Origin of the sequence: Methylorubrum sp. B1-46, assembly GCF_021117295.1 — a bacterium.
Lineage (GTDB): Bacteria > Pseudomonadota > Alphaproteobacteria > Rhizobiales > Beijerinckiaceae > Methylobacterium.
Genome location: NZ_CP088247.1, coordinates 900,961 through 956,616, shown reverse-complemented (window position 1 = coordinate 956,616; position 55,656 = coordinate 900,961). Strand labels below are relative to the sequence as shown.

Genomic DNA, 55,656 nt, shown 5'->3' with positions numbered 1-55,656 from the left:
GCTGGTGCCGGCCTGCACGGTCGCCGTCGCCCGCGGGTCGGCGGCGGTGTCGCCCTTGTACCAGATCAAGGTCTTGGCGCTCGCGGTCTCGGCGTAGCCGTTGCCGTCCGCCGCGACGCGCCGCGGGCTCAGGCCCGCCACGGGCGAGCCTTCGAAGAAGTTGAGTGAGGCGCGGGCCGTCGAACTCGCGGAGAGGTCGGCGTTGGCGGCCGAGGTCAGGGCGTTCTGGAGCGCCCGCGACAGGTTCGCGGTGGTGTCGTCCGGGGTGGCGCCGAGGGCGAAGGTCGTCGTCGAGGTGGAAGCGGCCGTCTCGGCAGCGGTCAGGGTGATCGTCCGGGTCGTGCCGTCGTGCAGGCCGAGCTTGAGCGTGATGGCGTCGCCGGCCGCGATGCCGTTCCCCACCGTGAAAACGGTCGAGGCCGCCTGCCCGTTGGAGAAGGTGGCGGTCACGCCGGGCGGATTTGCGCTCTGCACGCTGGCGATGTCGGCGCCACCGAGCGCCCGCTTCAGGTTCGCGGCCGTGTCTGCCGCGGTGTTGCCGATGGCGAAGGCGCCGGCCGCGTTCCCGGCTTCCCCCGCGCGAGCCGTCAGGTCGAGGGTCTTCTGGCTGCCGTCTGCGAGCTGCACGACGACCCGCACCTGGGCGCCGTCGGCGGGCTGCTGCGCGAAGGTGAGGGCGACATCGGGCTTCGCCCCCGCGAAGAAGCTGGCGCCGAGCGAAGCGCTGTTCGAACTCGACGCGGCCATGAGGGTAAAGCCGAAATTCGCCCGCGCCTCCGGGTTGGCATCCTCCGACAGGCTGACCGTCCGGGTGCCGGTGCCCTGGATCAGGCGTCCGTTCCCGGCAGGGCCGAGATCGGCCTTCTTCTGCTCGGCGATCAGCGCCTTGAGTCCATCCAGGCCCTCCGCCGGAATGCCGTTCATGATGGCGTCCTGGGAGACGACCGGCTGCGTCTCGGTGGCCCGCCCCGAGAAGACGTAGACCCCGCCCGCCTGCTGGTTCAGGGCATCGACGGCCGCCGCGAGGTTGTTGGCGGCGAGCTGCACGGTGGTGGCGGGCAGCTTCTCGTTGCGGGAGGCGACGTTGCCGCTGATACTGGAGCGGGTGTTGTCGGAGAGCGCCTTGAGTTGGGTCAGGCTGGCGCTCGTGAGCTTCACCCGGGTCTCGGCCGAGGAGATCGCCGCGACGTAGCCCTCTTGCGCGCTGATCGCGGCGTGGGCGCTGAGGCTCGTCGTGCGTGCCACGCCGAGGCCGCCATAGGTCTCGGCGGTGCGCCCCGTCGAGAGCTGCTGAGCCAGCCCGTCGAGCTGGTTCTTCATGCCGACGAGGCTCGCCGATTGGCGGTCGAAGCGGTAGGTGCCGGCGGCGAAGGCGGAAATGGTCATCGGCGGCTCCGCAGCTAAATTCTGAGCAGGGTGTCGATCATGTCGCGCGCCGCGGTGAGCACGCGGGCATTGGCCGCGTAGGCCTGCTGAAGCGCGATCAAATTCGACATCTCTTCGTCGATGTTGACGCCCGAGGCGGAGGCGAAGCGCCCCTGCGCCGTCGAGAGGGCGATGCTCTGGCCCTCGTCGAGATCCTGCGCCGCCGCCGCCGCCGCGCCCTGCACCGAGATGACGCCCTGAACGAAGTCGGCGACGCTGGAGCGCGTCGGCGCGTCGATGCCGCTGATGCCGCTCGACGAGGAGAACAGGCGCTGCGTGCTCGTCAGCGCGGTGTACATGGCCTGGGGCCGGGTCCCGTCGCCGGCGCTCGATCCGGAGCCCGTGCCGGTGATCCCGACGAGGGTGCCGGCGCTGCCGACTACCGCTGGGTTCACGGCAATGCGCTGGGCGAAGCCGGTGAGCTGCGAGCCGCCGTCGAAGGAGCCGGTGTAGAGCGCGGCGGACGCGCCGTCGACGAAGAGCGGAAGCTGCGTGGCGGCACCCTTGATGTCGCCCGCCGAGGTAACCTGCGTCACGCTGGCGCTCGCCGCGACCAGGGAGGCGCCGCCGGTCGAGAGGATCCGCATCGCCCCGGCCGCGCCGCCCGGCGCGCTCGAGACGCTATACCCTCCGCCTAGGGCCGCGGCGATCGCGTTGCGGACCGAGGCGGGGTCGCGGCCCGCACCGGCCTGCGGGATCGTGAAGGGAATGATCGTGGCGTTCGCGTCCTCGGTGCTGCCGGCGGGAACGGCCGGCGGCGGTGCTTGGTAGGACGGCATCAGGATCAGGTTGCGCTGCGTCCCGCTCCCGTCCTGCACCGTCAGGGTGATGGCATTGCCGGCCGAGAGGCCGGTGAGGTCGATATCGAAGCCGCCCTGGGTGCCATCGGTGGGAACGGTGCCGGTGGCGACCCGGTCGGACATCGCTCGCGACAGGCCCGCGGCGAGGTCGTCGAGCTGGCGCTGCGCCTGCGGCAGAGCGCTGTCGCGCAGTTCGATCGCCGCGGCGATCGACCCGGAACGGATCGCTCCCGAGGCGAGCAGGTCGATCTTGCCGCCGCCGGGCGTCGTCGCGACGATGGTGCCGACGCCGCTGCGGGACGGGTCGCTGTCGTAGAAGGCGTTGGCCGAGAGAGTGCCGCGGGCATCGAAGCTGAGCGTGGCGGCATCCGAGCGGTCGAGCAGCGTGACGCCCGAACTCGTCAGCACGCTCACGCTGCCGTCGCTCTGGGTGACGGCGTTGATGTCGATCAGGCCCGACAGGCTGGTAAGCGCCTGATCGCGCTGGTCTTCCAGGTCGGGGCGGCTCGGATCGCCGGCCGAGGTCGCGACGATGCGGGTGTTGAGCTTGGCCAGTTGCGCGAGGAGGTCGCTCGCCTTGCTGGTGTCGATGCCGAGTTGCGTCTCCAGCCCTGAGCGCAGGGCCTGGACCCCGTTGGCGGCGCTGCCGATGCGGGTGGCGATGTCGTTGGCCGCGCTGAGCACCGTCGCCCGCGCGGCCGTCGAGGTCGGGTTGGCGGCGAGCGTCTGCAGCGAGAGCGTGAAGCGGTTGAACACGCCGTCGAGCGCGGACGCGTCGCCGGGCCGCCCGTAGAGCGTGTCGAGCTGCGTGCGCGTCTTCGACATCAGCGAGGTGTAGGCCGCGCCCGACGTCTCGGAGCGGAGCTGCTTGAGTGCCGCGGCGTCGAGGGCACGACCGATCGTGCCGGTGGCGACGCCCGCATTGCCCAGGCCCGAGCTGACGGGCGAGAGCGTGCGCCGGACATAGCCCGCCGTGCCGACATTGGCGATGTTCTGCGAGACGACCCCGATCTGGGCCTGCGTGACCCGCAGGCCTGCGGTCGCCGTGCTGAACGCGTCGAGGGCCAAGGCGTCTCTCCTCGCTCAGGAGCCGGTCAGCGGATGACGTTCAGGAGGTCGGAGATCATCGTCTGCGCCGTGGACATCACCCGGGTGTTGGCAGAGTAGGCCTGTTGCGTAACGATCATCTTTGAAAATTCCGCAGCAATGTCGGTATTCGACTGTTCGAGGTTGGCCCCGACCACGGTCGAGTCCTTGAGCCCGCTGATCGCCTCGCCGGAGGCAACGGTCTGCTGGTAATTGCCGAGCGAATCCGGCTTCAGCCCGTCGGGATTGACGAACTGCGCCACCTCGATCCGGGCCAGCCCGATCACCGAGCCGTTCGAGTACTTGCCGCTGATGATGCCGTTCTCACCGACCTCGACGGAGTTCAGCGAGCCCGAGGCATAGCCGTTCTGCTTGAGGTCGTTGGTCGTCACCGCGCCGGAGGCTGCGGCGTACTGCGTCAGGCCGCCGCTGAGATCGAGGCCGACCGTGCCGACATTGACGCCGTCGACCGTCAGGTTGTTGATCGGAACCGTGCTCCCGGTCGGCGCCGTCATCTGACCGCTGAGGCTGAAGGTGAAGGCCTGGCCGATATTGGTCCAGCTCGTCTGATTGCCGGTGACGCTGGTCTTGTCGGCGGTGAACAGGTTCCAGGTATCGCTCGTGCCGGTCGCCGTGTCGGCGGCGGCCACCTTCGCCCAACGGCTCTGCACGCTCACCGGCGCGCCGGAGGCGGTGTAGACGGTCAGCGCCGGGCCGGCGATGCTGTTGTCGATCAGGCTCTGCGCGTTGGCCTGGGAGACGGTGCCGCCGGTTCTGCCGTTGGTCGGCGTCACCCGCGCGTCGGAGCCGTCGCTGAAGGCGGAGAGCAGGCCGTTGGTCGAGGCGACGTTGGTGGTGGCCGGCGTCTTCGGCAGGTTGGCCGAGTAGGTGATCGCCGTCGTCGGCTTGGCCGGGATGATCGCGTTGGAGATCCGGATCGGCCCGGTGCCGTTGGTCTGGCCGGTGACCGGGTCGAGGCTCGCGCCGACGAGATAGGCGCCCGCGCCGTTGACGAGGTAGCCGTCCTTGTCCGCGGCAAAATCGCCGCGGCGGGTATAGAGGTTGGCGCTGGAGAAGCTCTCGCCGCCGCCCGTATCGGTGGTCTTCTTGCGCACCACGAAGAAGCCCTGACCGTCGAGCGCCATGTTGGTGGAGACGCCGGTCGAGACTTTGTTGCCCTGGACCGAGTTGGTGAGTTCCGAGAATGCGGCGACCGAACCCGCGGTCTGGGTCTTGGCGCTGCTGCTGTCGACGAGCATGTCGACGAAGCCCGTATCGATGCGCTTGTAGCCGGTCGTCTGCGAGTTCGCGATGTTGCCGGAGATGTTGCTCAGCGAGAAGGATTGCGCCTTCAGGCCCGAGACCGCGGTCTGAAGCGCGGAAAAGACGTCCATGGCTTTGGCTCGCTCCCTAAGGCCGCACGGGCGGTCGATGTGAGGCCGCAAGCGGCATGCCACGTTTAAACTATTGATTTTGTTGAGGGCGGTGTCGCGCGATCTCGGCAGATTCGGACCGTCTGAGGGGCCTGTGCGGCAGTTTCTGCCCAGTTCGGCTGTGTTTACGGCCCGTTATCGCGACGGCCGTTAGGATGGAGACTGAGCTTTCGCGTCGGACGGCATCCATGAAGAACAAGAGGACGAGCCTCGTCCACCTGATCTACTTCTCGCGCCTGACCATCTCGAACGAGCCGGCTCTGCGCGCGAAGCAGATCGGCGACATCACGCGGCAGGCTCAGAAGAAGAACGAGTTCGCGGTGATCACGAGCTTCCTGATCATCGACCAGAATTTCGCGATCCAGGTGGTCGAGGGCGAGCGTCAGTCGGTCAACGAGACCTTCCAGCGCATCGCCGCCGATTCACGCCACCGCGACGTGCAGATCGTCGAGTGGCGCGAGATCGCCAAGCGCGAGTTCGTCAGCTCGTTCACGACGGTGAGCCGCACGCCCGCCAACGATCCGCACTTCGCCAAATCCGGCCTGCTGCCGATGCTGCACCGGGGTACGCCGAAGGGCAGCGCCATTCATGGGCTGGCCATCACGCTGCAAGCCGAATCGATGGCCAAACAGGGCATCGACCACTTGTTCGTTTGAGCGGGCGGACGCTTGAGCCCGCCCCCCAGAGTTCCTTTTGAGACACGCCCTCGGACGCCATGAGCGACACACTTCCCATCCTCATCGTCGATGATCAGCCCAAGCTGCTGCGGCTGATCATCGAATTGATGTCCCGCCTCGGCTTCCCGGACGTGGAGGGCGTATCGGACGGCACCGAGGCCCTCAGCCGCATGCGGGAGCGCCGCTACGCCCTGGTCATCTCCGACCTCGCCATGGAGCCGATGGACGGGCTTCAGCTCCTGCGGGAGATTCGGGCCGACGACAGCCTGATGAACACGCCCTTCATCCTCACCGAGACCTCGTTCGACTTTGAGGACATCAACCACGCCCACGTCGCGGGTGCCGACGCCTTCATCCTCAAGCCGTTCGACATCAACCTCTTGAAGACCAAGCTGAAACAGGTGCTCAACCGCAAGCCGCGCCGCCGCGAGGCGCCGCTGCCTGCCGAGTCGACGCTGAGCCAGGAATTTCCGCTGCTGGGCAAGTTCTGAGCGTCTCCCCCAAAACCCCCGCCGCGCTGTCCTCGCCCGAGCGAGAACGGTCGGTCGCCGGGATTTGTGTGAGGCACTCGGAACCGGCCGCTCCGGGCCCGGCCCGTCCCGCGGTCGGACCGGGATGGGGCGCATTGCCGGCTTGAACAGGCGCACACGCAGGCCGGGAGAGGGCGCGCGCGGGAGGCGTGATCGCTCCGAACCGTCGGCCGAGCCCGAGACAGGTTGATCTGTGGTTGAATTCACGAGAGGCCGTCTTAACCGGATCCGGGCATTCTCGTCGCGGACGGAGAGGAAGGTCGGGCTACTGATGCAGGCGCAGGCCGAAGGGTGCGGAGCCGCAGATCGCTCGTCGGTTCCGCGAAGCGGCGCGGGTGCGATGCGCGGCGACGTCCTGCGCGCCGGCCTGTGGCTGTGCCTGACCGTAACCGGATTGGCGTCCGCCGCGTTCGCGGCCTCATTCTCGGCTGATCCGGCCGCGCGGGCCCTGCTGATTGCCGGCGCCGGTGCCGCGGCGCTTGCCCTGGTGCTCCTCGCGTTGCGCCAGCTCCACCGTCGTCTCGGCGCGGCAATGGCGACGGCCGGGCAGGGGGACGGCGCGCGGTCTGCAGCCGACATCGCGGGTTTGGAGCGCCGCGTGGAGGAACTGAGCGACCGCATCGCCCGGCTGAACGCCGCGCTCGATACGCTCTCCCTGGGCTTCCTGCTCTACGATGGCGATCACCGGCTGCTCGTGATCAACCGCCGCTACCATGAGATCTACCGCCTGCCGACCGGTGCCGTGACGCCGGGCATGCCGGCACAGGAGGTCCTGCGCCGCAGCGTCATGGCCGAAAGCCGGTCGGACCGGAGCGAAGCCGAACAATTGGCCGAGATCGACGCTCTGATGGGGGCCGACGCCGTGCCGACCCAGATCCAGCACCTCGCCGACGGGCGCATCGTCGCCATCGAGATCCAGCCGATCGACGGCGGCGGCTTCGTGGCGATCTTCGAGGAAGTGACCGAGCGCTGGAACGCCGAGGCCCGCATCGCCCACATGGCCCGGCACGATGCCGTGACCGAACTGCCCAACCGCGTGCTGCTGCGCGAGCGCATCGAGGGAGCGATCATCCAGGCCCGGCGCGATACCGGTTTCGCCGTTCTCTGCCTCGACCTCGACAACTTCAAGCAGGTCAACGACACCCTCGGCCATGCGGTCGGCGACGAGTTGCTGCGGGCGGTGGCCCACCGCCTCAGAGCCTGCCTGCGCGAGGTGGACATCGTGGCCCGGCTCGGCGGCGACGAGTTCGCGGTCATCCAGGCGGCGGTCGAGGCGCCGGCGGATGCCGCCACTCTGGCCAAGCGCATCCTCGACGTGGTCAGCGCGCCCTACGCGCTCACCCATCACTCCGTTACCATCGGCGTCAGCATCGGGATCGCGCTCGCGCCGAGCGACGGCCTGGAGCCCGAGCGGCTGATGCAATGCGCCGACGTCGCCCTCTATCGCGCCAAGGGCGACGGGCGCGGCGTGTTCCGGTTCTTCGAGGCGGAGATGGATTCCCGCCTTCAGGCCCGCCGCTCCCTCGAACTCGACCTGCGCGCCGCCTTCGAGGCGGAGGTGTTCGACCTGCACTACCAGCCGATCTACGACCTGTCCCAGGAGCGCATCTGCGGCTTCGAGGCGCTGCTGCGCTGGACGCACCCGACGCGGGGGCGCGTCTCGCCCGCCGAATTCGTGCCGCTCGCCGAGGAGATCGGCCTCATCGTGCCTTTGGGCGAATGGGTCCTGCGGCGCGCCTGCCGCGAGGCCGCGCGTTGGCCGGAAGGGCTCAAGGTCGCGGTCAACGTCTCGGCGGCGCAATTCACCTCGACCGCGCTGATCGGCACGGTGAAGGAGGCGCTGGCCGAGAGCGGTCTGCCCGCCCGCCGCCTCGAACTGGAAATCACCGAGAGCGTCCTGCTCGTCAACGGCAGCGCCACGGTGGCGATCCTGCACGGGCTGCGGGATCTCGGGGTCCGCATTGCCATGGACGATTTCGGCACCGGCTATTCCAGTTTGAGCTACCTGCGCAGCTTCCCCTTCGACAAGATGAAGGTCGATCAGTCCTTCACCCGCGACCTGACGGTGGAGCAGGGGTCGGGCTTCATCGTGCGGGCGGTGGTCAGCCTCGCCTCCAGCCTCGGCATGACGACGACCGCGGAAGGTGTCGAGACGCCGGAGCAGCTCGCTTGGCTGCGCGAGGAGGGCTGCGACGAGGTGCAGGGCTACCTGTTCAGTCCGCCGGTTCCGGCGAGCGCCCTTCCGGCGCTTCTCGAGACCTGGAACGGCCGCAAGCGCCGCGCCGCCTGAGCGAGAACGGTCGGTGAGCGGGCGTTTTGCGAGGCACTCTGAGACGGATCGCCGATCGTCCCTTCGACCGGGGCCGACCTTCAGGCCGCTGCGGAGGCCGGCGGACGGTCCCGCGAGACCTTGGCCGTCGCCTCTCGCAGGGTGCCGATCCCGGCCTCCGCGGCCATGCCGGCGGTGGCCAGATGCCGGCGATAGGCCCGCGCGCCGGGCCGCCCGTTGAACAGGCCGAGCATGTGCCGGGTATAGGCATGCAGGCGTAGGCCGCGTTCGAGCCCCGCCGCGATGACCGGCTCGAACGCTTCGACCGCAGCGAAGGCGTCGGCCACGGGCGCCGGCTCGCCGAACAGCTCGGGATCGACGTCGAGGAGCAGAGCCGGCTCGGTATAGGCCGCCCGACCGATCATCACGCCGTCGACCTCCGTCAGCCGCGCCTTGGCGGCGGCGATGTCGGCAATTCCGCCGTTGATCGCGATCGGCAGGGCGGGATGCGCCCGCTTCAACCGAGCGACCCGGCCGTAATCGAGGGGGGGCACATCCCGGTTCTCGCGCGGTGACAGGCCTTTCAGCCAAGCCTTGCGGGCGTGGACGATGAGCCCGTCGGCACCGGCCGCGATCACCGTGCCGGCCACGGCGTCGAGGGCCTGCTCTGTATCCTGATCATCGACGCCGAGGCGGCATTTCACCGTGACGGGCACGGCGACGGCCGCCTTCATGGCCGCCACGCACGCACCCACCAGATCCGGCTCACGCATCAGGCAGGCGCCGAAGCGTCCCTCCTGCACCCGGTCGGAGGGGCAGCCGACATTGAGGTTGATCTCGGCGTAACCGAAATCGGCGGCGATCCGCGCCGCCGCCGCGAGGTCCCCTGGATCGGAGCCGCCGAGCTGCACCGCGACTGGATGCTCGCCGGCATCGAAGCCGAGCAGCCGCTCCCGATCCCCATGCAGCACGGCGCCGGTCGTCACCATCTCGGTGTAGAGTCGGGCCCGGCGCGACAGGGTGCGGTGGAACGCGCGACACTGCCGGTCGGTCCAGTCCATCATCGGGGCGACGCTGAAGCGCCAGCCGCTGAGAGCGTTCGGGATATCCGTCGGCGTCGACACGTGCGCCCTGTTCCGTTCGATTCTCGTCCGCCCTGAGCCATTCGCGAGAACCGATCCACGCGGCGGCTCGATCGGACGCGAACCGCCCCGTCCGGATTGGCCGGACATCGACTTGCGCCTTCGCTCCGCGAGCCGAAGGTCGTCGTTCAGGGCGATCTCGGCGATGTGCGCCCGGATATCACGCCTTGTCCGGGGCCGGAAGGGAAGCGCGTGGCGGGAGAGGCCGAGCGCTTGCGCAGCGGCCGGCAGCCTGCCGCCGACCGGCTAGGTTGCTGCCGGGAGCGCCTCGTCGTGAAGCCGCAGGAAGGCCTCCGCAAAGGCCTCCGCGCTCTCCTTGGTCAGGCCGGTGACCACGAGACCTTGTGCGGTAACGGCCCAGAGGCCGTCGTCGTTCTGGAAGACGCTGAGTGCCGTCACGGCCCGCCTCCGGATGGAATCTCCGGGGCAACGATCCTGCATCCCCGCCTGTTCCGCAATGGGACGGCAAGGGCTGTGCCCGTGCCGTTCCCGTATGCTTCAGCCCTGGCTCTCGACGGAGCCGGACAGCTCAATGCTTATGACGATGCCCGTGGCTGTGATCGTGCCCATGTTCGTGGGTGTGATCGTGGCTGTGATCATGCCCGCAGCTTCCGTGGTCATGGTTGTGACCGTGATCATGGTCGGACCCGTGCTGATGCGCCGGGGGCTGTCCGTGGTCGTGACGCGCGTGAGCCTCGTGGTCGTGGTGATGGTGGCCATGGTGATCGTGGCCGCACTGGCTGTGGTCGTGGGCAGCCTTTTCCGGCTTGAAGGGCCGGTTCAGCGGGCTGGCCATGCAGCCCGCGCCGCGGACCAGTTCGGCGGCCCTGGCCGGGACGTAGAGAACGTCCGCGCCGACCTCGGCGGGAACATGCTCGCCGCCGAGTTGCCAGGCGAGGCGCAGCAGACGGGCGGGATTGCCGGCGCGGACTTCGAGCAGCGCCTCATCGGCGGCGCGCACGCCGACGAGGCGCCCGTCGTCGAGCTTCAACGCGTCACCGTCCTCCAGGCCCGCGGCGCGGTCCAGGGTGAGATCGACGGACAGCCCGCCCGCCGTGGTCAGATGGGCGTGCGCCTGTCCCCGCGCGGTATGGTCGAGGGTCACCGTATCGACGACGAGATCGGGCCGGACGGCGGCCTTGCGGACGATCAGGCTGGCTTTGGGCATGGCGGTCCTCGGTCATGAACCCGGCGGCAACGGGCCGAAGCCGGGCGATTTTGCAACAGGTGCGCCCTCAGATGGCAGGCGCAGGGCGAAAAGTCATGCGCCGATGCAACCTGCCCCAATCTTGGCCGTTTCATGTGCCGTCGATGGCAGCCGGTGACAAACCAAGGCCAAACGGTGCCCCGCGCCGGCAACAGGCCCGATCGCCGATGCACAAGGGAGTTCGGACCACCATGAAGAGACTCATTGCCGCCGCCCTCGCGGGCAGCCTCGCGCTCTCGCTCGGTGCCTGCAACACGCCTCAGGATCGGGCGCTGGGCGGTGCGGCCCTCGGTGCGGGTCTGGGCGCTGCGGTCGGCGGGCTCGCTACGGGCCGCGCGGGCGGTGCGCTCGCCGGTGCCGCGATCGGCGGTGCGGGTGGCGCGATCGCCGGTGCCGCCTCGGCGCCGCGCTGCCCCTACGGCACCTTCCGCGACGAGTACGGCAACGTCTACTGCCGCTGATCGCGACACGCGCATTGTGGAAAGGGCCGGGGTGGGGAGCCCCGGCCCTTTTCCTTTTGCGGCCCGTCAACGCATCGGGCTTGCGCTGCGGTACGGTTTGCGGCGTTAAGCCGTGACGAACGCTCCCGCCGAATGACCTCGGATTCGTCCTTGCCTGTCCTGGATCTCTCACCTTCCCCTCGACCGTCCGCGGGCGGCGCCCGATGAGCACCGGCCTTTGGGGCAAGATCGGCGGGGCCGGGATCGGCGTGCTGGTCGGTGGGCCGATCGGGGCACTGGTGGGAAGCGTCGCCGGCCACTTCCTCGTCGATCGCGAGGGCGCGCCCTTCGGTCCGACGCCGCGGGACGTGGTGTTCACCACGGGGCTGGTGGCGCTCGCGGCCAAGATGGCGAAATCGGACGGCGTGGTGACCGATTCCGAGGTTCAGGCGTTCGAACGCGTGGTGCAGGTCGAGCCCGAGGCGCGCGCGGGCGTCCAGCGCCTGTTCGATCTCGCCAAGGCGACGACGGACGGCTTCGAGGCCTATGCCGGGCAGCTCGCCTCGGCCTTCGGCGAGGAGCCGGCCCTGCTCGAGGACGTGCTCGACGGCCTGTTTCACATCGCCACCGCCGACGGGGCGATCCATGAGGGCGAGGAGCGCTACCTGCGCGCGGTGGCCGGTATCTTCGGCCTCGACGAGGCCGCCTTCCGCCGGATCGCCGCCCGGCACGTTCGGCTTGCCGACGATCCCTACCTCGTGCTCGGCCTCGAACGCTCCGCCGACCCGGCCGCCCTCAAGGCGCAGTATCGGCGGCTGGTGGCCGAGAATCATCCCGACCGGGCGCTCGCCCGCGGCCTTCCGCCGGAGGCGGTGGCGATCGCCACGCACCGGCTCGCCGCCATCAACGCCGCCTGGGATCGGATCGCGGCCGAGCGGGGGCTGACGTGAGCTTTGCCCCCGACAGCCCGCTCGCGCAGGCCGTCGTCGCCTCGCCCAACCGCGGCGCGCGGATCGGCGACGCGCTCGACATGCTGATCCTGCACTATACCGGCATGCCGACCGCACAGGGGGCGCTGGAACGCCTGTGCGACCCGGCGGCGGAAGTCTCGGCCCATTACTTCGTGTTCGAGGACGGGCGCATCGTCCAGATGGTGCCGGAGGCCGACCGGGCCTGGCATGCCGGGGCCGGCGCCTGGGCGGGGGCGCGCGACATCAACTCGCGCTCCATCGGCATCGAGATCGCCCATCCCGGCCATGCCGGCGGACTTCCGCCCTATCCGGAGGCGCAGATCGCGGCGGTGATCGAACTCGCCCGCGACATCGTCGTCCGGCGCGCGATTCCGGCGCCCCGCGTCCTGGCCCATTCCGATGTGGCGCCCGCCCGCAAGGAGGATCCGGGCGAAAACTTCCCCTGGGAACGGTTGGCGCGCGACGGCGTCGGGCATTGGGTGGCGCCGGCGCCGGTGCGCGACGGGCGCTTCCTCGCCATGGGCGAGACCGGCCAGCCGGTCGAGGCCCTGCAGGCGATGCTCGCCCTCTACGGCTACGAGCAGCCGGTCACCGGGCACTTCGACGAGGCGACGGGCGCGGTCGTGACCGCTTTCCAGCGCCATTTCCGCCCGGCCCGCATCGATGGGGTCGCGGATTCCTCCACCATCACGACCCTGCGTGACCTGATCGCCGCGCAGCCGGCCTGACCGCGACCTCACATCACACGACCGGGAAAATTCGGAAAGATTTCCGGCTGCCCGGCGTTTCGTCGCCACCGTCATCGGCACGGTTGGGCGTCGGGCCCCGTTTGACTTCATGTTCGTGTTCTATTGGATCGTCGGCGTCCTGGTCGGCGCGGTACTGCTCGCCGGCTTGGCCCGGCGCCTGCGCGCGCCCTATCCGGCCTTCCTGGCTCTCGGCGGCGTCGGCCTCGCCTTCATCCCCGGCGTGCCGAGTCTCAATCTCGATCCCGAACTGGCGCTCGCCCTGTTCCTCGCGCCCGTGCTGATGGATGCGGGCTACAGCACCTCGCTGCGCGATCTGAAGCGCAATGCCCGCCCCATTGCCGGGCTCGCGGTCGGGGCGGTGGCGGCGACGACGGCGGCGGTCGCGGCGGTCGCGCTCTGGCTCGTCCCCGACATGCCGCTCGCGGCCGCCATCGTGCTGGGCGCGATCGTGGCGCCGCCCGATGCGGTGGCGGCGCTCTCGGTGCTCGGCCACGTCTCGCTGCCGCACCGCCTCGCCACGATCCTGCGCGGCGAGAGCCTCCTGAACGACGCCGCCTCGCTTCTGATCTACCGGCTCGGCGTCGCCGCGGCGGCGACCGGCTCCTTCGCTGTATCCGAGGTCGCGCCAGCCTTTGCGATCGGCGTCGTCGGCAGCCTCGTGGCGGGGCCGCTCGCCGCGCTCGTCTACCTGCGGATCCTGCGCCGGGTCGAGGAGCCGATGAGCGTGATCGTGCTGCAATTCTCGGCCGCCTTCGGCCTCTGGATCGCCGCCGAGGCGCTGGAACTGTCCGGCGTGCTGACCGTGGTGAGCTTCGCGATCACCGTGGCCCGCCGCGCCCCCGGCCAGACCTCGCCGCGCCTGCGGGTGATCTCGAACGCGGTCTGGGACACGGCGATCTTCGTGCTCAACGTTCTCGCCTTCGTGCTGATCGGCGAGCAGATCGGGCCGATCCTCGCGCGGATGACGCCCGAGCAGGAATTCGCCTACGCCTCCGTCGCCGGGGCGGTGGTCGTCACCGTCATCCTCGTCCGCATCGCCTGGGTGCTGCCGGCGAGCGCCATCCGCCGCGTCGGCTTCGGCACCGGCCCCGCGGATTCGGGCAACCCGCATCAGAGTCGCGATCTCGGCCTCGGCGCCGGCTTTGCCGTTTCGTGGTCGGGCATGCGCGGCCTCGTCACCATCGCCACGGCCCTGGCCCTTCCCGAGGGCGGACCGGGCGGAGGCGGGTTCCCCTATCGCGACCTGATCGTGCTGACGGCCTTCTGCGTGGTGATCGGCACGCTCGTAGTGCAGGGCCTCACCCTGCGTCCGATCCTGGCATGGCTCGGCCTGCAGGATTCCGATCCGGTCGGCCGCGAGGTGGGCCGGGCCCGGGCCGAGGCTTACGGGGCCGCGGTCGAGGCTCTGAGCGGCGACCGGTCGGAAGCGGCCGACGCCTTGCGGCGGGAGTTCCACGCCGCCCTGGCCGAGGCCGAGGCGCACGAGGACGGTCTCGCCCCCGAAGGGCTGCCGACTGACCCGCCCCGCCGCCGCGCAATCCACGCTGCCCGCGACCGCCTCCTTACCCTGCGCCGAGACGGGCGGATCGGCGACGATGCCTACTTCGTGCTGGAGGAGGAGCTCGATTGGGCGGAGCTCAATGCAACCCCGCGTGGCGAGGTGTGACCGGCACGTCATGCGCCGGTGACGGCTCAGGGTTCATCTTGGATCGCGCCGATCGCGGGATGAGATGAAGGCACGGTTCGTAACAGGGCTGTGCGGAAAATGTCATGAGACCCGCTGCTCTCTGCGGATATTTTGCTCAAGGATCAAAATAGACGCAAACCACGGGCGGCCTAGCTCTGGACGATTATAATTTTGGTGGCGTGGCCGTATTCGACAGCCTGTTTAGGCAATGGGTTTCCAATGTTGATGATAGGACAATAGGTCTAATTTTCTGAAAATGACTGTGCATGATTAGCAAATACAACTGCAGATCTTGAGTACTTTTCAAAAATTCGCGTTAAAGATCGCGGGGTCGGTGCGGCGACGACAGAGAACAGCCATCGAGAGCGCGCCGGTAAAGTCTTTCGCTCACGTGTCACGTCATGGCGTGTGTCCAGCGGCGCGTTCGCGATCCCTCAGATCTTCCCCCCTCCGCTCGCGCGGATGGCCGGGGTCATAACCGATGCCGAAATCAATGTTCGAGCCGCCACATCAACCTCCGCATCCGCATCCGCTGAAGCGATCCGAAGCGGCGATCTCCTGCGCGGCAGGCCGCGCTCGCCGGGAGCGGCCGTGCTGATGGTTGCGAGTGCAGTCTGTCTCGTCACGGGTGTGGGGCTGGCGGCTCAGGCGCACCGCTTCGGCCCGCGCTCGGCGCTCGCCGAATCCCTGGCCGGCGTCCTGTTGATCCTCGGCCTCGCGCTGATCGGCTTCGGGTTGCCGGTGTTTCGATAACGGCGTCGCAAGGCGGCCTGCGGGGCAGGAGATGTCTGAGACCGTTTCCGGTTGACCGTTTCGGTTCTGCACCCACCGCCTTCGTTCCGGGGCGCCGGAGGCGTGCAAGCCACGATGGGCCTCGGCGATCACGCGAAGACCGGACGAGCCGCGCGCCACCTTGGGCGGCGGTTACGCGCTCACGCGGGCGGCGAGACGCGCCTCGATTGCATCCCAGACCGAGACCGCCAGATCGGGGCCGCCGAGCCGCTTGATGGTGCGGATGCCGGTGGGGGAGGTGACGTTGATCTCGGTGAGATGCCCGTCGATCACGTCGATGCCGACGAGGATCAGGCCGCGGCGGCGCAGTTCCGGGCCGATGGTGGCGCAGATCTCGCGCTCCCGCTCGGTCAGTTCGGAGGCGCCGGCCGCACCGCCACGAACCATGTTGGAGCGGATATCGCCCTTGGCCGGCACGCGGTTGATCGCGCCCATCGGCTCGCCGTCCACGAGAATGATGCGCTTGTCGCCCTCGGTGATCTTTTCGAGGAAGCGCTGCACGACCCACTGCTCGCGGAACGTGGCGGTGAACAGGTCGAACATCGATCCGAAGTTCGGATCCTCCTCCGAGACCCGGAACACCGCCGCGCCGCCATGCCCGTGCAGCGGCTTCATCACGACGGTGCCGTGCTCCTTGCGGAACGCCTCGATCTCGGTGCGGTCGCGAGAGATCAGGGTCGGCGGCATCAGTTCGGGGAAGTCGAGGACGAACAGCTTCTCCGGCGCGTTGCGGACCTCGGCCGGATCGTTGACCACCAGGGTGCGCGCCGCAACCTTCTCCAGCATGTGGGTGGCCGTGACGTAGGCCATGTCGAAGGGCGGATCCTGGCGCATCAGCACCACGTCGACCGCAGCGAGGTCGATGCGCTCCGGGCTCCCGAGGCTCGCATGTGCGCCCTCGACATCCTGCACCGTCACGGCTTGCGCGTAGGCCGTCACCAGGCGGCCCTGCATCGAGAGGCGGTCCGGCGTGTAGGTGTAGAGGCTGTGGCCTCGCGCCTGCGCCTCCAGCATCAGGGCGAAGGTGGTGTCGCCCGCGATGCGGATCGACTGGATCGGGTCCATCTGGACCGCGACGCTCAACGCCATGCTCGTCCCCGGCTTACCGTGCGCGTTGCGCCAAAACAGCGGGCGAAAAAGCGGGCTCTCGACGAGCCCGCTCCGTTCCGATCGATCGCTCTCCGACGGCGGCGCTCCTAGCGCTGGCCGCGGGGCTGCGAGGCGCCGCCGGTGCGCCGGTCATAGTCGCTGATCGCGGACTTGCACTCGGGCGAGAGGCGGGGGCGATTGCGCGTCATGCAGGCATCGGCATCCGAGCTGTTCGGATCGACGCCGGCGCAGAGCCGGAAATAATCGTTGGCGCAGCCGAGCTGAAGTCCCTGGTCCTCGCGCTGGGCCTGAGCCGGGCTCGCCGCAACCAGGGTCAGCAGCGCGAGCGGCGCCAGTCTCAGGGCCGCGGACGCACCGCGCGCCGCGCCGCCAAATCGTGAGAAGTCCGGACGCATCCTGCCTTGTCCTTCGCTCGATCCAAAATGAGTTGGCACCGCATATCGGGCATCGCCCCTCGTTAGCAAGCGCAGCACGCTGCCGCTTTCGTGCGCGCCGACACGCATGGCCCGGGCTTGCCGCCCATGTCCGAATGGGTCGCAAAGAAAAGGGCCCCGCAGCGGGATTCGCGCGGGGCCGAAGTCAAGGGAGGAAACGCCCGCCATGGGCCCGATCACTCTCGCAAAGACCGTGCCGAGGACGCCACGCGTGCCGACGAAGACCTCCTGCCGGCCCGTTGGAGACCGAAATGCGCCGTGCGTTGAAACACTCCGTTAACCACGTCGTGCTGAGCTTTTTGGCGAGATCGCCCGGCCGGGGCGGGCCCGTCCCGCTCACGAGCAGCGCCCGCCCGACCCGCCGGCCCGTGCCGGAAGGCGACGGCGGGAGCCGGCCGCCACACACATCGACGGGACAGGCCCATGCCCTCTTCCAAAACGTCTTCATCCGCCCTGTCCGCGAAGCCGAGTCATCGGGAACGCGGCGCGACAGACTCGGTCGTGCCCTTCGTCCCCATGACGAACCGCCGCTTCCGCCGCGAGGCGGATGATGCGCCGCGCGGCCAGATCCTGCTGTTCACGGGTGTGCGCTACGAGAGGATGCCGGAGGTCGAGGCCCTGCCGGTTCCGCGCCGCCGCCGCTCGTGACGTGCCTCGGCTCGCGACTCGTCGGCCTGCCTTCCCGCGGCCTCCTTCTGGCGCCGCTGCTGCTGAGCGCCTGCGCGCAGGAGGGGGATTTCGGCCGCCCGGCGCCGAGCGCTTGGAATCGGCTGATCGAGACCACGGGGACGCTGGCGGCCCGCGAGCGCGGCACGCCGGCCTCGGTCTATCCGCTCACCGACGACGAGGGGGTGCTGCGCGATCGCGCCTGGCGGTTCCTGATGCCCGCCGACAGCCGGGCCGCCTTCGAGGACGCGCTGGCCAATCTGACCCGAGCCCGTGTTCTGCCGCCGCGCTGGCGGCAGCCCGACATCCCCGCCTATCACAGTGATTTGATTTCCGAGCCGTTTCGGTCCCCCCATTCACGCTACCGAAAGCTGTCCGAGGATGCCGTCGCCGATGGCCGGCTGATCCCGCCCTTCGCGGCACTGGCCGGGCGCGTCTTCGAGGCGGATGCGGTGCGGCTGCGTGCCTTGCCGTTCGCCAAGAGCCTCGACGATTGGGACGTGCGCCAAGCCGCGATGCGGGTGGCCGAGAACCGCTGCCTCGTCGCCTGGATGCGCCTGGAAACGTCCCTGCGGATCGTTCGCTACCGCTACGCGCTCGAACATTTTCTGATCGAGATGCCCGGCCGCGAGGCGGCGCCGGCCGAGCAGGCGGTCGCGTTCCTCGAAGGGCGGCGGGGGCTGCTCGACCCGCTCCTGCCCCCGGACGCCGCCGCGCGCTGCGGCCTCGTCGATCCGCCGGAGGGGGCGGTGGTGGCCCCACCGGTCGTTGCCAAGTATTAGGGTATCGTCCTGAAAAGGTGGCCGCCGGCTTTCGGGCGAAGACGATGCGTGAGCGCAGGCCTCGCCCGAAATCGGCAGGCCCATCAGTTTGGAGTGAAGGGGATCGATGCGAACCATCGTCTACGCGGATGGCGGCTGCGACCCCAATCCCGGTCCCGGCGGCTGGGGCGTGGTGATCCAGGATCCCGCAGGCACGGTCGAGCTGCATGGCGGCGAGCGCGCCACCACCAACAACCGCATGGAGCTGACCGCCGCGATCAGCGCGCTGGCCTATTTCCCCGAGGGCGCCGTGATCGAGATGCGCTGCGACAGCCAGTACGTGATCAAGTCCGTCACCGAGTGGATGCGCGGCTGGAAGGCTCGCGGCTGGCGCACTGCCACGGGGCCGGTGAAGAACATCGACCTGATGCAGCGACTCGACGCCCTGGCCGCCGCCCGCGACGTGCGCTGGACCTGGGTGCGCGGCCATGCCGGCGAGGCCGGCAACGAGCGCGCCGACCGCCTCGCGGCGCTCGGCCGGCGCGAAGCCCTAAGCGGAAAGACATCGGGTGAAACGGTGCTCCCGCCGGCCGATCCCATACCAGCCGAGACTGTGCCGGCCGCGGCGGTACTGGCACCCGCCCAGCCGGCGCAATCCAAGACGGTGCCGATGGCGCTGAGCGCGGATCTCGCCAACGCTCTGTCGCGGGCGGCGGCCCGCGCCGGCATCACCCCGCAGGCCTATCTCGAGGATGCGGTGCGGCTGGCGCTGGAACTCAAGCCGCCGGGCGTCGCCCGCGTCCGGGCCGAGCTGCAGAAGGCGTCCTGATCGGGCCGGGGACGGGCGCGATGGATCCGGCCTTCTTCGATCGCCCCGCCGCGACGGTCGCCGCCGAATTGATCGGCTGGCGCCTGCTCGCGGACGGTGTCGGCGGCGTCATCGTCGAGACGGAAGCCTATGACCGGACCGATCCGGCCTCCCACAGCTTCGCCGGGCCGACGCCGCGCAACGCCAGCATGTTCGGGCCGCCGGGCCGCGCCTACGTCTATCGCTCCTACGGCCTCCACTGGTGCCTCAACCTCGTCTGCGAGACCGGCAGCGCCGTGCTGCTGCGCGCGCTCGAACCGACGTCCGGTTTGGAGACCATGCGCGCCCGCCGCGGGCTCGACGCGCCGCGCCTGCTCTGCGCCGGGCCCGGCCGGCTCGCCCAGGCGCTCGGCATCGACCGCTCGCATGACGGCCTGCCCCTCGACCGGGCACCCTTCGCCTGGGCGGCGCCGGACGGGCCGGTTCCGGCCGCGGCGACGACCCGCATCGGTATCAGCCGCGGAATCGAGGCGCCCTGGCGTTTCCTCGTGCCCGGCTCGCCCTATCTCAGCCGGCCGCTGCCGCGGGCGAGGCCCGGAGCCGGTGCGGCAGAGTAGGGCTCAGGTCTCGGCGAGGCCCGCACTGGATTGTGAGGGCGCGCGGCCGTGCGGCGTGCCGAGATACTCCTCGGAGCGCATCTCGATCAGGCGGGAGGCGGTGCGCTCGAACTCGAAGGCCTCGCGGCCCTCCGCCGCGGTGTAGAGCCCGGTCGGCTCGGCCGCCGCCGAGGCGACGAGCTTCACATGCGCGTCGTAGAGCGTGTCGATGAGGGTGATGAAGCGCTTGGCCTCGTTGCGCTCCGTCTCGCCCATCACCGGAATCCCCGAGACGATCAGGGTGTGGAAGCTGTCGGCGAGCGCCATGTAATCGGAGGCGCCGAGCGGCTTGCGGCACAGATCGTCGAAATGGAAGCGGGCGACGCCGCCGGCTTCCTCCGGCACGGGCACCGCACGGCCCTTCACCGTGACCGTGCTCGGCTTGCCCCTCGCGCGGCCTGTGAGCGCCTTGAAGGCGGCGTCCAGCGCAGCATTGGCCGCCGCATCCGCCGGAACATGGTAGACCGAGCTGCCGCCGAGCTTCTCCAGCCGGAAATCGGTGCGGGAATCGAGGCGAAGCACCTCCACCCGCTGCGTCAGTTCCGCCACGAAGGGCAGGAACAGCGCGCGGTTGAGGCCACCCTCGTAGAGCCGGTCGGGCTCGACGTTGGAGGTCGCCACCACCGTCACGCCGCGCTTGAACAGCGCCCCGAACAGGCGGCCCAGGATCATCGCGTCGGCGATGTCGGTCACCGTGAACTCGTCGAAGCACAGCAGCGTCGCCTCCGCGGCCAGCGCGTCGGCCACGGGCGGGATCGGGTCGTCGCCCTTCGCCTCGCCGCGCTTCAGCGCCTGCCGGTGGGCGTGGATGCGCTCATGCGCGTCGGCGAGGAAGCCGTGGAAGTGCACCCGCCGCTTCGGGCCCGGCGCAACCTCGTGGAACAGGTCCATCAGCATGGTCTTGCCGCGGCCGACCGAGCCCCAGATGTAGAGCCCCTTCGGGGGCCCGGCATCGTCGTCCTTGCGACCGAACAGCCAACCGAGCGCACTGCCCTTCTTCGCCCGGCGGCGGCGTTCCAGGTTCTGCACCAGCCTGTCGAGGGCCTGGACGAGGCGGATCTGCGAGGGGTCGCGCTCGATCGCGCCCGAGGCCACCAGGGCGTCGTAGCGCTCGCGGACCCGGCCGGGCGGGGCCGCGCCGGCGCGGGCAGGGTCGGAGGGGGCGTGACTCTCGGGCATCCCGGCCGATCGTTCGCGTGAGGAGGCGCCTCGTTCGGCGAGCGGGCCGGCGGAGACGGGGCTTGCCCGCTCTGCCGCGCCGCGACACGGCGATCAAGCCGGCACGAGGCAACCGTGCAAACATCCGCTTCGATCCGAAGCTCGAGCCGTGGCACGGGCCCACGAGCCTACTCCGTGATACGCGCCACCTTCAGCGCCTGATCAAACATCTCGCGGAGCGCTGCGGTGATGCCCTCCGCGCTGTCGGCCTTGAAGAACATGCCTGGCGAGGCGCACCTGCGCAGCGGGTCGGCGAGGGTCGGGCTGAACCCGTTGACCAAGTTGTTTTCCCGTACGATAGTGGCGTCCTTGCCATATGTCTTGACAAAATTATACGGAATATAAAGCACAGAAATGGTTGCGCCAGCGTTTTTCAGGTCAGTGCATTTCGATGGATCGATCTGAGCAGGCTGCGATCCGTCCCACTCGGCATAGCGATAACCTGTGAACTTTGACGGACTGCCGGGATAGGTCCTCTTGTCCTTCCAGGACGAATAGGTCTGGCTGTTCTGCATCCCGTCGGTGATGAGGAACACGAACGGCTTCGGATTCGTCACGCTGGACCCATTGCCATAGGTCTGGATAGCCGATTTCATCTGCGGCAGGGCCGTTTCGAAATGGGTGCCGCCGCTCCCGGTGCCGGTGGTTGGATCGTTGTTGGTGTAGAGCTGTGTGCTGCCGGTATCGAGAAGCTTAGTGAAGGCCAGCGGCCACTTCTTGTCGCACTCAGCGAGGGTTTTCATCGAGGCCAGCGATGTGGTGGTGTCGCTGAGCGGCGACAGCGTCGCCAACCGGTTGATGAACGGGTAGATGCCGATCCGATACTGGTTCGGCACGACCGGCGTCGAGGCTCGGTCGAGAAGGGCGCAGACGGCGTTGTTCACGGCGTCGGAGCGCAACTGAATTTTTCCCGCGGCCAGATTCCAACCCTTCGCCGTCGGGAAGTGACACGCGAACTGGCAATTTCCCTGAGACTCGACGCTCTGGCTGGCAAGCTTCTCCGCATCGGCATCCGTCGTCGGCAGCCCCATGGAGCCCGACACATCGACCATCAGGTAGAAGTCGGAGTAGCCTGCCAGGTCCGCCGAGGCGGTCACGGTGTTGCTGAAGGTCGACGCCGACACGCCGAGGATCTTCCCGAACACGCTCTGAACCGTCGCCGTATAGGTGATCGCCGCGGTGAGCACGTTCCCGCTTCGTGTCACCTGCGGCGGCGACAGGTTCACCGTCGCGAACGACACGCTGCCGGCATTGATGTTGAAGGCCTTGAGGGCCTGGTTCCGGCCCGCGGTGAGGCCTGCGGTCGTCACGTCGCTCTGCTTCGCGTTGGCGGCGATGTACTCCTTGGCCGTCACGACGCCCGCGAGCGCCGCGTTGTCCGCCGCGTTGTCGAGCCGCGTCTTGCCGGTGATCGCCATGCCGTAATCGACACCGAGACCGACGAGGCCGACGGTCGGGATCACCGCCATGGCGAACATGATATTGATGCTGCCGCCGTGATCGGCGGCCAGGGCCTTCGCCCGGCCCTTGAGCCGGCGCGCGCGGGTCAAAAGCCGGTACATCTGGTCGCGATCCCTGTGTTGTTGGTCGTGTCGTAGTTCACCAGCGAAGCGTAGCGCGGCATCACGTAGGCCGATCGCGCGATCCGGATGGCCGGAACGAAGCCCGAGCCGAAGGTCGGCTGGAAGTCGAACACCACGTCGATCGCCACCAGGGATCCAGGTCCGTAGGACGAGCGCGGCAGGGTGGCCCGGTTCGGCGATGCATCGTCGTCAGCCGGCAACTGCGCCGGGTTGCAGGGTCGATAGTTCTCGCCGCTGGCCGGCTGGTGCGTGCCGGTGCTGGTCCAGACCACGTTGGCGTCGAAGCAGGCGCTTAGGTCGCCGCTGGTGTCGGTCCGGCTCTGGCAGGCCGCGTTTCTCGCCCTGAACTGAATGGCGGCGTAATTGATCGAGATGGTCTGCCACCACGCGACGCCGCGGCGCTTGGCATCCTTCATCACGTAGGGAAAAAGCACGAGCGCCGAGTCGTAGCTGAAGTGCAGGTCGGCGGCGTTGACCTGCGCAACCGTCGTGTTCCTCGGCGGCGCCGCCTGCGAGATCATCTGGCTGATCGAATGGGCGACCAGTTCGACCTTACGGGTCGCGTCGATGTAGGCAACGATCTGGATGCTGGCGAACATGATCAGCAGCAGGGTCGGCAGGATCAGCGCGAACTCGACGGCGGCCATGGCGCCTTCGGCCGCACGGAAGCGCGCGACACGGAGGGCAAGGCCGGTCCGGGCGGCCCGCAACAGAGCCCCGCTGCGGCGGCCGCACCCGCGCGTCGATCCCGGAACGGGCAGCGCCGCGGGCGAGGGCGTATGAGGGGGATGCACCGCCATCAGTACTGCTCGTTGCGGAAGGCCGCGGCCGAGATCGCGAGATAGGCCGGCTTGCCGTTGTAGGTCGCTCCGCCGCTCAGCCAGGACGAGATCGGTGCGGGCAGGAAGGTGATCGGATAGATGACCTGCAGGTACTGATAGTCCCCCCGGCCGCCCATATTGAGCACCCCGGCCCCTGACGCGAGATTGGAGACGATGACGCCGTTCATGTCGGAACTGACGAAGGAGTAGTAACCGCTGGGCTGCGCCGATCTCGGCACGACGTAGAGGTTCACGATGATGTCGTTGCAGGAGAACGCGGCCGGCAGATATCCGCAGACGCTCTGCTTGAAACCCTCCAGTGTCGCCGCCGTGGATTGTGACTGGAGGTCGCCGGTCAGGATCTTCCGTGATGCCCGCGCCGTGGCATTGTCGAGCACCTGGTTGATATACAAGACTAAGGCCGTTGCCATGATGAAAAACAAAGTGATGATGAATGCCGAGCCGACCAGAGCGAATTCTACGGCTGCCGAGCCCTGTTCGTTCTCAATGTAGTTCGATTCTTGCCGCATGATGGCAGTCTATCGGCCAGGATTTAAATAAAAGATAACATGATGTTAGAAATCCTGGGCTTTGGTGTTTGACCGGAGTTACGTTCCTGCGGTTCGGCGAGCAGGTCGGGCCCGGCAGGCCAGCTATGCGGTCGGGCGTGACGATCCGGCACTTTGGTGCATTGCGAGAGGAAGGGTCGCGGGCCAAATCCCGTGTGACCGCGTCGGGGAGGGGGCCTGCGCGGCCGATCGCCGATCCGGCATACCGCAAGAGTTCTCCACTTTCCCCATGTCCTCCGCCTCCGTGTCCCACTCTCCCGTCGATCATTCCTCGCGCCGTCCAGTCGCATGTCGCGGCGGGACGAGCCTGCGCCGCCTCTGGCCGAGCGACGGCCCGGCTTTGCGCGCCTTCTTCCTCCGCCTCGACGCCGAGACCCGTGCGAGCCGGTTCATGGCGTCCGTCGGGGACAGGGCTTTGGCCGATTATGCGGAGCGGGCGACGGTGATGTCCGGCATGGTCGTCGGCGTCTTCGTGGGCGGCACCCTGCGGGCGCTCGGCGAGTTGCGCCCCTTCGGCAGCGGGGCGTCCGGAGCGCGGCGTGCGGAGGTCGCGCTCACGGTCGAGCAGGGATTCCGGCGGGCGGGCCTCGGCTCGATGCTGCTGCGGCGTCTGACGGAGGCGGCCCGCAATCGCGGGATCGCCGAGCTTCGCCTGCGCTGTCTGCCCTACAACGCCGCCATGCGCCGGCTGGTCGTGGGATTCGGCGCGCAGATGCGTCTTGAGGAGGGCGAGAACAAGGGAACGATCCGGCTCGCTCAGGCGACGCCGCTCTCGCTGTGGCGGGAGGGGATCGAGACGGCCCTCGATTTCGGCCTCGCCGTGACGGCCTTGCCTCAGCTTCCGCTGCCGCGGGCGGCCTGAGCCCCGTGCGTCACGCCGCCTCGTCCGGCCAAGCGACGATGCGCTCGACCAGTTCGTCCTCGGCAAACTCCTCCTCGTTGCCGGCGACGCGTCCGCGCACCGAGATGCCGGCCTCGTGGACGCTCGCCCGGCGGCCGGTCTTGAGCGGGTGCCAGGCCGGCAGGTCGCGGCCCTCGCGCACGAGGCGGTAGGCGCAGGTCGGCGGCAGCCAGGGGATCGTGCGCACCGCCTCAGGGGTCAGGCGCACGCAGTCCGGCACGCGCTTGGCCCGGTTGCGATAGTCGCTGCAGCGGCAGGTATGGGTGTCGAGCAGCGTGCAGCCGACATCGGTGTGGTGGATCTCGCCGGTGTCGTCGTCCTCGAGCTTGAGCAGGCAGCAGCGTCCGCAGCCGTCGCATAGGCTTTCCCACTCCGCCGGGCTCATCGCCTCGAGGCTCTTCACGCGCCAGAACGGCCCATCGCTGCGCTCGGCCATCTCTGGCGCCTCGCCTTCCTTGATCGTCTCGTTTCGGGACAAGGCGCCCCTCCTGCCGCATGGCCGCCCCGGGGGCAAGCGTGGCCGGATGATCGGCCGTCCACGCCATCCGACGGCCGGATTCGGCTGTCAGAGCTTTCTTAAGGTTAATGCGCGGTTGACGGGGCGCCGGGTGCCGCCGGCCCGTTCTTCGCGTTCCTTAACGGAAGCGGAAGCTCGCGGGCCGGCGCGTGTCCTGATACAGAACGTATCGGGGTATCGTTGTCGGTCTGCACCGCTCCTCAACCGACCCGGCCAACGTCGAGAGAAACCGGAATCCGCCTTGCGCCTGCCCAGCCTCAAGACGCTGACGACGCGGATCAGCCGCGCGGCCCTGGCCTTCGATGCCTGGGTCAATGCGAGCCTCTACGAGGGCGGCCATTCCACGACGGAGGCCTATGAGCGCTTCCAGGCGCGGATGCAGGTCTTCTCCGTCCGCGGCTGGAAGCGAACCGTCCTCGACCTCACCAGCGAGGGCGTCACCATCGGCACGGCCGGCGCCCTGATGCTGCTGTTCCTGGCCCAGCCCGCCTTCAATCTCACCAGCGACAACTGGCTCAAGGCCCAGGATCTCGCCGTCACCTTCCTCGACCGCTACGGCACCGAGGTCGGGCGCCGCGGCATCAAGCATGACGACTCGTTGAAGTTCGACGATTTCCCCGAACTGATGATCAAGGCGCTGCTCTCGACCGAGGACCGGCGCTTCTACGAGCACTGGGGCATCGACCCGATCGGCACGGCGCGGGCGCTCGTCTCGAACTCGTCCGGCAAGGGCAACATGCAGGGCGGCTCGACCCTGACGCAGCAGCTCGCCAAGAACCTGTTCCTGTCGAACGAGCGCTCGCTGGAGCGCAAGATCAACGAGGCGTTCCTGTCGTTCTGGCTCGAGACGCACCTGACCAAGAACCAGATCCTGAAGCTCTATCTCGACCGCGCCTATATGGGCGGCGGCACCTTCGGCGCCGTGGCGGCGGCGGATTATTATTTCGGCAAGCGTCTGCAGGACATCACGCTGGCGGAGGCCGCGATGCTCGCCGGCCTGTTCAAGGCGCCGACCAAGTACTCGCCCAACGTCAACCTGCCGGCCGCCCGCAGCCGGGCGGTGGACGTGCTGCACAACATGGTCGAGGCCGGCTTCGTCACCGAGGGCCAGATCCAGACGGCGTTGCGCAACCCCGCGACCCCGGTGACCCGCACCAAGGACATCACCGCCGACTACTACCTCGATTGGGCCTTCAACGAGGTGAAGCGGCTGGCCGATGCGGGCAAGCTGCGCAACGACCGCGTCCTTACGGTGAAGACGCCGCTCGACCTCTCGATCCAGCGCTCCGCCGATCAGGCAGTGGAGAACACCCTGCGCCGCTTCGGCGATCAGTACGACGTGGACGAGGCCGGCGTCGTGATCCTCGACCCCGACGGGGCTTTGCGCGCCATGGTCGGCGGCGCCGATTACGGCGAGAGCCAGTTCAACCGGGCCACCGACGCGCTGCGCCAGCCCGGCTCCTCGTTCAAGCCCTACGTTTACGCCGCGGCGCTGGCCTCGGGTCTCTACAAGCCGGACACGGCGGTGGTGGACTCGCCCGTCTGCGTCGGCAATTGGTGCCCGCAGAATTACGGTCGCTCCTATTCCGGCCGGCAGCCAATGTGGCTCGCGGTGGCGAAATCGGTCAACACGATCCCGATCAAGATCACCACCGCCATCGGCAAGGGAATGGGCATCACTCACGAGTGGAAGGCGGCCAAGGCGGGGCGCGAGAGAATCATCCAGCTCGCCAAGGCGATGGGGGTGACGACGCCGCTTACCGACACGCCCTCCTTGCCGATCGGCGCCACCGAGGTGACGGTGATGGATCAGGCGGCGGGCTTCGCCGTCTTCGCCAATGGCGGGCGGGTGGCCAAGCCCTACGTCGCCAGCGAGGTGCGCAATTCCAGCGGCGAGGTGATCTACCGTCACGCCGACGAGAAGCCGGTTCAGGTGCTCTCGTCCCAGGTGACGGCGGACATGAATTATATGCTCAACAAGGTCGTCGAGGAGGGCACCGCGCGCAAAGCCCAGATCGAGGGCGTGAAGGTCGCGGGCAAGACCGGCACCACCAACGGCTACCGCGATGCCTGGTTCGTGGGCTACACCGGCAATTATGTCGGCGCCGTCTGGTACGGCAACGACGATCATAGCCCGACCAACAAGATGACCGGCGGTTCGCTTCCCGCGATGACGTGGCACGAGATCATGGCGCCCGCCCACCAGGGCATCGAGCTGAAGCCGATGCCCGGCCTGAACGAGCGCAAGGGCGCGCCGCAGGCGGCTCAGGCCCAGGCCGATAGCGCGGCGGCGGCCGCCAGTTCGAGCGGCCGGCTCTCGCGCCGCTCCTTCGAGGTGCTGTCGAGCCTGAACGGCCTGTTCCGCACCGTCGAGACCAGTCGCTCCGCGGCGAAGCCCGAGCCGGCCCGCTCCGGCGCCGTCGCCCCCGATCGGATGCGGGCACCGGGCCTCGCGCCCGTCGACGTCGCCGAGGGCGCCCGCGCCTCCGGCGGCTTCGGGACGCCCTGAGGCCGATCCCGATGGCCCTGTCGAGTGGAGTCGGCCCGGCGACCGGAGCCCCTGGGCGCGAGGATGCGTCCTCACGCCTGCGCCGCCTGGCCCGCGGCGCCGCCTCGCGCAGTTCGCGGGTCGGATTGTTCGTCTACGCGCTCACCCTCGGCGGCCTTCTGGGGCTCGCCAGCGCCGACTACGCCACCAGCGGCGGCTATCCCTTCGGCGGAACATCGATCGGAAGCTGGACGGCGTGGCCCAAGGCCGGCTCGCTCGATACCGACCCCTATGCCCGCGCCGTCAATGCGCGGCGCGGCGACATTCCTCTCGCGGTCGGGGAGGGCATGCTGCTGACGGCGGCCAGCGACGACGGCGGGCGCATCCTCGATGCCGCCTGTACCTATCGCCTCTCGGGCGTCACGCCGCCGGCCCGCGCCTGGACGATCACCGTGACCGGCCGCGGCGCGCCCGCGCCGGGGCAGGAGCCGGTGCGAACGGGTTTCACCTCCACCGAGATCCTGCGCGAGACGGACGGCCGTTTCGCGATCCTGCTCAGTCCCGAGGTCCAGTCCGGCAACTGGCTGCCGATGCCGCGGCCGAGCGGGCCGGTGCGGCTGGCGCTTCGCCTCTACGACACGCCGGTCGCCGCGAGCGTCGGCTCTCTCGACCGCGACAGCCTGCCGGCGATCGAGCGGACGGGGTGCGCTTCATGAGCCGGAGCGCCTTCTGGCTCGCCACCGCCTGCGGCCTCCTCATCGCCGGGATCGTCCACATCGCGACCGTGCTGGCGATCCCGCGCTTCTCGGAGGGCGACGCCTTCACCCGCGCCCGGGCGAGCGAGACCCTCGACCACCCTTTGCGCATCCACGGCCTCGCGGGCGGCCCGCCGGCGGCCGGCGGGGCGTGGCTGCCCAATCCCGATCCGGCGGTCTCGGTCGGCGTGTGCTCCTACGATCTCGATGACGGACCGATGCGGCTCTCGGCCCAGGCCGGTTCGCTGATGCTCTCGGTCTCGATGCACAGCCGCCGCGGCGCCTTCTACGCGGTGACCGATCAGGCTGCGGTGCGCGGCGGCCTCGATCTCGTGGTGATGACCCGCGCCCAGTACGATGAGGCTCTGGCCAACGACGTGGCCGGTGAGGTGACACGCGACGTGCGCATCATCGCGCCCGCCCGGCGCGGCTTCGCGGTAGTGCGGGTCATCGCCGCCCTCCCGAGCGAGCGCGCCGTGGCCGACGCGGCGGTCCAGGCGGTGGCCTGCACCATCGACAGCCCGGCCGAACCGACCGGGGACGAGGCGGGGAACGGCAAGAGCTAGCGCATTGTCCCGGAAGCAAGCCGCCGGCTTTCGGGAGAGGACGATGCTCCGGCCCCCTAAGAACCTATCCCGGTAGGGTTTGTTGAGCGGCGATGATCCCGCAGGCGAAGTGGACGAGGGCTCGGTAGTTCCGGGGCTTTTTGGGCCAGCGGATGAGGATGCCACGGAAGCGGTTGAGCCAAGCGTGGGCGCGCTCGACGACCCATCTGCGCGCCTTGGCCCCGCGGTGGCGTTTGGCGTGGATCTCCTCGCCTCGGCGGCGCAGGTGGAGGGTGAAGCCGCGCTCCTCGACCAAGGTCCGGGAGGTGGCGTAGTCGTATCCCTTGTCGAGGCACAGGTGCAGGGGCGAGCGTCTGGTCGGTTTGGGCCGGGCGACGGGTACGGCGTCCAAGGTCTCACCCATGAGAAGATGGTCGTTGACGTTGGCGCCCGCGATGACGACGCTGATCGGGACGCCGCGTCCGTCAGTGAGCACCGAGCGCTTGACCCCGCGCTTGCCGCGGTCGGTCGGGTTGGGGCCGGTTTTTTCCCCCACCCAGGGGCGCCTTGCCCATGGCTGCATCCAGCGACAACCACGTCCAGTCGATCCCGACCAGATCGTCGTAGGCCAGCAGGCCCTCCCGCCAGAACGCCTCGAACACCCCGGCCTGCGTCCACTCCTGGAACCGGCGATGGGCCGAGGAAGAGGTGCAGATCCCGGTGGCGGTCAGGGCGTTCCACTGGCATCCGGTGCGCAGCACGAACAGGATCGCGTCCATCGCCTTGCGATCGGGCGTCCGCGGGTTGTGACAGCCCAGAGGATGAGGCGGACGTGGAGGCAGCAAGCGCTCCATCCGCGCCCACAGATCGTCGGGCAGGCGATAGCCGTCGTCCAGAACTGACGGCTTGCTCGGGCGGCGCTTGCGAGGCTCGGTCATCCCGACAAACTAGGGCGCCGAGCCTCAGCGCCTAGCGAGATAGGTTCTAAGCGGCGCACGGCACCCACTTCGGCCTGCGCCGAGCCGGTTCATACCAAAACCGATTGATGAGTTCGGTCTCCTCGGCGTCATGGCGAGGCGAAGCCGAAGCGATGCAGGGCGCGCCCCTGCCGGACAGGTCGCGCGCTGGATCGCTTCGCTGTCGCTCGCGATGACGGCGGGGGCGATATCCGAGGTGACAGACCGGATGGGTGTCGCAGCGTCACGCAGCGTGCTTGGGTCGATGATGGAGCGGCACGCTCGAAGCAGGGGCTCAATCTCCCGTTTTCGAGGTGTGAGCGGCGGTTTCTTGCCGTTCCGGCTTCGGAAGCGAATCTTTTATGCGGATCGCCGCGAAAGCCATGCGCGTGGTTCGATTGTACCCACGGCGATTTTTCTTTAGGGTCCGAGTCTTAGGTCTGTCGCAGGGCTTCTGCCGCGCGGCTGCCGTCGGCGGGGATGCCTGTCGCGGAAGATCACAGAGCCGAAAGAGGCTGCTGCCTTCCGTGCGGGGGTCTTTTCGGAGGCGTCGGCGGATCGCGAGGCGGCCCGGCGATTCGCGAAGGCGGCCCGCCGCCCCCATATCGGCCAGTGTCGGATCTGACCGCGGGTTCGAAACGCCAGTGCGTCGCGTGCGCACCGAGGAAGAGTGTCATGAGTCAAACGGGCCGCGATGACCCGCAATCCCTCGACAACCAGCTCTGCTTCGCCGTCTACGCGGCGGCGCATGCCTTCGGGCGGGCCTACCGCAGCCTGCTGGCCCACCACGAACTGACCTACCCGCAATATCTCGTGCTGCTGGTGCTGTGGGAGGAGGAGGGCCTTTCGGTCAAAGAGATCGGCAGCCGCCTCTTCCTCGATTCGGGCACTCTCACGCCGCTCCTCAAGCGCCTCGAAGCCTCCGGCCATGTTCGCCGCGCCCGTGACCGGCCGGACGAGCGTCAGGTCAGCATCTTCCTCACCGAGAAGGGGCGGGGCCTCAAGGGCAAGATGGACTGCCTGCCCCACACGGTGGGCGGCATGACTGGGATGACCCTCGATGAGCGGCGCGCGCTGCTCGACAACCTGGCCTTGATGCGTGACGAGCTTCACGCCCGCGCCGGTAGCACCGATCTGACGGCGGCCAATGCATCCGGCTGAAGCGCGGTTCCACGGGATCGAAGCGGACGCCGTATCGGCGAGGCCGCGCGACGTTTGAGGAGCCCGCCGTCGGGCCAGCGCGATGGGTCCCGCCGAAGTCTGGCTCCGCCCTAACCATGGCGTCGATCGATCTGGGCATGACGGGGCTCTCTCCACAGCAGGCCGAAAACGAAAAAGCCGCCCCGAAGGGCGGCTTTCCGTTTTCCGAGAGAGCGGCGCGAGGGCGCCGCTCGGGACTTAGGACTTGGACTTGATGTAGGCGATGATGTCGTCGACCTTCTTCGGGTCCTTGACGCCGGGGAAAACCATCTTGGTGCCGGGGACCTTCTTCTTCGGATCGATCAGCCACTCCTTGAGGTTGGCCTCGTCCCAGGTGATGCCGGACTTCTTCAGCGCGTCGGAGAAGGCGTAGCCATCGGCGCCCTCACCAGCCTTCGCACCGAAGACACCCTTCAGGGTCGGGCCGACGCCGTTCTTCTCGAAGTTGTGGCAGGCCTTGCAGGGAGCGAACGCCTTCTCGCCGGCGGCGGCATCGCCCTCGGCATGGGCGGCAACAGGAAGCAGCAGCGCGAAGGCGGCGCCGAGGATGAGATGACGCATCGTTTTTTTCCTCCTTGGAACGGCCGAAGCCGGCTTGCTTATGGCAGAGCTTTTAGCCTTAGAACAGATATAGACTAAGCCGGGCAGGCGTCCAGTCGAGGCCACTTCACGAAGACGCTCACGCTCCTTTCGGTGGCTGCATGGGTCGGCAGGAACCACTTGTGCGTCTCGAACGTGTTTCGGCTAGAATGCGCTGTCGGCGTCGTCCGGGTAAAACTGGGATCAGGCGGCTGAAGCGGGGCTGAAGGCCCTGTAGGGCACCTGTGGATGACCGACCAGCGCGGACGCACAGTCGAAGTGAGCCCAGTCCGACAACGCGCGTCCGAGCGAAGACGCCGAACCCATTTCTGGAGGAGATGCCGGCCATGTCGATCGCCTTCCCCGCACCGGATGCGGATGTCGTCGCCCGCCGCGACACGATCATCGAGGGGCTGTCCGCGCTGGTCGCGCCGGAAGCCCTGGTGACGACGGAGGACGAGCGCCGCGCCTTCGAGACCGACGGGCTCACCGCCTACCGCAAGATGCCGCTCGCCGTGGTGCTGCCCTCGACGACGGCGGAGGTCTCGGCGGTGATGGCCTTCTGCCACGCCAACGGCGTGCGGGTGGTGCCGCGCGGCGCCGGCACGTCGCTCGCCGGCGGCGCCATCGCACAGGAAGACGCGATCATTCTCGGGGTGGGCAAGATGACGCGCATCCTCGATCTCGATTTCGCCAACCGGACCGCTCGGGTCGAGGCCGGAATCACCAATCTCGCGATCTCGGGGGCCGTGGCGCACGAGGGCTTCTTCTACGCCCCCGATCCGTCGAGCCAGCTCGCCTGCACCATCGCCGGCAACATCGCCATGAATTCCGGCGGGGCGCATTGCCTGAAATACGGCGTGACCACGAACAACCTCATGGGCGTGACGCTGGTGACCAACGACGGCACCGTGGTCGAGCTCGGCGGCGAGCATCTCGATGCGCCCGGCTACGACCTGCTCGGCCTGATCTGCGGCTCGGAAGGGCAGCTCGGCATCGTCACCGAGGCGACCGTGCGCATCCTGCGCGCGGCCGAAGGCGCCCGGCCCGCGCTGGTCGGCTTCTCCTCGGTCGAGGATGCCGGCGCCTGCACCGCGGCGATCATCGCGGCGGGCATTATCCCCGTCGCCATCGAGTACATGGACCGCGAGGCGATCCTCATCACCGACGATTTTTCGGGAGCCGGCTACCCGCGTGACGCCGCCGCGATGCTGATCATCGAGGTCGAGGGCTCGGACGAGGAATGCACCGACATGCTGGCCCGGATCGAGGCCATTGCCGCGCGCTTCAACCCGACCAGCATCCGCGTCTCGAAGTCGGAGGCCGAATCCGCCGCGATCTGGAAGGGCCGCAAGTCCGCCTTCGGCGCAACCGGCCGCATCTCCGACTACATCTGCATGGATGGCACGATCCCCACCGGCCAGCTCGGCCATGTGCTGGAGCGGATCGAGGCGATCTGCGCCGAGAAGGGCCTGCGCGTCGCCAACGTGTTCCATGCCGGTGACGGCAACCTGCACCCGCTGATCCTGTTCGACATCAACACGCCGGGCGAGCTGCAGAAGGCGGAGGCCGCGGGCGACGCGATCCTCAAGCTCTGCGTCGAGGTCGGCGGCTGCCTCACCGGCGAGCACGGCGTCGGCATCGAGAAGCGCGAGCTGATGCGCTTCCAGTACGCGCAAGCTGACCTCGAACAGCAGATGCGGGTGCGCAATGTGTTCGATCCGGCCTGGCTGATGAACCCGGCCAAGGTGTTCCCGCTCGAAGGCCGGGTCGCGGCCTGACCGACGGAACGGATGCGATCGGCGGCTGGTTGGCGTCTCACCCGCTCGCATCGGCCCGGACCTCGGTTTCCGGGCGATGCTTTCATGAGAGGCTCAAGCGATGAAGAATCCGGTTCTCACAGCGGCCGTCCTTGCCCTCGGCGTCGCGGTTCTCGCCGGCCCGGCCGAGGCCAAGGGCTGCCTTAAGGGCGCCGTCGTCGGCGGTGCGGCGGGAAGCATGGCCGGCCACGGCAAGGCCGGTGCCGCCGCGGGTTGCGTGATCGGCCACCACGAGGCCAACAAGAAGGACAAGGCGGGCGGACAGAACGCGCAGCCCGCTCCGGCCAAGTAAGCGAGCCTCCCCCGTGCCGCGCTACTTCTTCCACACCCGCATCGCCGCCGACACGCTCACCGACGAGGACGGCGTGGAGCTGCGCGATCCCGATCAGGCGTGGCGGGTGGCGCGGGCGACGATCCGGGCGAGCCTGGAGGACGAGGGCGGTGACCCGCGTCTCGTCGCGGCCATCCTCGTCGTCACCGACGAGGCGGGTGAGGTGGTCCTGGAATTCCCCTTCGCCGAGGCGATCGACGCGGCGGATGATCCGGCCGAGCCGGGAGAGGGGACCCTGCACTGAGCGGGCGGGTTCTCACCCTTTCGGCCCGAGCCGCTCGCAGCGGAAGGCGCCGTAGCCGCTGCGGGCCAGCCGCTCCGCCAGGGCCGGCAGGAACAGTTCCGCCTCCCTCGTCAGCATCCAGGGTGGATTGATGACGACGAGGCCGGTGCCGGTCAGCCGCGTCGGATCGTCGGGCCGCTCGATCATCAGGTCCAGACGAAGCGCCGGCCGCTCCAGTCCCTGGTCGAGTGCCGCCGCCATGCGGTCGATCCCGGCGACGTCCTTGATCGGGTACCAGCCGAGATATGTCCCGGTCGGCCACTTCCGCGCGGCCTTCAACAGGTGCGCGCCCAGCCGGTCGATCTCGCCGCGCTCCTCATAGGGCGGGTCGATCAGCACGAGGCCGCGGCGCTCCGGCGGTGGGATCAGCGCGTTGAGGGCGGTCCAGCCGTCGAGATGCATCACCTTGGTGCGGGAATCGCTGGCGTAGCGCTGCGCCAGCGTCTGCGCGTCGGCCGGATGCAACTCCACGAACACGCCTTTGTCGCCCGCGCGCAGATGCTCGCGAATGATCGCGGGCGAGCCGGGATAGGTGGTGGGGCCGAAGCGCGCCTTCACCGCCGCGACCGCCGCCCGGTAGGGCGCGAGCAGGGCCTCGACCTCCGGTTCGAACGGCGCGTCGAGCCGGCCGAAGCCGTCACGCCATTCGCCGGTGCGCCCGGCTTCGTCCGCCTCGAGATCGTAGACGCCGAGGCCCGCATGGGTGTCGATCGCTCGGAACGGTTTGTCCTTGGCGCAGAGATGCACGAGCACGCGCGTCAGCACGAGGTGCTTGAGTACGTCCGCGAAATTGCCGGCGTGGAAGGCGTGGCGGTAGTTCAGGGCATGGTCCTCGCTGTCTGAGGACCGCGCTTAACAGGAAAGTCGCGCCCGCGTCAGCGCGCCGCCTCGACCGAAACCTCGCCCGCGCGGCAATTCTGGCGCGCGACCTCGGGGCAGGGGGTGAAGCCGCGCAGATCCTTCGAGAAGCAGATCCGCACCTCCTGCAACTGCCCGCGGCGGCAGGTCACCGACATCATGTCCGGACGCAGGCCCTTGTTGGCCATCACGAATTGCCGGGCGATCTCGATTGGGGCGGCCCGCATGTCGCCCTGCGGCTTCACGAAGGCCTCGGGGATCGTCACCGCCTCGCGGGCCGTCTTCACCGCCTTGAAATAAGCGACCGGATCGAGCCCGGAGCAGGTGCCGTGGGTGCGCCACTCGTGGCGGGCGAGCCCCTCGCTCGGCATGATCTCGCCCGCGGCCTCGACCGCGCTGCGGGTCAGCGGGCGCTCCACCGCCGAGCAGTTCGAGGGATAGCCGCGCTCGAATTGCGGCCACAGCCCGTGCACCACGAAGCCGAGGCCGCGGCCCGGTGCGCATTGCCCATTGCGGTCGCGACGCGCGCCCTCACCGTCGCAATAGGTCGGCGACCACGACAGCGCCAACACGTAGAAGTCGAACGAGCCGGGCTCAGCCCCGCGGCGAAAGCCGCCGAAATCCTGTGCCTGCGCTCCGGAGGCCAGGGTGAGGCCGAGGGCCAGGGCAGCGAGGCGGCGGAGGCGGGGCATGGACGGGACTCGGGGCGCGGGACGTCTCAGGACGATGCCGGGGGCGGAGTACAAGTCAAGCGTGTGTCCGCCGCCCGCCCACCTTTCTCAACCATCGATCAGGGCCGGGCCATCCGGCAGGCAGTGGCGTAGGCGTAGGCGTTGTTGCGGTCGAGGCCGTGGACGCAGAAATCGACGCCCCAGGTCGAGCCAATGATGCCGAGGCTCTCGCGCACCGAGTAATCGACCTTGCGCCGCACCCCGTCCGAGGTGGTGGCCAGCGCCGAGCAGTAGCGGCGCGGGATGAAGTCGACGCCGTAGGGCCGCCACGCCGTGCGCTCGATCCGCTCATAGGAGACGATCGTCAGGGACGAGTTCCAGAACTTCGCCTCCTTCTCGGCGAACTGGGTCGAGACCTTTTCCAGAACGCCGGTGTCCTGGCAGCCGGGAATGTCGGCGTCGTAGGGGAAGGTCTGCTCCTCGGCCGGCGAGATCTCCTCGCGGCCGGAGCGGGCGAGCGCCGGCAGCACGGACGATGCCGTGAAGAGGCCGAGCGCCAGGACGGCGAGGGGAAGGTTCGGGCGCATGCCGCTCTGATCCGCCTGTTGAGGGTACCGCGCGACGCCCGCCCTCGCAGGGCGTGTCGCGGCGGGCACCGGATGGGCGAAAGACGATGCGCCGCGCTTGGCTCAAGTCAAGCTTCGACCGGGCGCGGGCGCCGCTTTTGGGCCGGCCTGGGGTGTGCCGGGCACACCCTGGACGGATTAATAGATCGGCTCGTCCGGGGCGTGATCCGAGACCTGGGGCGCGGCCAGCGACAGCGGCGCGTAGGCCGCGTCGTGTGCCGGGACCGGGGCGCGCCGGGGTGCCGGTGCGGCGGCGTAGGCGGTCGGCGCGGGAGCGGCCGGGGCGCGGGCGACCCGCGTGCCGGTGGTACGCGAGGAGGTGGGGGCGACGCCGTAGGGATCGTCCTCCTCGACGTCGATCGGCGCCTGAGTCGGCATCGTCTGGCGCGCGGGCGGGCGCGGCGAGGCCAGCGGACGCGGCGAGCCGTTGGCGGCGTTGAGCTGCGACTCGAACTTCAGCAGCGGCTTGCACACGCGTCGCAGGCCGCGCGGGTCGTGCATCGCCAGATCGACGTGGATGTGGTCGTAGTGGAACACGTTGGAGCCCGGCGCCAGAACGGTCGAGAACCGGGCGCAGGCTCCCACGAAGACTTCGCGCAGAAAAGCCTGCTCGGCCTCGGTGCCGCGCCAGCCGCCCTTGACGGTGATGACGTGGCCGTCGGCGAGCGTGAAGGACATGATGTCGAGCGCGTTGCCGAAGGAATGTTCGGAGAGCTTGGCGCCGACCTGGTTGTTGCGGCCGCGGCAGGAATAGGAGCCCGCGTTGATCTCGGCCACCGGTACGCCGAAATAGAGATTGGCGGCCGGCTGGATCGTGTCGGCGAGCCACGCCTCGGCCTCGGCCAGCGCTGGGCAGGCCAGCGTCATGCGCTGCTTGAGTGCCACCGTGCCGCCGCCGAGCCGCGTCACCCGGAAGGGCTGCTGCATGCCGCAGGGGCCGGGACCGTCGATCTCCTTGGCGAGCGAGACATAGGCCGTCGGCTGCACCAGCTTGCGGGCGATGCACATCTGTTCGGCTTGGTCGCGCCATGCCTCCCGGCGTTCGAACCGGTTGATCGCACAGCCCGTGAGCCCCGCGCCGAACAGCACCAGGGCCGAGAACGCTAACGCTTTACGCCACATGGACGCGACGATGCGCATCGTCGCGTAAACGAGCCGCTAACGATGCTGCCTCGCGCCTGCCCCCATGTGGAGCGCTGTTGACAGATGGGTGACGGGCGGTGACTCGAAGATGCATGATATCGCTGCTCGACATCCGCGCCCGCATCGCCGACGGCACCCTCTCCGCCGCGGATGCGGTTCGCGCGGCGCGCGAACGGATCGCCGCGCGTGATGGCCGCATCGGCGCCGTGCTGCGCACCGCGCCCGAGGCGGCGGTGCCTGACACCGGGCCGCTCGCCGGCATCGCGGTGGGCATCAAGGACATCATCGACACCGCCGACATGGCGACCGAGTACGGCTCGCCGATCCATGCCGGCTGGCGGCCGAGGGCGGACGCGGCGATCGTGTCGCGGCTGCGGGCGCTCGGCGCGGTGCCGCTCGCCAAGACCGCGACCACGGCCTTTGCCGGCCTCGATCCCGCCGCCACCGTGAACCCGCACGATCCCGGCCACACGCCGGGCGGCTCCTCCTCGGGCTCGGCCGCCTCAGTCGCCGCCGGGATGCTGCCGCTGGCGCTCGGCACCCAGACCGGCGGCTCGGTGATCCGCCCGGCGGCTTTCTGCGGAGTGGCGGCGATCAAGCCCTCGTTCCGGCTGCTGCCGACGGTGGGCGTCAAAACCTTCTCCTGGGCGCTCGATACGGTGGGCCTGTTCGGCGCGTCGGTCGCCGACATCGCCCATGCGCTGGCCCTGATCGCGGACCGGCCAGGCATCGAGACGGCGGCAACGGAGCGCCCGCGCCTCGCCCTGTGCCTCCAAGATTTCGCCGGCAGCCCCGACGCCGACGCCCTCGCAGCCCTCGAGCGGACCGCCCGCGCCGCCGAGCGGGCCGGGGCGTCGGTGCGCGATCTCGTCCTGCCGGAGCCCTTCGCGCGGGCCTGGGCCGCGCACCCGACCGTGCAGGATTTCGAGGCGCGCCAAGCGCTCGCCTGGGAATATGCCGAGCACCGCGACGCCCTGCCGCCGGTCCTGCGCGGCCAGCTCGACCGGGCGCAGGATCTCAGCGCGGCCGACTACGACGCCGCCCGCCGCGAGGCGCACCAGGCGCGCCGTCTGCTGAAGGAGCTGTTCTCGGATGTCGACGCGATCCTCACGGTGTCCAGCATCGGCCGTGCCCCGCACGGGCTCGGCTCGACGGGGGATGCGCGCTTCAACCGTCTCTGGACGCTGATGGGCGTGCCCTGCGTCCACGTGCCGGTGCCGGGCGACGGCCTGCCGCTCGGCGTGCAGGTGATCGCCCGCTTCGGCGACGACGGGCGTGCGCTTGCCGTCGCGCGGGCAATCGAAGGAGCGCTGGCGACGGCATAGCAAATATTGAGCTGGCAAATTTACTGATAATCCCGGCCTTATTTTGTTATCGACCATGTGTTGCGCAGTTGCCACGAAGCCATCAAAGATCAATATGACACGATTATGAATAAGCGTCGCCGAGCTGCTTGTTCAAGGGTCCCTGCGGCGGTTCCGCCGATTCGGACACCGGAGAACAAGTCATGCGGTACGCAAGCAGCGTCTCACTCGCGGCCCTGCTCGTCGGCGCCTTCGGTGCGACGGCGGCGCAGGCGCAGACGGCCAACATCACAGGGGCCAACGCCAACGTCCTCAACCTGCTCGGGCCGTTCCTGTCGCTCAACGCCAGCGAGGCCGGGCGCGCGACCCTGACGCGCAACCTCGATCAGGGCGTCTCGCTCAACAACGCCGCCGACCTCCCGCGGCAGCAGCGCGCCATCTCGGACAAGCTCATCCTCGGCTCGGCAACCAACAACCTCGCCTCGTCCGGCCTCGGCACCTACGGCGCCGGCGGCAATCTTGCAGGTGGCCTGCCGGCGCAGAGACCGGTCAACGGCATCGTTCCGCAGCAGACCGTCGGCGGGCTCGGGCCGCGGCTCGGTACGCTCTACCAGCAGGGCACCGCCGCCGGCACTGCCGGTCCGCTCGGCCGCGTGGTCGAGTTGATCGTCCGGGCGAACGGCTTCACCGGCTCGGATTCGGCGGTCGCCAAGAACTACCTCGCCAACGGTGCGGCCAACAATCCGGCGGTGACGCCGGCCAACTACGTCGCGGTTCCGGCGGTCGCCCCGGCCGGCTTCACGCTGCCGACCGCCAACGGCCTGCCCAGCCTCACCAGCAGCGTCTACGATCTCGCCTACGGCGTCACCAACACCCAGCCGGGCCAGAACGTCTACGGCAATTCGCGACCCGCGCAGGTGGCGCCGGGCCGCTACGTCGCCTTCGATCCGACTGCGCTCGCCGGCATCACCACCAACCCGGCCTTCCCGAGCGGCCACACCACCTACGGCTTCACCACGAGCATCCTCCAGGCGATGCTGGTGCCGCAGCAATACCAGGGCATGCTCGCCCGCGGCGCCGAGTACGGCGACAGCCGCGTGGTGCTCGGCGTGCATTATCCCCTCGACGTGATCGCCGGCCGGGCGCTGGCGAGCTACGACGTCGCGCAGGCGCTCACTAACCCGATGTATCGCGACAACGCCGCGACCACGGGCACAGCGCTCGATATGCCGAGCCTGTTCACCCAGGCCTCGGCGCAGATCCAGGGCTACCTCGCGGCCCAGTGCGGCACCACCGTTGCGGCCTGCGCGCAGAGCGCCGCCAACACCGCCGGCAACCCGTATCTGGTCACCGAGGCCAATGCGGCGCTCTATCGCCAGCGCCTGAGCTATGGGTTGCCGACGCTCACCTTCGCGCAAGCCCCGCGCGAGGCGGCGCCGGCCAACGGCCCCGACGCCTCGATCCTGCTCGCGCCGCTCTACGGCGGAAGCAGCGCCGCCGCACAGCGGATCGCCCCGGCGGGCGGGCTCACGGCCAGCCTGCAGACGGGCACGATCAACCAGATCCTCGTCAACACCCAGGCCGAGGCGCTCGCCGCCTTCTACGGCACGCCGCTGAGCTACTGGACCCGCATCGACCTCTACGCGGCCTCCACCTATTTCGGGAACGTCACCGGCACGCTCCAGCTCGATCCGCGCGACCGGGTCGCCACCGACGTCACCATCGGCAACACCGGCACCCTCATCGCCGACGGCGCGGTGGCCGGCCGCGCCACCTTGGCCTCGGGCGGCGTGCTCGGCGGCGCCGGCATCGTCGGCGGGCTCCTGGCCCAGAGCGGCGGCACGGTCAGCCCCGGCGGCGGCCAGGGCGGTCCGCTCGGGACGCTGACGGTGGCGGGCGAGGTCCGCTTCGCCCCCGGCTCGACACTCCGGATCGAGACCGGGTCCGGCAACGCCGCCGATCGCGTCGCAGTGACGGGGCAGGCGGTTCTCGGCGGCACCGTCGCGCTCGCGCCGCTCGACGGAGTCGTCAACCCGACCGGGCGCTACAGCATCCTCACCGCGAGCGCGGTGACCGGCCGGTTCGACGACGTCCGCGGACCGGACTACGCCTTCCTGGTGAGCGGCCTCGATTACACCGGCCGCACCGTCGACCTGACGATCGCGCGCAACGGCACGCCGTTCGCGGCCTTCGGCCGGACCCGCAACGAGGCTACCGCCGCGGCCGGGCTCGACGCCGCGACCGGCTCGATCCTCAACGACCGCGTCGTCGGCCTGAGCCGCGCACAGGCGTCCGGCGCCTTCGCCGGGCTGGCCGGCGACATCCATGCGAGCACGACCTCGGCCGCTTTCGAGGCCGCTTATTTCGTGCGCGAGACCCTGCTCGACCGGCTGCGCCGCGGCACCATGCCGGCCTCGTCCGGCACCGTGCCGGTGACCTACACCGCCGACCTGCCAGGCCGTTCCGCGCCGATGGCCGTTGCGACCCTCGATCCGCGGGTGTTCGGCCTGTGGGGGCAGGGCTTCGGCAGCTTCGGCGACGCCCGCAGCGACGGCAACGCCGCGGGGCTGACCCGCCAGACCGCCGGCTTCGCGCTCGGGGCGGATCTGCGGCTCGAGAATGGCGTCCGGATCGGCGTCGCGGGCGGCTACAGCCGCACGAACCTCGACACGGCCGGACGCCTGCAGACGGGCGAGATCGAGAGCGCCTTCGGCGGCGTCTATGGCGGCACCGAGTTCGGGGCGGTGGCCCTGCGCCTCGGCGCGGTCTACGCCGAGAACAGCCTGCGCACCCGCCGCAGCGTGACCCTGCCCGGCCTCTCCGAGACCGAGACCGCCCGCTACGGCGGCCGGACGATCCAGGGCTTCGGCGAACTCGGCTACCGCTTCGCGCTCGCGGCGCCGGGGGCGGTCCTGTCTCCGGACGGTGCGATCCCGACGCCGCTGTCCTACATCGAGCCCTTCGTCGGCGGCGCCTACGTCCATATCGGTCAGGATCGCTTCCTCGAGACCGGCGGGGCCGCGGCCCTGCGCGGGCTCGGCCGCGACAATGGCGTCGGCACGGCGACCGTGGGCCTGCGTGCCCAGACCCTGCTCGATCTCGGCTTCGGCGCCCCGGTCACGGCTCACGGCCTCGTCGGTTACCGCCGTGCCTTCGGCGACGTGATCCCGACCGCCCTGCTCGCCTTCCAGGGGGGCGCCTCCTTCGTGAGCGCCGGCATGCCGATCGACCGTGACGCCCTGGTGGCGAATGCCGGCCTCGATCTGCGGGTCTCGGCCAGCGCGACGCTCGGCCTGGCCTATACCGGTCAGGTCGGCGCCCGCGCCCAGGACCATGCCGTCAAGGGAGGCTTCACCTACCGTTGGTGAGCGCAGTCCCCGAGGCTGCGGTCCCCGAAGCCGATGCGCGCGGCCCGGATGCTCGATCCGGGCCCTTTCCCACGAAGCGGCGGCTGCGTTATCGGCTCGGCTTGTGCCGCTCGGTCAGCGGCAGATCGATGATGCAGTGCAGGGCGGTCCCGCTCAACTCGTAGCGGGTGCGCGCATCCAGCGAGTAGGGCAGGGCTTTCTCGATCAACTCGCGGCCGTAGCCACGCCGCTGCGGAATGGTCTCCTCGGCGGAGCGTTGGAACCCGGTCTCGTGCCAGTGCAGGATCAGCCGCGCCCGCTCGCCCTCGGTGTAGGTGTGCCACGTCACGCTCAGCCGCCCGGCGCGGTCGGCGAGCGCACCGTACTTGCGCGCATTGGTGGCGAGTTCGTGCAGGGCGAGCGCGAAGGTCTGCACCGTCGCCTTGCGCAACCGCACGGGCGGGCCTTCGAGGACGATGCGCTCCGCCGCCTCCCAGGCGCCCAGGGCATCGAGTTCGGTGCTGATGAGGGTGTGCAGGGTGATCGGTTCGAGAGTCGAGCGGGAGAGCAGGCCCTGCACGCGCGAGAGCACCGCGAGCCGACCGTAGAAGCGGCTGCGGAACACCTCCATGGAGGTGCTCCCGGCCATGGTCTGCTCGGCCAGAGAGCGCACCACCGTGATGAGATTGCGGGTGCGGTGCTGCAGCTCGGCCACCATGACGCCCTGCTGCTCCTGGAGCCGGCGCAGGTCGTCGATGTCGGTGGAGGTGCCGAACCATTCGACGATGCCGCTCTCCCCGCATACGGGCAGCGCCCGGTTCTGGAACCAGCGGTAGCGATCCTCCGCGGCGTGGCGGATGCGGTAATCGACGGTGAGGGCGCTGGCCGGGTCGGTTCCGTTCCAGGCCTCCTGTGCCCGGGTGCGGTCGTCGGGGTGGAGCGCGTCGAGCCAGCCGGAGCCGCCGCTCTCGGCCTCGGTCTGGCCGGTATAGGCGTACCATTGCGGGCTCGCCCAACTCCAGCCGCCGGCCTGATCCGCCCGCCAGACGAGTTGGGGAATGCCCTCGACCAGGGCGCGCTGCCGGGCTTCGCTGGCGCGCAGCTCCGTCTCGGCCTGGGCACGCTCGGCCGCATCCCAAGTCCGGGCGGCCACGTCCTCGGCCAACGCCACCTCGGCGCGTGACCACGCCCGTGGCTTGCGGTCGTCGAGAAAGAACAGGGCGCGCAACTGGCCGTCGCGCACCAGGGGCACCGCCAGCAGGCTGCCGATGTCCACCTTCCTGTAGAATTCGGGATTCCGGAGCGCGCGGGTGTCGTCCACGATGATCGTCTCGCCCCGGTGGCACCGGTCGCGAAAGCTCTCGCCGAAATCCCGGATGCGCAGCGGCCCGAGATGCGGCTCCTCGACCGCGCTGTAGCGGACTTGCCGTTCGAGGATCTCGCCGTCGGCGTAGACGCGCGCATAGCCGGCCCGGCTGAGGCCGAGATGAGGGCCGAGCGTCTCGACGGCGACGCGCAGGGTCGCCACGGGATCGGTCTGGCCCTGCAGCCGGTCGGCGAGGTCGAGCAGGAAGGCATGGCGCGCCTCCTCCGCCCGCAGGTGCTCGGCTGCGAGATACTGGTCGTGGATGTCGGTGGCCGCACCGAACCAGCGCCCGATCCGGTCCTCCGCGTCTCGGGCCGGGGCATGGCGGATCAGGAACCAGCGGTAGGTCCCGTCCCGGCGGCGGATGCGCTGCTGCCGCTCCAGGGCGCGGCCGGTGGCGAGGGCCTCGCCGAACACCTGCCACGTCTCGTCCTGATCGTCCGGATGGAGGGCGGCGACCCAGCCGCCGTCCTGCACCTGGTCGGGCGTCAGGCCGGTGTAGTCGTACCATTGCTGGTTCGCGACGGTGATCTTCCCTTCGCGATCCATGTGCCAGAGAAAGCTCGGCACGAGTTCGGTCAGGTTGCGGAACCGCTCCTCGCTGTCGCGCAGGGTGTCGGCGGTCCGCCGGCTCAGCAGCGCCTGGAGGATGGCCGGCGCCAGCGCCTCGGCAGCCTCCCGATCCTCCGGTCTGAAGCCGCCCTCCCGGTTGCCGAGGCCGATCATCCCTACGGTTCGCCCATCTCGCTTCAACGGCACGCCGAGGAAGGCCTTGAGCGGCGGATGCCCCTTCGGCGTGCCGATCCGGTCGGGATGCGCCTGCGGATCGTTGGCGATGAGGCTGCTGCCGTCCTTCAGCACGCGGCCGTAGAGGCCGTGGAGCTTAAGTCCTTTCGGAGGCACGCCCTTCGGGAAGGCAGGATCGTCGATCGCGAAGTGGTGCCAGCCGCGATCGCTGATGGAGACTTCGTCGAACTGGCCGCTCCCGTGGTTGATCTCGCCCATGAAACTGAAGGCGCTCTGCGTCACGTCCTCGGCGACCGCGAGGCAGACGCGGCCGAGCTCCTCCTCCGTGCGTGCGGCCAGCGCTTCGCGGAAGATGCGGTTGATCCCTTCGAGCACCGCGTTCTTGCGCCGGATGTCCGCCTCCGCCCGTCCGCGCTGGACCGCCGACCAGATCCGCTCGGCGACGTCGCGCAGCAACCCGACATCGGTCTCCGTCCAATCCCGCGGGATCGCCTGCGTGACGCAGAGCGCGCCGACCAGGCGGCCGTTCTTGATGAGCGGTGCCCCCAGGCAGGCCGCGATCCCGAGAGCCGCCAAGCCCGCACGGTGCGCCGGCGGGACCGCGGCCGAAGTCTGCGTGTCGGCCACGACATGGCAATGACCGCGGCGGAGGATGTCGACCGACCATGCGAAATCCGCGATGGGGTGTTCGCCGGCGATCGAGCGCGCGTCGCCGCGAAGGTGGTCCCAAGCGACCCGCGCGGTTCCGGCGGCCTCGTCGATGGCGACGTAGTAGGCTCGGTCGACATCCAGCCGCTCGCCGAGCAATCGGCAGGCCTCGTTCTGAATCGTGGCCGGATCGGTCAGCGTGCGTATCGCGTCGCTCAGCGCCAGGAGGAACGCGTGCCGCTCCTCGCGATCCCGCAGGGCCGTCTCGGCCGCTTTGCGCTTGGTGATGTCGTCGTAGAGGACCAGCAGCCGATCGTTCGCCTGCGGGGAGACCGAGATCTCGAACCAGCGCCCCTTCGTGTCGGTATGCTCCAACCGTGCCGGCATGCCCGCGGCGGCGATCCGCTCGTAGGTCTGAACCCACCAGGGATCGAGATCCGGCACCACCTCGCGCGCCCGCCGCCCGCGCGCCTGCGCCGCCGGGAGGCCGATCAGCCGCTCGAAGGCGGGATTGAGCGCGACGAAGCGGAAATCGACGGCACGGCCCTCTTCATCACGCTCGAGTTCGAGCTCGCAGAAGCCCTGTCCCATCGTCTGGAACAGGGCGCTGTCCGTCGCCGCGCCGGCCCGGAGCGGCGTCTTGCGACGGCCCTCCGTAACCGTTGCCCCGGTTCCGGTGACGAGCACCAGGACCCCTGCCGCTCCGCCGCCCAGATCGCGGACCGGGCTGAGACAGAGCGTGAGCCCCGCACCGGACAGCTCCGTGCCGAGGACGAGGCCGGCGACGGTGATCGCGTCGCCGGACCCGGCCTGCCGGAGGAGGAGGGCCAGCCTCTCCGCGTCATGTCCGGTGCGCGCGAGGGTGGGGAAGGCGCGTCCGACCGGGACGGGGCCGACCAGCGCCCGGAAGGCGTCGTTGCACAGGATCGTCAGGGCCGGGCCCCAGGCCAGGGCCGCCGGTGCGCCCAGATCGTTCACGAGCCCGGCAGCCGACCGCAGCGAAACCGGCCACGTCTCGATCGGGCCGAGCGGCGTTTCGGCCCAATCGTCCTCGCGAGGCAGCCGGTTCGCCGTGCCGGGAGACGACGGCCGCTCGGGCGGATCCGTCTTCGCACCCATCCCACACTCCGCTGTGGCTCGATGGGTTCAACCTAAGGGGCACTCTGATACGGTTGTAAAGCACGCAAGGGTAGGCCGAGCGTCTGGCCGGACGGTCGCGCCCGATCCGCTTTCACCCCGCCCGGCCCCAGCGCGAAGCCACCGTCCGCGCGGGCGCGGACGGACCCGCGAACGGGCCGGATCGACTACGCGCCGCGCAGGGCCGAGAGATCGAGCGGCAGCGCGCGCAGCCGCTGACCCGTCGCGGCGAAGACCGCGTTGGCGATGGCCGGCGCCAGCACCGGCACGCCGGGCTCGCCGATGCCGGTGGGCGCGACCTCGGAGGGCACGATGTGGACCTCGACGCGCGGCATCTCGGAGATGCGGGTCGGCTGGTAGCTGTCGAAGTTCCGCTCCTGCACCACGCCGTCCTTGAGGGTGATGCGGTTGCGCAGGACCGCCGACAGGGCAAAGCCCACCGCCCCCTCGACCTGGGCGCGGATGATGTCCGGATTCACCGCCACGCCGACATCGACCGCCGCGACGATGCGGTTGACCCGCACGCTCGAATCGCCGGCCGTCACGTCGGCCACCATCGCCACGTAGGAGCCGAAGGATTCGTGCACGGCGACGCCGAGGCCTCGGCCCTTCTCGCCAGGCTTCCGGCTCCAGCCCGCCTTGTCGGCGGCCAGACGCAGCACGCCGGACAGGCGCGGGGCGCGGGTCAGCAGGGAGAGCCGGTAGGCGACCGGATCGGCGCCGGCCGCATGCGCCAGTTCGTCGATGAACACCTCCATCACGTGGGCGGTGTGGGTGTGGCCGACCGAGCGCCACCACAGCACCGGCACGCCCTCGCGGGCGTTGTGCACCTCGAACCGGTAGGCGGGGAGCGCATAGGGCGTATCGGAGGCGCCCTCGACGGTGGTGGAATCGATCCCGTTCTTCACCAGCATCGCCTCGAAGGGCGAGCCGATCATGATCGACTTGCCGACCATGGTGTGGCGCCAGCCGGTGATCTGCCCCTTCTCGTTCAAGCCTGCCTTGACCGTGTGGAAGACCTGCGGGCGGTAATAGCCGCCGGCCATGTCGTCCTCACGAGTCCAGACGAGGTGGACCGGCGCCTTGCCGTCCCAGGCCTTCACGATCGCGGCGGCCTCGGCGAAGTAGTCGGCGCCCGGGGTCGCGCGCCGGCCGAACGAGCCGCCGGCCCATTGGGTGTGCAGCCGGACCTTGTCGGTGGTGACGCCCAGCGTGGCGGCCAGCACCGCCTGCTCGACGGTCTGGATCTGGCATCCGGCATAGACGTCGTAGCTGCCGTCCGCCGCCCGCTGGATCGTGGCGTTCAGGGGCTCCATCGCCGCGTGCGCGAGGTAGGGGAAGGCGAATTCCGCCTCCAGCACCTTCGCCGATCCTTTGATCGCGCCGTCGGGGTCGCCGGCTTGCGAAGCGACGAGGCCGGGAGTCTTGGCGGTCTCGCGGTACTCGGCGAGGATCGCGTCCGACGAACGGGTCTCGGCGGCGGAATCGTCCCAGGTGATCTTGAGGGCCTCGCGAGCCTTCATCGCGCTCCAGGTGTCGCGGGCGATCACCGCCACGCCGGTCGGGATCGTGACGATGCCGACCACGCCGGGCACGCCCTGTGCGGCTTCCGCATCGACCGCCTTCACCGCGGCGCCGAAGCGCGGCGGGTGGGCGACCAGCGCCGTCACTTGGCCGGGGCGGCGGATGTCGAGGGAGTAGATCGCGGTTCCGTCGGTCTTCGCGATCGAGTCGATGCGCGGCACGCGCTGACCGATCAGCGTCCACTCGGCCGGCGCCTTCAGGCGCGGTTCCTGCGGCACCGGCTTGGCCGCGGCAGCCTCGGCGAACGCGCCGAAGCGGGCCTGCTTGCCGGATTGATGGCTGATGAGGCCCTTCGCAACGGTGATCTCAGCAGCCGGCACGCCCCATTGATCGGCCGCCGCCGAAACCAGCATGGCGCGGGCGGCCGCCCCCGCCTTGCGGAGCTGGAACCAGGAATTGGCGATCGCCGTCGAGCCGCCCGTGCCCTGGACCGGGCCCATCAGAAGGTTGGCGTAGAGCTTGGCATCGGCCGGCGCGAAGGCGACGCGCATCTGGCTCCAATCCGCGTCGAGTTCGTCGGCGAGGATGGTGGCCAGCCCGGTCGTGTTGCCCTGGCCCATGTCGAGGTGCTTGATCATCACCGTGACGGTGTCGTCGGCGGCGATGCGCACGAAGGCGTTGGGCTGGGCCGGGGCCTTGGACAGCGCGTCCGAGCCTTCCGCGGCGCGGGCGCCCTTCAGGTCGAGGCGGAAGGCGAGCAGCACGGCCCCCGCCGCCGCGCCGGTGAGGAAGGCGCGCCGCGAGGCGACGGGCGCAGCGGTGAGATCGGGCTTGAGCATGCCAGGCTCCTGTATGCGGTGGATTGCGAGGCGGCTCAGGCGAGCGAGCGGGCGGCTTCGTGGATGGCGGCGCGGATGCGTTGATAGGTGCCGCAGCGGCAGACATTGCCGTCCATGGCGCCGTCGATGTCGGCGTCGCTGGGCTTCGGGTTGTCGGTGAGCAGGCCGATGGCCGACATGATCTGGCCGGACTGGCAGTAGCCGCACTGGACCACGTCGAGGCCGCGCCACGCCGCCTTCACCGCGTCGGCCACCTTGCCCTGGACGCCCTCGATTGTCGTGACCTTGGCCTCACCCACATCGCCGATGCGGGTCTGGCACGAGCGCACCGGCTGGCCATCGACATGCACGGTGCAGGCGCCGCACTGGGCGATGCCGCAGCCATACTTGGTGCCGGTCATGTCGAGCCGGTCGCGGATCACCCAGAGCAGGGGCATGTCGGGGTCGGCATCGACCTCCCGGACCACGCCGTTCAGGTTGAGGGTCAGCATGGGCGCACTCCGGGAACGACGTGGGCGCGAAGCGTCCGGACTCGCAGCCAACGTCCCGCCGGGGGAGGCGCTTCGGGAGCCGCACTTCGAGACGTCACTTGGAATCGTTCCGATTCTGATCTCGGGCGTCCGTTTCTGATGTGCGGTAGCGCACCTGAATACGAAATGGGGGTGGCGCTGCTCGGATCGGTGCAATTCGCGGGACTGTCGAAGCCGCTTCTTAACGGTTCGGGGGCAGGCTGTGGGCACTCCACCTTGCCCCGTGCGCCGCAAGACCACGACCGGTCCCCGCATTCCGCTCCCGATTGGCGATCTCGACTGTTATGGCCGACCTTACCGCGGAGATGGTTCAGCGCGGACGCGGTCCCTCCTCGCAGGAGGTGGCCAAGCGCCGCGGCATCGCGCGGGACATGCGTTCGGCCCGGGAGCGGCTGACCTCGACGAGCGGCCTGGAACGGGCCTTCGACTACGAACTGCTGCGCCTTTACGCCCAGTACCGGGTGGGTGCGGGCATCCCGCTTCTGGTGCTGGCACTGGTGGTCGCGGGGGCCTCCTCGATCTGGGTGCCGGCCGTGACCGCGGCGTTCTGGGCGGCCGGAGCGCTGGCCGCCACAGCGATGATGCTGCTCCTGAGCCGCCGCTTCCTTCGGCAGGCGCCGGAGAGCCTGCCCCTCAAGCGCTGGGGGCGCCTCTTCATCGCCGCCGAGTTCGGCCAGAGCCTCGCCTGGGCGATGCTGCTCCTCGTCGGCGTTCCCGATTCCCATACCCTCGCGCTGTTTGGCCTCGTCATCGTCGCGGCGGTGACGACGATGCTCGCCGCGACCGTGCCGGTCGCCGCCCTGTCCGGCCTGCTTCCGCTGATGCTGGCGGCCCTGTCGCTGCTGATCTTCTCCCGCGACATGGACACGATGCTCCTCGTCGCGATGACGGTGGCGAGCCAAGTCTTCTTCGCGGGCCTCGCGCGCCGCCTCTACGCCTCCGCCGTCGGCACCCTGCAGTCACGAGCGGAGAAGGACGCGATCTTCGCCGAACTCGAACAGGCCAAGGCCAATTCCGACGAGGCGCGGCGGCGGGCGGAGGAAGCCAACCTCGCCAAGTCCCGCTTCCTCGCCACCATGAGCCACGAGCTGCGCACGCCGCTCAACGCCATCCTCGGCTTCTCGGAGGTGATGAAGAACGAGGTGTTCGGCGCCCACACTGCCCCGGCCTACCGGGAATACGCCACCGACATCCACGACAGCGGGATGCACCTGCTGAACCTCATCAACGAGATCCTCGATCTCTCGCGTATCGAGGCCGGGCGCTACGACCTGAGCGAGGAGGCGGTGCAGCTCGCCCACACGGTCGAGGAGTGCCGCCACATGATGACCCTGCGCGCCCGCAGCAAGGGTCAGACCTTCACGAGCCTCATCGACGATTCCCTGCCCCGTCTCTGGGCGGACGAGCGGGCGCTGCGCCAGATCGTGCTCAACCTGCTCTCGAATGCGGTGAAGTTCACCCCGCCCGGCGGCGAGATCACGATCAAGGTCGGATGGACCTCGTCGGGCGGGCAGTATGTCAGCGTCAAGGATTCCGGCCCCGGCATTCCCGAGGACGAACTCGGCACGGTGATGTCCTCGTTCGGGCGCGGCTCGCTCGCGATCAAGACCGCCGAGCAGGGCTCGGGCCTGGGGCTGCCGATCGTGAAGGGCCTGATCGACCTCCACGGCGGCGGCTTCCAGCTCAAGTCGAAGCCCCGCGAGGGCACCGAGGTGATCGTCACCTTCCCGGCCAGCCGCGGCATGGACACTCTGCCCGCCATGAATCTCGGTGCCGAGAGGGTCCCGGCCGAGACGGGGCCGGCCAAGCGCGCGCGGGCGGCCTGACGGAGGTTTCGGCCACTGTTCGACCAACCGGTTCAGCCAGTCACCACGGTCCTCAAGCTGATGAGCGGTGCAGCAGCCTCGAAGCACGCCGCGACGCTTCTCCTGCCAGACCGACGCGACAGGATCGCTGTTCGGGATCGACCGTTCGGCCGTGCTTCGAGGCCGAGCCTTGGCTCGGCACCTCGGCCTGAGGGGGATGAGTTTGCCAAGCCCCTCGACTGAAAAGACGTCTAGTCCGCGCTCTTGCCCGAAACCCCCGCCTGCTCGAACGTCGCCATGTCGCGGTGGCAGGCGAGCGCGCCCTTCAACAGGCCGAGGGCCAGCGCCGCGCCCGAGGCTTCGCCCAGCCGCATGTCGAGCGAGAGGACGGGCGTGAGGCCGAGCCGCTCCAGCACCTCGCCATGCGCGCCTTCCGCCGAACGATGGCCGGCGAGGCAATGGTCGAGGGCGTGCGGGTCGGCAGAGTGCAGCACGGCGGCCGCGGCGGTGGCCACGTAACCGTCGAGCACCACCGGCACCCGCTGCAGCCGCGCGGCGAGGATGGCGCCGGCCATTGCCGCGATCTCGCGGCCGCCGAGGCGCGCCAGCACCCCCAACGGGTCGCTCAGATGATCCTTGTGGGTCTCGAGCGCCAGGCGCACGGCCTGCGCCTTGCGGGCCAGGCCGGCCGCGTCGAGCCCGGTGCCGCGTCCGACCCAGTGCTCGGCCTCGCCGCCGTAGAGCGCGGCGTAGATCGCCGCCGCGACCGTGGTGTTGCCGATGCCCATCTCGCCGACCGCGAGGCAATCGGTGCCCGCGGCCACCGCCTCCATGCCGAAGGCCATGGTGGCCACGCAGCCCTTCTCGTCCAGCGCCGGGCCGGAGCAGATGTCGCCGGTCGGCAGATCGACGGCGAGGTCGAACACCCGGAAGCCGAGGCCGTAGGCGGCGCAGAGCTGGTTGATCGCCGCGCCCCCGGCGGCGAAATTCTCGAGCATCTGGCGGTTGACCGCGGCCGGGAAGGCCGAGACGCCGCGCTCCACCACGCCGTGGCTGCCGGCGAAGACGCAGACCATAGGCCGGTCGAGGGTAGGCTTGGCCTTGCCCTGCCACGCCCCGAGCCACTCCACGAACCCTTCGAGCCGCCCGAGCGACCCCGGCGGCTTGGTGAGCTGCGCGTCGCGCGCGCGAATCGCGGCGACCGCGTCCCCGTCCGGGCCGGGCATCTCGGTCAGCAGGCGGCGGATGTCGGCGAAGGGGGAGGCGGCTTGGTCTGAGGTCATGGGAGATCTCGTGCGCGTCGGGGGCGGGGCCACCGCGAAAGGAGGTCGCCCGATCGGCGCGGGAATTGCCACCGGATAGACGACGGCGCCGCGTAGCAGGCAGGAGGCTCCCGGCGCTATAAAAGCGGATGGGCCCGCGGGTCCAGGCGGCCGGACGAAGGGGGACGGAATGATCGAGCGCAGCGGCCGCGATCCCGGACCGCCCTTTCCCGGCGCGGACTGGGTCTACGACCTCGCCGCCTGCCTTCGCTTCTTCACCCGCCTGCCGATCCCGCCCCTGCCCGACGAGCCGGCGCCCTATGCCGCACCGGATTTCCGCACCGTGCCCCGGGTGCTGCCGCTCGCCGGGCTGCTGATCGCGGTGCCCGCCGCCCTGGTGCTGGTGCTCGCCTGGGAGATCCGGCTCGGGCCGTTCGTCGCCGCCGCCCTGGCGCTGGTCGCCCTCGCGCTCATCACCGGCGCCATGCACGAGGACGGCCTGGCCGACGTCGCCGACGGGTTCGGCGGTGGGCAGAGCCGCGAGCGCAGCCTGGAAATCATGCGCGACAGCCGCATCGGCGCCTATGGCGGCACCGCGCTGTTCCTCGGGTTGGCGCTGCGGGCGGCGATGCTCGCGACCCTGCTGGATCGCTCCGGCACGCTCGCCGCGGCCGCGCTCCTCTTCGCCGCCGCCCTGTCGCGGACGGTGGCGCTGATCCCTCTCGCGATCCTCGATCCCGCCCGTCCCGGCGGTGCGGGTGCCGCGGTCGGCCGGCCCAGCCGAGCCACGCTCGGAATTGCCGGGCTGCTCTGCCTGATCCTGGCCGGGATCGCCGCCGCCCTCGGCCTGCCGGCGCTCGGCCTCGTCCTCGCACTGATCCTCGCACCGCTCGCGGCCTTCGGCCTGAGCGCGCTCGCCGAGCGGAAGATCGGCGGCCAGACCGGCGATGTCGTCGGCGCCTGCCAGCAGATCGGCGAGATCACCGTGCTGCTGGCTCTGGTGGCTGCGACGGCGTAGGCGAGGTCCGCACGATGCTGAAGATCCTCCGTCGACTCCTTGCCGGCCGACGGGCCGAGGCACCGGTCCGGACGCCCTCCGATACGCCCGTCGAGAAGATCGACCGGGCCGACACGGCCGAGCAGATCGAGATCCTGGCCCGCGGCGGCTTCGAGACGGAGGCCTCGACGCGCGAGACGATCCTCGACGCGTATCTGAACCCCGACGTGATCGCGGCCGACGATCGTCGCTGGGTCGAGGCGGAAGTGGCCCGCGCCTTCGCGCGCAAGCGGGCCGACGAGGCGACTTGGCCGCTGGAGACGGATTTCGACCGTCTCGCCATCGCCTTCGACAGACTCGACGCCGCCGGCATCATCGCGCTGCATTGCGCCGGCTACACCCGCTCCGACGGGATCTCGGACGCGGCCGAGGTCTATCACCGGCGCAAGGAGCGCGGGCGCGCCTCGCGCGGGTTCGTGTTCTATCACGGGCAGGATGTCGAGGCGGTCGTCTTCGGCCAGGGGCTCTACCTCGCCTTCGGCTCGTTCGACGACCGCGACGACACCAGGGCCGCCATCGCCGCCGAGATCGTGGCGGCGATGGAAGCGCAAGGGTTGCGGACCCGGTGGGAGGGCGATGTGGGCACGCGCATCCTCATCCACCCGATCCAATGGTTGAAGCGCAGCCCGTCCGACGACCCGCGGGAGGCATGAGGTTGCCGGTCAGGCCTTGATTCACGGCCCCGCTCCGTCCCATCTGCACGGACGATGCTGGCGACTCCTGCGAACAAACCCTCCTCACCCTGCACCAAGGTCTGCGTGCTCGATGCCGTGACCGGCCTGTGCGAGGGCTGCGGCCGCACGCGCGAGGAGATCGGGCTGTGGGGTTCGCTCTCCGAGCCGCAGCGTCTGGCGGTCATGGCGGTGCTGCCCGAGCGGTTGCGACGGGCCTACCCTCAGCGGGAGATCCGCGTGTGATGATGTGGGCCGGCCTCGCCATCCTCGGGATCGGCCTCGTCGTCCTGATCGCCAACCACGATGGCGGCCCGGTGATGGGGCTCGATTCGGATCAAGTCGCCGGACTCGTCTCGGCGACGGCGCTGCTGCTGCTGCTCACCGCCGGGCGCTGGCGGCAGGCGCTCGCGATGCCGGGAAGGACCGTGAGCTCGATCCTGATCTGGCTCGCCATCGGCGCGGTGATCGTCATCGGTTACACCTACCGCAACGACGCGCAGCAGGTCGGCGCCAACGTGGTCGGGGCGCTGCGCCCCGGCACCGCCGTCCTCGGCCCCGGTGGCGAGGTGACGATCACCCGCCGCTCCGACGGCGATTTCTCGGTGCTGGCCACGGTGAATGGCGGCGCCGAGGAGCGCTTCGTCTTCGACACGGGGGCGAGCAGCGTCGTGCTCACCGCCGCGACCGCCGAGCGGCTCGGCATCCGCCCGCCGGAAAGCGCCTTCACCCAGCGCGTCTCAACGGCCAACGGCACCGCGCTGACGGCGCCGATCCGGCTCGACGCGATCACCGTCGGGCCGATCACCGAGCGCAACGTCGACGCGATGGTAAGCCGGCCGGGCGCGCTGACGACCAACCTGCTCGGTCAGAGCTTCCTCGATCGGCTGCCTTCCTACGAGGTTCGCGGCGACCGGCTGATCCTGCGCGGCCGCTGATCGCGTCTCTCGACGGCGCCCACCTCCGCAATCGCCTCGGCAAGCAGCGGCCTGAGCGCTCGATTCTAAAAGCAAGCTCCTGGCTTGTTTCTTGCCTGAAATAATGAACCGCAGTCAGGGAAAAATCGTTTGAACGGCTCAGCCTTCCCAAACGGGCGATCGGCCCGGCCCGCGGAAGGCTTTGAGGGGAGCGTATCAAACGGAGAGACTTGGACCGTGACCACTCCTGCCTTCCCCGCCATCCGGCGCCTTTCCCTGGCCGCCGGTTTGTCGGCTGCGCTTCTGGCGCTCGCGCCGTCGGCGGCTTCCGCTCAATCCGTCGCCGCGCCGGTGGTCGAGACCCCCGCCATCGAGGCGCCGAACCCGCCCGATCTCGGCAACGGGCTGCCGCAAGGCGCCCTGGTCTTTCACGGCAATTATTGTGGCCCCGGCAGCCGCGGCGCCGGACTTCCTCCGGTCGATGCCCTCGACCGGGCCTGCATGCACCACGATGCCTGCTCGCCGCCGGTGGGACAGGGGCTGCCCACCTGCGCCTGCAACGACCGGCTGGCGAGGGAGGCCACCGTGGTGGCCCGCACGCCGCGGATCAGCGATGAGTTGCGGACCGCGGCGCAGTTCGTCGCCGTCGGTGCGAAGGCGCTGGCCTGCGAACCCTGATCTGTTTCACCGGTCATCGGGTATCGGCGCGGAACACCCGTTTCGCGCCGATACCGTGACCGCCGCCTCAAGTCGCCTCGGGCGGGTCCATGGGAATGCCCAGCGCGTCGAGGCCTTCCTCGAGCAGCGAGGCCCCGTCCGGCGTGCCGAGCAGTTCGCGTATCACCGTGTCGCCCGCCGCCTCGCGCTCCTTGGCGAAGGCGACCGCCGTGCGCCACTCCACCGCCTCGTAGTCGCCGCGGCCGATATAGAGGAGCGCTCCGAGGTCGGCCCGCTCGTCCTCGTTCAGCCCGGCGATCATGCTGCGGATCTCCTGC

Annotated in this window: 52 protein-coding genes (2 of these 52 cut by a window edge); 28 read left to right on the top strand and 24 right to left on the bottom strand. The window is 69.6% G+C overall.

The genetic code is table 11. From position 1 onward, the window contains the following. The 3 genes in view from LPC10_RS04665 to LPC10_RS04655 are tightly spaced (at most 26 nt apart) and all read right to left on the bottom strand, a layout consistent with a single transcriptional unit that may run on beyond the window. Positions 1-1,386, bottom strand: partial view of a flagellin gene (locus tag LPC10_RS04665; protein ID WP_231345670.1) — the 5' portion only. It extends 408 nt beyond the left edge of the window; only the first 1,386 of its 1,794 coding nucleotides appear in the window; it begins with the start codon at positions 1,384-1,386; its stop codon lies beyond the left edge, outside the window. Positions 1,387-1,400: 14 nt separating this feature from the next. Further along, complete coding sequence (gene flgK / locus LPC10_RS04660; RefSeq protein WP_231345669.1) at positions 1,401-3,293, bottom strand: flagellar hook-associated protein FlgK; 1,893 nt, start codon at positions 3,291-3,293, stop codon at positions 1,401-1,403. Between the two features lie 26 nt (positions 3,294-3,319). Further along, positions 3,320-4,705, bottom strand: coding sequence for a flagellar hook protein FlgE (locus LPC10_RS04655; protein WP_231345668.1), 1,386 nt, complete (start codon positions 4,703-4,705; stop codon positions 3,320-3,322). Positions 4,706-4,932: 227 nt separating this feature from the next. Here LPC10_RS04655 and LPC10_RS04650 point away from each other — a divergent pair, with 227 nt between their 5' ends. The 3 genes from LPC10_RS04650 (at position 4,933) to LPC10_RS04640 (ending at position 8,241) form a co-directional block, all read left to right on the top strand. After that, positions 4,933-5,400: a BLUF domain-containing protein gene (locus tag LPC10_RS04650; protein ID WP_231345667.1), complete on the top strand. Its 468-nt coding sequence runs from the start codon at positions 4,933-4,935 to the stop codon at positions 5,398-5,400. A 59-nt stretch (positions 5,401-5,459) separates the two neighbouring features. Further along, entirely contained in the window at positions 5,460-5,912 is a 453-nt protein-coding gene (locus LPC10_RS04645; RefSeq protein WP_108938907.1) for a response regulator, read from the top strand. Between the two features lie 310 nt (positions 5,913-6,222). Further along, positions 6,223-8,241 carry a putative bifunctional diguanylate cyclase/phosphodiesterase gene (locus LPC10_RS04640; protein WP_370644654.1) on the top strand — a complete coding sequence of 673 codons (2,019 nt, stop codon included), beginning with the start codon at positions 6,223-6,225 and terminating at the stop codon, positions 8,239-8,241. Between the two features lie 80 nt (positions 8,242-8,321). Here LPC10_RS04640 and dusA read toward each other — a convergent pair whose 3' ends face one another. The 3 genes from dusA to LPC10_RS04625 form a co-directional block, all read right to left on the bottom strand. Then, a complete protein-coding gene (gene dusA, locus LPC10_RS04635; protein WP_231346966.1) occupies positions 8,322-9,284 on the bottom strand; it encodes a tRNA dihydrouridine(20/20a) synthase DusA in 963 nt (320 codons plus the stop codon). Between the two features lie 324 nt (positions 9,285-9,608). Continuing rightward, positions 9,609-9,761, bottom strand: coding sequence for a hypothetical protein (locus LPC10_RS04630; RefSeq protein ID WP_231345665.1), 153 nt, complete (start codon positions 9,759-9,761; stop codon positions 9,609-9,611). A 130-nt stretch (positions 9,762-9,891) separates the two neighbouring features. Beyond that, on the bottom strand, positions 9,892-10,530 hold the full coding sequence (locus LPC10_RS04625; protein WP_231345664.1) for an urease accessory protein UreE: 639 nt from the start codon (positions 10,528-10,530) through the stop codon (positions 9,892-9,894). A 230-nt stretch (positions 10,531-10,760) separates the two neighbouring features. On the opposite strand from LPC10_RS04625, the gene LPC10_RS04620 reads away from it, so the two are divergent. The 5 genes from LPC10_RS04620 (at position 10,761) to LPC10_RS04600 (ending at position 15,169) form a co-directional block, all read left to right on the top strand. Next, positions 10,761-11,030, top strand: a complete 270-nt coding sequence (locus LPC10_RS04620) for a hypothetical protein (protein WP_060768669.1) — start codon at positions 10,761-10,763, stop codon at positions 11,028-11,030. 203 nt (positions 11,031-11,233) lie between these two features. Then, positions 11,234-11,959, top strand: a complete 726-nt coding sequence (locus LPC10_RS04615) for a TerB family tellurite resistance protein (RefSeq protein WP_231345663.1) — start codon at positions 11,234-11,236, stop codon at positions 11,957-11,959. Then, positions 11,956-12,708, top strand: a complete 753-nt coding sequence (locus tag LPC10_RS04610) for an N-acetylmuramoyl-L-alanine amidase (RefSeq protein WP_231345662.1) — start codon at positions 11,956-11,958, stop codon at positions 12,706-12,708. The genes LPC10_RS04615 and LPC10_RS04610 overlap by 4 nt, the downstream gene beginning before the upstream one ends. A gap of 109 nt (positions 12,709-12,817) precedes the next feature. Continuing rightward, entirely contained in the window at positions 12,818-14,395 is a 1,578-nt protein-coding gene (locus LPC10_RS04605; RefSeq protein ID WP_231345661.1) for a sodium:proton antiporter, read from the top strand. Between the two features lie 618 nt (positions 14,396-15,013). Further along, entirely contained in the window at positions 15,014-15,169 is a 156-nt protein-coding gene (locus tag LPC10_RS04600) for a hypothetical protein (RefSeq protein ID WP_231345660.1), read from the top strand. Between the two features lie 171 nt (positions 15,170-15,340). On the opposite strand, the gene gshB is transcribed toward LPC10_RS04600, so the two are convergent. Both gshB and LPC10_RS04590 read right to left on the bottom strand, forming a co-directional pair. Next, positions 15,341-16,297: a glutathione synthase gene (gene gshB, locus LPC10_RS04595; protein ID WP_231345659.1), complete on the bottom strand. Its 957-nt coding sequence runs from the start codon at positions 16,295-16,297 to the stop codon at positions 15,341-15,343. A 107-nt stretch (positions 16,298-16,404) separates the two neighbouring features. After that, positions 16,405-16,713, bottom strand: coding sequence for a hypothetical protein (locus LPC10_RS04590; protein WP_231345658.1), 309 nt, complete (start codon positions 16,711-16,713; stop codon positions 16,405-16,407). A gap of 540 nt (positions 16,714-17,253) precedes the next feature. Here LPC10_RS04590 and LPC10_RS04585 point away from each other — a divergent pair. The 4 genes from LPC10_RS04585 (at position 17,254) to LPC10_RS04570 (ending at position 19,604) form a co-directional block, all read left to right on the top strand. Beyond that, a complete protein-coding gene (locus LPC10_RS04585) occupies positions 17,254-17,400 on the top strand; it encodes a hypothetical protein (protein WP_231345657.1) in 147 nt (48 codons plus the stop codon). Continuing rightward, on the top strand, positions 17,397-18,200 hold the full coding sequence (locus tag LPC10_RS04580; RefSeq protein WP_231345656.1) for a hypothetical protein: 804 nt from the start codon (positions 17,397-17,399) through the stop codon (positions 18,198-18,200). Before LPC10_RS04585 ends, LPC10_RS04580 begins: the two co-directional genes overlap by 4 nt. 106 nt (positions 18,201-18,306) lie before the next feature. Then, positions 18,307-19,008, top strand: a complete 702-nt coding sequence (gene rnhA, locus LPC10_RS04575; RefSeq protein ID WP_231345655.1) for a ribonuclease HI — start codon at positions 18,307-18,309, stop codon at positions 19,006-19,008. Between the two features lie 20 nt (positions 19,009-19,028). Further along, positions 19,029-19,604: a DNA-3-methyladenine glycosylase gene (locus LPC10_RS04570; protein WP_231345654.1), complete on the top strand. Its 576-nt coding sequence runs from the start codon at positions 19,029-19,031 to the stop codon at positions 19,602-19,604. A 3-nt stretch (positions 19,605-19,607) separates the two neighbouring features. On the opposite strand, the gene zapE is transcribed toward LPC10_RS04570, so the two are convergent. The 4 genes from zapE to LPC10_RS04550 form a co-directional block, all read right to left on the bottom strand. Beyond that, a complete protein-coding gene (gene zapE, locus LPC10_RS04565) occupies positions 19,608-20,822 on the bottom strand; it encodes a cell division protein ZapE (RefSeq protein ID WP_231345653.1) in 1,215 nt (404 codons plus the stop codon). Between the two features lie 167 nt (positions 20,823-20,989). After that, positions 20,990-22,423, bottom strand: coding sequence for a pilus assembly protein TadG-related protein (locus tag LPC10_RS04560; protein WP_231345652.1), 1,434 nt, complete (start codon positions 22,421-22,423; stop codon positions 20,990-20,992). Next, the gene (locus tag LPC10_RS04555; RefSeq protein ID WP_231345651.1) at positions 22,408-23,244 is read right to left on the bottom strand and encodes a TadE/TadG family type IV pilus assembly protein; all 837 of its coding nucleotides are present in this window, start codon (positions 23,242-23,244) and stop codon (positions 22,408-22,410) included. The genes LPC10_RS04560 and LPC10_RS04555 overlap by 16 nt, the downstream gene beginning before the upstream one ends. Beyond that, entirely contained in the window at positions 23,244-23,795 is a 552-nt protein-coding gene (locus LPC10_RS04550; protein WP_231345650.1) for a TadE/TadG family type IV pilus assembly protein, read from the bottom strand. Before LPC10_RS04550 ends, LPC10_RS04555 begins: the two co-directional genes overlap by 1 nt. A gap of 268 nt (positions 23,796-24,063) precedes the next feature. Here LPC10_RS04550 and LPC10_RS04545 point away from each other — a divergent pair, with 268 nt between their 5' ends. Then, positions 24,064-24,696, top strand: a complete 633-nt coding sequence (locus LPC10_RS04545) for a GNAT family N-acetyltransferase (RefSeq protein ID WP_231345649.1) — start codon at positions 24,064-24,066, stop codon at positions 24,694-24,696. Positions 24,697-24,706: 10 nt separating this feature from the next. Here LPC10_RS04545 and LPC10_RS04540 read toward each other — a convergent pair whose 3' ends face one another. Continuing rightward, on the bottom strand, positions 24,707-25,171 hold the full coding sequence (locus LPC10_RS04540; RefSeq protein ID WP_231346965.1) for a YcgN family cysteine cluster protein: 465 nt from the start codon (positions 25,169-25,171) through the stop codon (positions 24,707-24,709). A gap of 322 nt (positions 25,172-25,493) precedes the next feature. Here LPC10_RS04540 and LPC10_RS04535 point away from each other — a divergent pair, with 322 nt between their 5' ends. From LPC10_RS04535 to LPC10_RS04525, 3 genes are read left to right on the top strand one after another with little or no spacing between them, the layout of a single operon-like run. Continuing rightward, positions 25,494-27,761, top strand: a complete 2,268-nt coding sequence (locus LPC10_RS04535) for a transglycosylase domain-containing protein (RefSeq protein ID WP_231345648.1) — start codon at positions 25,494-25,496, stop codon at positions 27,759-27,761. Positions 27,762-27,772: 11 nt separating this feature from the next. Further along, positions 27,773-28,456 (top strand): DUF1214 domain-containing protein, encoded by a 684-nt coding sequence (locus LPC10_RS04530; RefSeq protein WP_231345647.1) that lies wholly within the window; start codon positions 27,773-27,775, stop codon positions 28,454-28,456. Then, positions 28,453-29,061 (top strand): hypothetical protein, encoded by a 609-nt coding sequence (locus LPC10_RS04525; RefSeq protein ID WP_231345646.1) that lies wholly within the window; start codon positions 28,453-28,455, stop codon positions 29,059-29,061. The genes LPC10_RS04530 and LPC10_RS04525 overlap by 4 nt, the downstream gene beginning before the upstream one ends. Positions 29,062-29,125: 64 nt before the next feature. On the opposite strand, the gene LPC10_RS04520 is transcribed toward LPC10_RS04525, so the two are convergent. After that, positions 29,126-29,894, bottom strand: a protein-coding gene (locus LPC10_RS04520) for an IS5 family transposase (protein WP_231346964.1) whose coding sequence is annotated in 2 segments (ribosomal slippage) — positions 29,126-29,596 and positions 29,598-29,894 — 768 coding nt in all. Because the reading frame shifts where the segments join, the coding sequence is not laid out codon by codon here. A 777-nt stretch (positions 29,895-30,671) separates the two neighbouring features. On the opposite strand from LPC10_RS04520, the gene LPC10_RS04515 reads away from it, so the two are divergent. After that, positions 30,672-31,157: a MarR family winged helix-turn-helix transcriptional regulator gene (locus LPC10_RS04515; protein WP_231345645.1), complete on the top strand. Its 486-nt coding sequence runs from the start codon at positions 30,672-30,674 to the stop codon at positions 31,155-31,157. Between the two features lie 237 nt (positions 31,158-31,394). On the opposite strand, the gene LPC10_RS04510 is transcribed toward LPC10_RS04515, so the two are convergent. Then, on the bottom strand, positions 31,395-31,757 hold the full coding sequence (locus LPC10_RS04510; protein ID WP_231345644.1) for a cytochrome c family protein: 363 nt from the start codon (positions 31,755-31,757) through the stop codon (positions 31,395-31,397). Positions 31,758-32,122: 365 nt separating this feature from the next. Here LPC10_RS04510 and LPC10_RS04505 point away from each other — a divergent pair, with 365 nt between their 5' ends. From LPC10_RS04505 to LPC10_RS04495, 3 genes are all read left to right on the top strand, one after another. Next, positions 32,123-33,556, top strand: coding sequence for an FAD-linked oxidase C-terminal domain-containing protein (locus tag LPC10_RS04505; protein WP_231345643.1), 1,434 nt, complete (start codon positions 32,123-32,125; stop codon positions 33,554-33,556). Positions 33,557-33,656: 100 nt separating this feature from the next. After that, positions 33,657-33,887, top strand: coding sequence for a hypothetical protein (locus LPC10_RS04500; protein ID WP_231345642.1), 231 nt, complete (start codon positions 33,657-33,659; stop codon positions 33,885-33,887). Between the two features lie 13 nt (positions 33,888-33,900). Then, on the top strand, positions 33,901-34,170 hold the full coding sequence (locus LPC10_RS04495) for a hypothetical protein (protein WP_108938885.1): 270 nt from the start codon (positions 33,901-33,903) through the stop codon (positions 34,168-34,170). Positions 34,171-34,182: 12 nt separating this feature from the next. Here the strand turns inward: LPC10_RS04495 and LPC10_RS04490 are convergent, their stop codons facing one another. The 4 genes from LPC10_RS04490 to LPC10_RS04475 all read right to left on the bottom strand — a co-directional run bounded on the left by LPC10_RS04490 (position 34,183) and on the right by LPC10_RS04475 (position 37,486). Then, positions 34,183-35,031, bottom strand: coding sequence for a 23S rRNA (adenine(2030)-N(6))-methyltransferase RlmJ (locus LPC10_RS04490; protein ID WP_231346963.1), 849 nt, complete (start codon positions 35,029-35,031; stop codon positions 34,183-34,185). A gap of 53 nt (positions 35,032-35,084) precedes the next feature. After that, a complete protein-coding gene (locus LPC10_RS04485; protein ID WP_231345641.1) occupies positions 35,085-35,759 on the bottom strand; it encodes a ribonuclease T2 in 675 nt (224 codons plus the stop codon). Positions 35,760-35,857: 98 nt separating this feature from the next. Continuing rightward, complete coding sequence (locus LPC10_RS04480; protein WP_108938882.1) at positions 35,858-36,325, bottom strand: hypothetical protein; 468 nt, start codon at positions 36,323-36,325, stop codon at positions 35,858-35,860. Between the two features lie 177 nt (positions 36,326-36,502). Continuing rightward, complete coding sequence (locus LPC10_RS04475) at positions 36,503-37,486, bottom strand: extensin family protein (RefSeq protein WP_231346962.1); 984 nt, start codon at positions 37,484-37,486, stop codon at positions 36,503-36,505. Positions 37,487-37,599: 113 nt separating this feature from the next. Between LPC10_RS04475 and LPC10_RS04470 the strand changes: the two genes are divergently transcribed. Continuing rightward, positions 37,600-38,832: an amidase gene (locus LPC10_RS04470; RefSeq protein ID WP_231345640.1), complete on the top strand. Its 1,233-nt coding sequence runs from the start codon at positions 37,600-37,602 to the stop codon at positions 38,830-38,832. A 182-nt stretch (positions 38,833-39,014) separates the two neighbouring features. Beyond that, positions 39,015-42,179 carry an autotransporter domain-containing protein gene (locus LPC10_RS04465; RefSeq protein WP_231345639.1) on the top strand — a complete coding sequence of 1,055 codons (3,165 nt, stop codon included), beginning with the start codon at positions 39,015-39,017 and terminating at the stop codon, positions 42,177-42,179. A gap of 88 nt (positions 42,180-42,267) precedes the next feature. Here the strand turns inward: LPC10_RS04465 and LPC10_RS04460 are convergent, their stop codons facing one another. From LPC10_RS04460 to LPC10_RS04450, 3 genes are all read right to left on the bottom strand, one after another. Then, positions 42,268-45,510, bottom strand: a complete 3,243-nt coding sequence (locus tag LPC10_RS04460) for a GAF domain-containing protein (protein ID WP_231346961.1) — start codon at positions 45,508-45,510, stop codon at positions 42,268-42,270. A gap of 713 nt (positions 45,511-46,223) precedes the next feature. Beyond that, positions 46,224-48,419, bottom strand: a complete 2,196-nt coding sequence (locus LPC10_RS04455; protein ID WP_231345638.1) for a xanthine dehydrogenase family protein molybdopterin-binding subunit — start codon at positions 48,417-48,419, stop codon at positions 46,224-46,226. A 35-nt stretch (positions 48,420-48,454) separates the two neighbouring features. Beyond that, positions 48,455-48,910 carry a (2Fe-2S)-binding protein gene (locus tag LPC10_RS04450; protein ID WP_231345637.1) on the bottom strand — a complete coding sequence of 152 codons (456 nt, stop codon included), beginning with the start codon at positions 48,908-48,910 and terminating at the stop codon, positions 48,455-48,457. 323 nt (positions 48,911-49,233) lie between these two features. On the opposite strand from LPC10_RS04450, the gene LPC10_RS04445 reads away from it, so the two are divergent. After that, entirely contained in the window at positions 49,234-50,775 is a 1,542-nt protein-coding gene (locus LPC10_RS04445; protein WP_231345636.1) for a HAMP domain-containing sensor histidine kinase, read from the top strand. A gap of 230 nt (positions 50,776-51,005) precedes the next feature. On the opposite strand, the gene cobT is transcribed toward LPC10_RS04445, so the two are convergent. Continuing rightward, the gene (gene cobT, locus LPC10_RS04440; RefSeq protein ID WP_231345635.1) at positions 51,006-52,037 is read right to left on the bottom strand and encodes a nicotinate-nucleotide--dimethylbenzimidazole phosphoribosyltransferase; all 1,032 of its coding nucleotides are present in this window, start codon (positions 52,035-52,037) and stop codon (positions 51,006-51,008) included. Positions 52,038-52,206: 169 nt separating this feature from the next. Here cobT and cobS point away from each other — a divergent pair, with 169 nt between their 5' ends. The 5 genes from cobS to LPC10_RS04415 all read left to right on the top strand — a co-directional run bounded on the left by cobS (position 52,207) and on the right by LPC10_RS04415 (position 55,339). Next, a complete protein-coding gene (cobS, locus tag LPC10_RS04435; protein WP_231345634.1) occupies positions 52,207-53,034 on the top strand; it encodes an adenosylcobinamide-GDP ribazoletransferase in 828 nt (275 codons plus the stop codon). 14 nt (positions 53,035-53,048) lie between these two features. Beyond that, entirely contained in the window at positions 53,049-53,726 is a 678-nt protein-coding gene (locus LPC10_RS04430) for a hypothetical protein (protein WP_231345633.1), read from the top strand. Between the two features lie 54 nt (positions 53,727-53,780). Beyond that, positions 53,781-53,990 carry a DUF1289 domain-containing protein gene (locus LPC10_RS04425; RefSeq protein ID WP_231345632.1) on the top strand — a complete coding sequence of 70 codons (210 nt, stop codon included), beginning with the start codon at positions 53,781-53,783 and terminating at the stop codon, positions 53,988-53,990. After that, positions 53,990-54,682, top strand: coding sequence for a TIGR02281 family clan AA aspartic protease (locus tag LPC10_RS04420; protein ID WP_231345631.1), 693 nt, complete (start codon positions 53,990-53,992; stop codon positions 54,680-54,682). The genes LPC10_RS04425 and LPC10_RS04420 overlap by 1 nt, the downstream gene beginning before the upstream one ends. Before the next feature lie 216 nt (positions 54,683-54,898). Beyond that, complete coding sequence (locus tag LPC10_RS04415; protein WP_231345630.1) at positions 54,899-55,339, top strand: hypothetical protein; 441 nt, start codon at positions 54,899-54,901, stop codon at positions 55,337-55,339. Positions 55,340-55,406: 67 nt separating this feature from the next. Here the strand turns inward: LPC10_RS04415 and LPC10_RS04410 are convergent, their stop codons facing one another. Then, positions 55,407-55,656, bottom strand: partial view of a DUF3775 domain-containing protein gene (locus LPC10_RS04410; RefSeq protein ID WP_231345629.1) — the 3' portion only. It continues 152 nt past the right edge of the window; only the last 250 of its 402 coding nucleotides appear in the window; its start codon lies beyond the right edge, outside the window; its stop codon occupies positions 55,407-55,409.

What these genes read in the sequence shown, in the direction of transcription:
- LPC10_RS04540 (WP_231346965.1), bottom strand. Translation starts at nt 25,171, where the DNA reads ATGGCCGAGCGCAGCGATGGGCCGTTCTGGCGCGTGAAGAGCCTCGAG.
- LPC10_RS04570 (WP_231345654.1), top strand. Translation starts at nt 19,029, where the DNA reads ATGGATCCGGCCTTCTTCGATCGCCCCGCCGCGACGGTCGCCGCCGAA.
- LPC10_RS04455 (WP_231345638.1), bottom strand. Translation starts at nt 48,419, where the DNA reads ATGCTCAAGCCCGATCTCACCGCTGCGCCCGTCGCCTCGCGGCGCGCC.
- cobS (WP_231345634.1), top strand. Translation starts at nt 52,207, where the DNA reads ATGATCGAGCGCAGCGGCCGCGATCCCGGACCGCCCTTTCCCGGCGCG.
- LPC10_RS04605 (WP_231345661.1), top strand. Translation starts at nt 12,818, where the DNA reads ATGTTCGTGTTCTATTGGATCGTCGGCGTCCTGGTCGGCGCGGTACTG.
- LPC10_RS04420 (WP_231345631.1), top strand. Translation starts at nt 53,990, where the DNA reads ATGATGTGGGCCGGCCTCGCCATCCTCGGGATCGGCCTCGTCGTCCTG.
- rnhA (WP_231345655.1), top strand. Translation starts at nt 18,307, where the DNA reads ATGCGAACCATCGTCTACGCGGATGGCGGCTGCGACCCCAATCCCGGT.
- cobT (WP_231345635.1), bottom strand. Translation starts at nt 52,037, where the DNA reads ATGACCTCAGACCAAGCCGCCTCCCCCTTCGCCGACATCCGCCGCCTG.
- LPC10_RS04600 (WP_231345660.1), top strand. Translation starts at nt 15,014, where the DNA reads ATGGTTGCGAGTGCAGTCTGTCTCGTCACGGGTGTGGGGCTGGCGGCT.
- LPC10_RS04515 (WP_231345645.1), top strand. Translation starts at nt 30,672, where the DNA reads ATGAGTCAAACGGGCCGCGATGACCCGCAATCCCTCGACAACCAGCTC.
- LPC10_RS04555 (WP_231345651.1), bottom strand. Translation starts at nt 23,244, where the DNA reads ATGGCGGTGCATCCCCCTCATACGCCCTCGCCCGCGGCGCTGCCCGTT.
- LPC10_RS04425 (WP_231345632.1), top strand. Translation starts at nt 53,781, where the DNA reads ATGCTGGCGACTCCTGCGAACAAACCCTCCTCACCCTGCACCAAGGTC.
- LPC10_RS04655 (WP_231345668.1), bottom strand. Translation starts at nt 4,705, where the DNA reads ATGGACGTCTTTTCCGCGCTTCAGACCGCGGTCTCGGGCCTGAAGGCG.
- LPC10_RS04550 (WP_231345650.1), bottom strand. Translation starts at nt 23,795, where the DNA reads ATGCGGCAAGAATCGAACTACATTGAGAACGAACAGGGCTCGGCAGCC.
- LPC10_RS04640 (WP_370644654.1), top strand. Translation starts at nt 6,223, where the DNA reads ATGCAGGCGCAGGCCGAAGGGTGCGGAGCCGCAGATCGCTCGTCGGTT.
- LPC10_RS04475 (WP_231346962.1), bottom strand. Translation starts at nt 37,486, where the DNA reads ATGTGGCGTAAAGCGTTAGCGTTCTCGGCCCTGGTGCTGTTCGGCGCG.
- LPC10_RS04445 (WP_231345636.1), top strand. Translation starts at nt 49,234, where the DNA reads ATGGCCGACCTTACCGCGGAGATGGTTCAGCGCGGACGCGGTCCCTCC.
- LPC10_RS04545 (WP_231345649.1), top strand. Translation starts at nt 24,064, where the DNA reads ATGTCCTCCGCCTCCGTGTCCCACTCTCCCGTCGATCATTCCTCGCGC.
- LPC10_RS04470 (WP_231345640.1), top strand. Translation starts at nt 37,600, where the DNA reads ATGATATCGCTGCTCGACATCCGCGCCCGCATCGCCGACGGCACCCTC.
- LPC10_RS04465 (WP_231345639.1), top strand. Translation starts at nt 39,015, where the DNA reads ATGCGGTACGCAAGCAGCGTCTCACTCGCGGCCCTGCTCGTCGGCGCC.
- LPC10_RS04485 (WP_231345641.1), bottom strand. Translation starts at nt 35,759, where the DNA reads ATGCCCCGCCTCCGCCGCCTCGCTGCCCTGGCCCTCGGCCTCACCCTG.
- LPC10_RS04480 (WP_108938882.1), bottom strand. Translation starts at nt 36,325, where the DNA reads ATGCGCCCGAACCTTCCCCTCGCCGTCCTGGCGCTCGGCCTCTTCACG.
- dusA (WP_231346966.1), bottom strand. Translation starts at nt 9,284, where the DNA reads ATGATGGACTGGACCGACCGGCAGTGTCGCGCGTTCCACCGCACCCTG.
- zapE (WP_231345653.1), bottom strand. Translation starts at nt 20,822, where the DNA reads ATGCCCGAGAGTCACGCCCCCTCCGACCCTGCCCGCGCCGGCGCGGCC.
- LPC10_RS04500 (WP_231345642.1), top strand. Translation starts at nt 33,657, where the DNA reads ATGAAGAATCCGGTTCTCACAGCGGCCGTCCTTGCCCTCGGCGTCGCG.
- LPC10_RS04615 (WP_231345663.1), top strand. Translation starts at nt 11,234, where the DNA reads ATGAGCACCGGCCTTTGGGGCAAGATCGGCGGGGCCGGGATCGGCGTG.
- LPC10_RS04650 (WP_231345667.1), top strand. Translation starts at nt 4,933, where the DNA reads ATGAAGAACAAGAGGACGAGCCTCGTCCACCTGATCTACTTCTCGCGC.
- LPC10_RS04560 (WP_231345652.1), bottom strand. Translation starts at nt 22,423, where the DNA reads ATGTACCGGCTTTTGACCCGCGCGCGCCGGCTCAAGGGCCGGGCGAAG.
- LPC10_RS04530 (WP_231345647.1), top strand. Translation starts at nt 27,773, where the DNA reads ATGGCCCTGTCGAGTGGAGTCGGCCCGGCGACCGGAGCCCCTGGGCGC.
- LPC10_RS04505 (WP_231345643.1), top strand. Translation starts at nt 32,123, where the DNA reads ATGTCGATCGCCTTCCCCGCACCGGATGCGGATGTCGTCGCCCGCCGC.
- LPC10_RS04450 (WP_231345637.1), bottom strand. Translation starts at nt 48,910, where the DNA reads ATGCTGACCCTCAACCTGAACGGCGTGGTCCGGGAGGTCGATGCCGAC.
- LPC10_RS04430 (WP_231345633.1), top strand. Translation starts at nt 53,049, where the DNA reads ATGCTGAAGATCCTCCGTCGACTCCTTGCCGGCCGACGGGCCGAGGCA.
- LPC10_RS04525 (WP_231345646.1), top strand. Translation starts at nt 28,453, where the DNA reads ATGAGCCGGAGCGCCTTCTGGCTCGCCACCGCCTGCGGCCTCCTCATC.
- LPC10_RS04645 (WP_108938907.1), top strand. Translation starts at nt 5,460, where the DNA reads ATGAGCGACACACTTCCCATCCTCATCGTCGATGATCAGCCCAAGCTG.
- LPC10_RS04625 (WP_231345664.1), bottom strand. Translation starts at nt 10,530, where the DNA reads ATGCCCAAAGCCAGCCTGATCGTCCGCAAGGCCGCCGTCCGGCCCGAT.
- LPC10_RS04460 (WP_231346961.1), bottom strand. Translation starts at nt 45,510, where the DNA reads ATGGGACAGGGCTTCTGCGAGCTCGAACTCGAGCGTGATGAAGAGGGC.
- LPC10_RS04510 (WP_231345644.1), bottom strand. Translation starts at nt 31,757, where the DNA reads ATGCGTCATCTCATCCTCGGCGCCGCCTTCGCGCTGCTGCTTCCTGTT.
- LPC10_RS04620 (WP_060768669.1), top strand. Translation starts at nt 10,761, where the DNA reads ATGAAGAGACTCATTGCCGCCGCCCTCGCGGGCAGCCTCGCGCTCTCG.
- gshB (WP_231345659.1), bottom strand. Translation starts at nt 16,297, where the DNA reads ATGGCGTTGAGCGTCGCGGTCCAGATGGACCCGATCCAGTCGATCCGC.
- LPC10_RS04590 (WP_231345658.1), bottom strand. Translation starts at nt 16,713, where the DNA reads ATGCGTCCGGACTTCTCACGATTTGGCGGCGCGGCGCGCGGTGCGTCC.